We start from the raw sequence: 48,111 nt of genomic DNA on the forward strand, positions 1-48,111 counted from the left end.
TAGGCTCAAAGCTACTCTCAAAGAGTAAGAAGAAGGTAAATTAGAGCTGGATCACCCAGAAATCCACCTATCTGCAAAATTGCTCTGTGCTGCCAGCGTGAAACCCTCGTTGACCAGAGCTTCCTTAAGTCTACCAATATTATTTACATTTAACATTTTGACTGCCTAATACTCGACTTTTAATCCATATATTGTTTGGCCTACCCCCCCCTTTTTTTATTATGCCTCGGCAAATCAAGGACGACGTAGAAAGATTAAGCCGCGGTAAATCGACTCAATCAAAAATAGGAAGCCGTCGAGTTCCTCACAGGTTAACGCAAAAGGAACGCATCCTTTTTGAAGCGGCAAAGCGTCAAGGCTTCTTGAAAGTCCCTGTAGCCGGTATTCGCCCAAACGTTCTTAATATTTATAGGTTGTGGTGCGATGCCGAGGTTAGAGATTGCATCATTATGGATAGCACTAAATCACAGAAGGCTTGCCAGCGCGGATAGCCTCAGCTCACAGCTTCCCAATGCAAAACGCTCCGTGCAGAACTGGCAGCTGTGGGCCGTAGCGGCCGCCCTCTCCGCAGCAGTAACCGCTCTATTGATCAAGGTGGGCGTTCAGGGAGTGGATGCGGGGATGGCCACCCTGTTCCGCACCCTGGCCGTAGCGATTGTGCTGGCTCTGGTGCTGCTGGTCAGCGGCCGACTCGATTGGCAGGAGCTGCGCCATCTGCCCGCTCTCAGCCTGGGCGCTCTCGCCCTCTCCGGTCTGGCGACAGGTGTCTCGTGGTTCTGCTACAGCCGAGCCCTGCAGCTGGGGCCCGTGGCTGGGGTGGCGGCACTCGACAAGCTCAGTGTTGTGTTGATTGCCCTGCTGGCTCTGCTGCTGCTTGGTGAGCAGCTCGACCTCAAGGCCTGGTTCGGGGTGGTGCTGATGGCTATCGGCGCTGCTTTGATTGCCTGGGTCTAGCGGCTCAGGCAGGGCGGATCGCGCTGGAAAAGGAAGCCCGCAAGCGCTGCCTGCAGCAGGCGGTACTGGTCCCTGTTGGGATGGCTGCTGATGAATTCCCGCATCGCCTGGTACAGGTCCTCCGGGAACTCATTGACGACGCTCACGTGGACCGCGGCGGCGTCAAAGCAGCAAAACCAGTCCGACAAGGCCGTGTCTTGCCGTGAGAAGCGAGACCTGAGCTGCCTTCCTGGCGGCTTGCTGTTCCTCTTGGGCTGGCCAAAACTCCCCACTGCCGCCGGTCAAGAGGAGAGGGCTTTTCCACAGCGGGGGCTGCACTGCTGGCGCCAGCAGCGAGGTCTGGGGCGTTAAGCCTGTGGAAAAGCCGCCGGTTATGGCGGGATACCGCTGAATTCGGTGGAAAACCCCATAGCTCAGCAGCCCTGATCGATCCGCCCACGCCCCTGCAGCAATACCAATCGGGTTTTGCGAAACAACAGCTCCTGCCTGAACCCAAACGCACAACCGCCCAGGGCAACACAGTGGCCGCCAAAGTGCTTGGTACGACTCAAAAATCTATTTGAGAGTTTGTGGCATAAAAGGCTTGGGGAGTCCCGGCTGTAGCAAGCCAAGCTTCAGTCATACCAACGGTTTCACTCTCTCAGCGCCTCAAACCCAGTGACGGCGAGTGACAGGAAGGAGCGTTCACAATGGGCAAGCTCCCCAACCTGGGCTTTTCTCATGGCTGATCACGACGGACGAAAACTCAGCGTTCGGGAAATGATCAATGCTCACCTGTTCCCGCTTCTGGCCTTAGTCGCCACAGCGAGCTCAGTCTCGATTGCCCTATCGCTTGGCCCCATTGCTGGCCAGTCCTCCCGCTGGAACCAGTGCTTCGATGCTGGGTTGGCGTGGCTGGAGCGCACAAGTCCCCGCGTCAAAGGTGGCGACCGCACGGCCATTGCGGCCAACTTCTGCAATGGCGGCCTGCCCAACAAGCCTGCGCGCTAGAGACACAGACGGTGCCAGTACATCAGATCTAGCGCCTTGTTGGATGGGCAGGCAGGCTTGGATCCCAAGAGTTGTAGCGGATACCTGATGTACTTCGTCGATTCAGTTGGGGCTCTGGCGTAGATGTCTAAACACGACTTTTAGCAGATGCCATGAGTAGCTACCTGATACGACGCGGCCTATGCGGTGGTTGAGCGTTACTACGCCGATATCTGCTGCTCAGACGATCGCGAGTACTACCGGATCGAGGTCTTAGGCGAGGAACTCCCTGGCTCCCCACCGCTCGCCCCCAATGGTCAAGCCATTCCGTGACCGCCTGGAGTGTCAAGTGCCGGATTCACCTTCCTTGAGGACGACAGTGAACCGATGGCCTTGAATGAAACAACCCCCCACCTGAGCAGCCTTCATGAAAAACACTTTCCTGGCCGCCGTCTTTGGAGGTGCCCTCACCCTTGCGGCGGTGCCCTCCTCAGCCAGTGAGTTGTGCGGGATCGGCTTCATCAGGGGCCCCTTGGGGAACTGTGTCGCGCGGGGTGTGGTTGCTGCACCCGTAGTTGCACCCGTTGTTGTTGCCCCAGTTGTCGCCCCTCGTGCGGTAGTGGCCCCTGGTGCTGCTGCCGTGCGCGGCCCTAATGGTGGCGCTGCCGTCCGTGGCCCTGAGGGTGCGGCCGCTGTGCGTGGCCCTAATGGCGGGGCAGCCGTTCGCGGACCCGAAGGCCGCACCTACGTTCGCCGCTGAACGAGTTGGCTACAGACCAACTGCGGCCCGGTGAACCTGGTGATCCAGCCGGGCTATCGCTTCGCGGTGGCGTACGGGTTGGGTTCAGCTCTGCAGCTGGATGTTCGGAGTGACTACCTGATAACCCCAGCCCCCGGCCTGGTTGTTGAAGGTCTGGTTGGTGAATAGGTCGGAGTAGATCGCACTCCAGTTGGAGATCCCGCCATCTCCCAGGCCCACGCTGATCACCTTGACGTTGTCTGGACTGCCGCTTGCCGCTGCGGTGCGATCGAGGGCTGCATTGAGCTCCCGTTGGTTCTGGCCCCAGATGTCCACACCATTGGCCGTGGGCACCTTGATCGGCGTGCCATTGCTCAAATAGCGCAGGCCAGACGAGATGATTGGATCACCGCCCAGATCGGCATCGGTGGGCAGGGCCACATTGACGCCGCTCCAGCCTTGGCCGAATTCGGGCCGGTTGTCCCACCAGGGGCGCCGCTCCGGACGCCCGTCGGTGAATAGACCCACGTACGTGAGGGTGTCGGTGGCCACCGAGGTGAGTTCGTCGTTCAGTAAGTCCTTGAGCCCCGTTAGCGCCCCCAGCATTTCCGTGCCGCTGTACCGGTTGCCGGGAGTGCCCGGGGCTGTGTAGGCGTCAAGGTTGCCGGGTGCAGGCAGGCCTCGCGCGATCCAATCGCCGCTGGTGCTGTTGCCGTATTGCTTGTCGGGTGTGGTCGTTGCCAGAACATCGCTGGCCAGAGTGACACCCTCGGCTGTGCTGCTGCTGTTGATCACCGTTTTGGTGTGGGTGACCAGGTAGCTGAAGTCGATCGTGTGAATGGTGACTGTCTGGGCTGTCTTGTTGTCGAATGGATTGTCAATCAGCTCCCAGCTGAGGATTTCGGTCGCCAGGCTCTGGCCGGGGGTGAGTTGGACATCGCCATTGAAGCCGATTTGATCACCCTTCTTGAAGATGTAGCCAGCGTTGTTGAAGACAGGCTTGAGTCCGTAATAAAAGGCCAGCCGGTTCTGCGCCTCCAGACGGGTGACGCCTGTGGGGTCGAGCCCCTGCATGGAGGTGGAGTTGTCGAGAAGCAGAAACAGGTTGACGGGCCTCGCTTCGGTGACGGGAATTGGCGGCTCCGGTCCCACCGATGGGCTGTCGTAGTTGATGTACACCGTGGCTGGGTTGCTGGTGGCTCCCTGTTCGTCCTGGACGGTGTATTTGATCGGGGTTGGGCTTGCGGTTACACCTGTCTCGGGTGTGAAGGTGATGTCGCCATTGCCAGGATCCACGCTCCAGGTGCCCTGGCCGGGAACCACAAGCGGTTCGCCAGGATTCGCCGTTCCTTCAATCTTGATCGTGCTCGGCACCAGCCTGGAATCGATGTCGGTGTCGTTGGCGATCACGCGAATGGTGCCGCTCTGGCCGGAGGTAAACCGGCCGATGTAGTCATCACTGGTATTGGGGCTGTCGTTGGTTCCCTCAACCGTGACGGCGAGCACGGCAATGTCAGTGAGTCCACCGCTGTGATCCAGCACGGTGTAGTTGAAGAATTCGGTGAGCTGCTCACCCACGTTCAGTCGTTCCACCGTTAGGTCGCTGTTGTTCACCACGTAGGTGAAACTGCCGTTGGCATTGATCAGCAGGCTGCCGTACTGCCCCTGAATGGCACTGCCAACGCTGCCGGCCGTGCCCGCACCTTCCACGGCACCGGTGCGGATGGCGGTGACCGTTCCCTTGCTGGGTAGCGGTGTGTCGTTGCTGTCCACATCGGTGTCGTTGGCCAGCACGTTGCCGCTGGCGTTGGCGCCGCCACTGCTGTTATTGATCCCACCGGCCTCCTTAGCAATGCCGCTGTCGTCGCTGGCCACGGGGGCGTCGTTGCTGCCCCGGATCGTGATCGTCAGCACGGCGGTGTCGGTGAGGCCGCCGCCATCGCTCACGGTGTAATTGAACGACTCGCTGAGCAGGTCGCCCGGGTTTAGGGCCTCCACCGTGGGATTGGCGTTATCGATCAAGTAGCGGTAGTTGCCGTTGTTGTCGATCGTGAGGGAGCCGTAAAGCCCTTGAAGGGGGCTGCCAACTACCCCGGCGGTGCCAAGGCCTTCCGCGTCGCCCAGCCGGATGGCAGTAACCGCTCCATTCAATGAAGGGGTGTCAGAGCGATCCACATCGGTGTCATTGGTAAGCACATTGCCGATGGCATCGGCGCCGGGTGTGCCGTTGAGAGTGCCCCCAGCCTCGATAGCGCTACTGGTGTCGTTTCCGGCGACAGGGGCATCATTGGCCCCCTTGATGGTGATCGTCAGCAGGGCGATGTCGCTGAGCCCGCCGGTGTCGAGCACGGTGTAATTGAAAGTTTCGGTGAATTGATCTCCCGCGTCCATCCCGTCCACCGCCGGGTTGCCGTTGTCGACGGTGTAGGTGTAGCTGCCGTTGGCGTTGATCCGGAGGGTGCCGTAGGTGCCAACCAGCACGAAGCCGCCGCTGCCATCGGGCACGCCAGCTACACCGGTGCCCTCCTTGATTCCCGTGCGGATGCCGGAGACGCTGCCCTTGGTCGGCAAGGGCGTGTCGTTGCGATCGACGTCGCTGTCGTTGGTGAGCACATTGCCGCTGGAGTTGGTGCCCGGCGTGCCGTTGTTGGTGCCGCCAGCTTCAAGGGCTGTGCCGGTGTCGTTGCGTGCGATCGGGGCATCATTCGCCCCATCGATGGTGATGCGCAGCACGCCGATGTCGGTGAGGCCGCCAAGGTCTCGGACCGTGTAGTTGAACTCTTCCTGCAGGCTGTCGCCGGGGCTGAGGGCGTCGACGAGTGGATTGCTGTTGTCAACGACGTAGGTGTAGGTGCCGTTGGCGTTGATGGTGAGGGTGCCGTAGGCCCCACGGACCACAAAAGCGCCAGCGCCATCTGGCGTCCCCGCCGTGCCGGCTCCTTCGCTGGCACCGGTTCGGATAGCTGTGACGACTCCATTTAGGGCAGGGGTGTCGTCGCGATCGACATCAGTGTCGTTGTTGAGCACGTTGCCGGTGGCATTGCTGCCGGCGGTGCCATTAGCAACACCGCCCGCTTCCAGGGCGCTGCTGCTGTCGTTACTGGCAACGGGGGCATCGTTGACACCGTTGATGCGGATGTTGAGAACAGCGGTGTCAGTCAGGCCGCTGGGGTGATCGAGAACCGTGTAGTTGAACGATTCGATGATGAAGTCGCCGGCATCCAACGCTTCGACGAAGCGGTTGCTGTTATTCACCACATAGGTGTAGCTGCCATCGGCCGCGATGGTGAGGGTTCCATAGAAGCCAACAAGCTCAAAGGCACCTCCGGCGATCGCCGCACCGTCGAGACCGACGCCCTCCTTGGCGCCTCTGCGGATGGCCGTGATCGTGGCCAGAGGTGGTGCCACGCTGTTGCCGCCATCGTTATTGTCGACATCGCGATCGTTGCTAATCACGTTGCCACTGGCATTGGTGCCGGCCGTGCCGTTCAAGGTGCCTCCTGCCTCCACGGCCGAGCCGGTGTCGTTTGCTGCGATCGGGGCATCATTGGCCCCGTCGATCCTGATCGTCAGCCGTGCGATGTCGGTGAGGCCACCGCGGTCACGCACCGTGTAGTTGAACTCATCGCTGAGGGTCTGGCCCGGGCTGAGAGCATCAACGGTTGGATTGCTGTTGTTGACCACATACGTGTAGCTGCCGTTGGCAGCGATGGTGAGGATTCCATAGCTGCCTGTCAGCACGAATCCACCGAATCCATCCGCAGTCCCGGCCGTGCCGGAACCCTCCGTTGCACCGATGCGGATCGCCGAAACCGCTCCGTTGAGCGTAGGAGTGTCGTCGCGATCGACATCGGTGTCGTTGCTGAGCACGTTGCCGGTGGCATTGCTCCCGGCGGTGCCATTGGCCACGCCGCCCGCTTCTAGGGCAGCACCGCTGTCGTCGCTGGCGACAGGGGCATCATTGACACCGTTGATGCGGATGTTGAGAACAGCGGTGTCAGTCAGGCCGCTTGGGTGATCGAGAACGGTGTAATTGAACGACTCGATGATGAAGTCGCCGGCATCCAGTTCATCGACGATTGGGTTGCTGTTATTCAGCACATAGCTGTAGCTGCCTTTGGCCGCGATGGTGAGAGTGCCGTAGAAGCCGACAAGCTGGAACAGGTCTCCGGCGATTGCCGTACCCGTGAGCCCCTCACCTTCCTTGGCACCCCGGCGGATGGCCGTGATCGTGGCCAGCGGGGGTGCCGCGCTGTTAGCACCGTCGTTGTTGTCGACATCGCGATCGTTACTGATCACATTGCCGCCGGCATCGCTGCCGGCCGTACCGTTCTGCGTGCCCCCTGCCTCAACGGCTGTACCGCTGTCGTTGTTGGCAACAGGGGTATCGTTGCTGCCACCGATGTTCACCGTAAGCACGGCTGTGCTCGTTCCCACCCCGTCGCTGAAGTCGTAGTTAAAGAACTCGCTCAGCGTGTCGCCCGGATCGAGCGCATCAACAACAGGATTGCTGTTGTTGATCCTGTAGATGGAGTCGCCATTGGGATTGACGGTCAGCGTGCCGTATATGCCCGTGAGCACCAAGTTTCCGGCTGCATCGACACTCCCTGCCGTGCCTGAGCCAGGGGTGTCGCCCGTACGGATGGCGATCACGCTGGTCCCGGCCGGGAGGCTGGGGTCGAGCAGATCACCGCGGCCGGCGAACCCGCCGGAGCTGTTGTTCACGCCGCCGGCTTCGCCGGCGATGAGGGTATTGGCGGTGGCATTGCCATCCTGAGCGCCTTCAATCGTGATCGTCAGGATGGCGATGTCCGTGAGGCCACCTGGATGATCGAGAACCGAGTAGTTGAATGACTCCGTTAGTACATCGCCGGGGTTGAGCGCATCAACGCTGGGGTTGGCGTTGTCTACCACATAGGTGTAGATGCCGTTGGCGGCGATCGTGAGGGTTCCGAAGCTACCCACCAGCACGAAACCACCACTGCCATCCGGGGTTCCGGCCGTGCCTGAACCATCTGTTGTTGCACCACGGCGGATGCCGACGATCGTGCCATTGATGGCCGGGGTGTCATTCGAGTCGACGTCGGTGTCGTTGAGCAGCACATTGCCGGTGCCATCGGCTCCGCCCAAACTGTTGCTGATGCCGCCAGCCTCGATGGCGGTGCCGGCATCATCACTGGCCACCGGGGCATCATTGACCCCGTTGATGTTGATGGTCAGAACGGCGATGTCGGTGAGGCCGCCTGGATGGTCCTGAAGCGTGTAGTTGAACGTCTCCGTCAGAACATCGCCGGGGTTTAGCGCGTCGACCGTGGAGTTGGCATTGTCCACCTCGTAGGTGTAGATGCCGTTGGCGTTGAGGGTCAGGCTTCCGTAGGCGCCGGCCAACGCTGCTCCCAGGCTGCCGGCATTGCCAAGCCCTTCCTTGTCGCCGCTGCGGATCGATAGCACCGAGGCCAGAGGCGGGGCGACAAAATTCGCCCCATCTGCTGTATCCACATCGCGATCGTTGCTGATCACATTGCCGGTGGCATTGCTGCCGTCGGTGTTGGAGGTGCCGCCTGCTTCGACGGCTATGCCGGTGTCGTTGTTTGCAATCGGGGCGTCGTTAACACCAGTGATGGTGATGGTGAGCACCCCGATGTCGCTTAGCCCACCGGGACGATCACGCACGGTGTAGTTGAAGCTCTCGATCAGAGTGGCGCCGGGATCGAGTGCATCAACAGCTGGATTGCTGTTGTCAACCACGTAGATGTAGCTGCCGTTGGCATTAATCGTGAGCGTGCCATAAAGGCCTGCCAGGCCCGTTCCCACCGTCCCGGCTGTGCCGGAGCCCTCGCCGGCGCCGGTGCGTATGGCGCTCACGGATCCATTCAGGGCCGGCGTGTCACCGGCGTCGACGTCGGTGTCGTTCAGCAGCACATTGCCGGTGGCGTTTGAGCCAGCCGTGCCGTTGAAGGTGCCGCCGGCCTCCAGGGCCGTGCCCGTGTCGTTGATCGCCACGGGGGCATCGTTGGCGCCGGTGATGATGATGGTCAGCACCGCTGTATCGATCAGACCACCGGGATGGTCGAGCAGGCTGTAGTTGAACAAGTCGCGCAGTGTGGATCCGGCGTCGAGCGAATCCACATCGAGGAGGCTGTTGTCAACTACATACACATAGGAACCGTCGGCCTTGAGCGTCAGTGCGCCATAGAGACCCTGCAGTGCTGTCCCCACCACACCGCTGGTACCGCTGTCTTCCTTGTCGCCGGTCCGTACAGCCGTGATCCTGCCCTGCGGCGGGCCTGTGAGATTGTTGCCGTCGGCCGTATCAACATCACGGTCGTTGATGATCACATTGCCGACGGCATTGCTGCCTGGGGTGCCATTTCGGGCGCCACCAGCTTCGATGGCATTGCCGAAGTCATCAGCGGCCACGGGCGCATCGTTGGCCCCGGTGATCGTGATCGTCAGGATGCCGATATCCGTGAGCGCACCATCGGAGACGGTGTAGTTGAAGGACTCACTCAGGAAGGCGCCCGGATCGAGGGGGTCGACCGCTGGATTGGTGTTGTTGACCACATAGATATAGGTGCCGTTGGCCTGGAAGGTGATCGATCCATACAGGCCCTGCAAGGGCGCACCGATGGTGCCGGCTGTGCCTGATCCCTCGGTCGCTCCGGTGCGGAAGGATTCGACGAAGCCGTTGAGCGCGGGCGTGTCGTTGGAGTCGACGTCGGTGTCGTTGGTGAGAACATTGCCGATGGCATTGGCCCCAGGCGTGCCGTTGGAGGTGCCGCCGGCTTCCAGGGCGGAACCAGCGTCGTTAAGGGCTACCGGAGCGTCGTTCCTTCCCTGAATCGTGATCGTCAGGACGGCGATGTCGTTGAGTCCGTCCCGATGGTCGAGCAGGGTGTAATTGAACGACTCGCTGAGGGTGTCGCCTGGGTTCAAGGCATCCACCATGGGGTTGGTGTTGTCGACGACGTAGGTGTACGTGCCGTTGGCACTCAGGGTGAGCGAGCCGTAGATCCCCTTCAGGGCCGCTCCCACGGTGCCGGCGGTGCCCGCCCCCTCCTTGGCACCGGTGCGCACGGCCACCACCGTGCCCTCAGGCGGTGCCACCAGGTTGTTGCCGTCCCGGTTGTCGATGTCGCGATCGTTGCTGATCACGTTGCCGGTGGCGGTGGCGCCAGGGGTGCCGCCGGCCTTCACAACCGTGCCCGTGTCGTTGGCAGCAACGGGAGCATCGTTGGCGCCCTGGATCGTGATCGAGATCACCCCGATGTCGCTCAGGGCCCCATCGGAAACGGTGTAGTTGAAGGATTCACTAAGGCTGGCGCCTGGATCCAGGGCATCCACAAGCGCGTTGCGGTTGTCCACCACATAGGTGTAGGTGCCGTCGGCGTTGACGGTCAGCTGGCCATAGGTGCCAAGGAGTGGAGCACCGAGGCTGCCGGCCGTGCCTGACCCCTCGGTGCTTCCGGTGCGGAAGGAGGTCACCTTCCCCTTGGAGGTGAGGGGGTTGTCGGCGGGGTCTGGATCGTTGTCGTTGGTCAGCAGGCTGCCGGTGGCATTGCTGCCGGGGGTGGTGTTGGAGGTGCCGCCGGCTTCGACGGCGTTGCCCGTGTCATTCACCGCCACGGGAGGGCGGTTGGCCACCAGAATCAGGGTCTTGCTGCTGAGGTAGTCGTTGACGCCGCCATCACCATTGCGTTCTCCATTGGCGGCGCCTGAGCCGCCGGGGGTGCTGCTGCCGGTGCTGTTGCCGCCACTGCCAGTGGGCGTCCCAGTGCCCGGCAGGCTGGTGTAGGTGACCTGGGCGGTGTTGGTGAGGGCAGTGCCCGGTGGCAGGCCGGCGGAAAGCACACCTAGGTAGGTCAGGGTGACGCTCTGGTTGATGTCCAGTTCAGGGATCAGAACTGAGATCCGATCGGCCAGTCCATTGCTGCCACTGAAGATCGAGTTATCGGTGGGCGCCGGAGCACCCGTCTGGCTTTGAACGATCGTTGGAGAACCGCTGAGGTCGAAGTTGAGCCCCAGGGCATCGAGGTTGTCGTCGATGAAGAGGTTGAACGCCTTGACCGTGCCCGTGTTGCGGACAACGACGGTGTAGACGAGGGTGTCGCCGGGGGTGGCGTTGGCGTTTCCGGCAACGCCGGTTTTCTCGATGGCAACCGTTTTATCGGTCTCCAGCTTGGGCTCCAGCACCGACAGCGGTGGGGCACTGGAGGTGACTTGACTGGTGATTCCCGAGAGGCTGGATTTGGCGATGAAGCTGTTGGTGAGGGTGACGCCGGCCTGATTGCTGGCCACATTGGCCACGATGGCGTTGAACTCGACAATCACCGACTCGATCTGTGCGTCGACGGCGTTGAGGTTGACTATTTGCCCCAGGGACCAGGTGAGTGCCTGTCCTGTCACCGTCGGTGCAAAGCGAGCGGTGGGGATCACCGTGTTGTTGTTGCCAGCGCTGGGGAGGTAGTAGGGGGTGATCGGCCCCAGACTCCAGGTCAGGTCTGCTGGATTAGTACTGACGAAGGCCAGGCTGGCGGTGTTGTCGTTGAGAAAGGTGAGACCCGTGGGCAGGTTGTCGACAAAGGACGTGTTGCCGATCGTGCCCTGGGGAATGCTTGTCTGCAGCCGGAAGCGCACAATTTCACCGATCGCTACCCCGTTGCCACTGGTGTGGGCCTCGGAGGTGAGCCGGGTGCTCTTGATGGGACCCAGGTCCTGACTCACCACTGACTGGCTGGCGTTCTTGCTGTAGGTATTGACGCCGCCGCTGCCGTTCCGCTCACCGTTCTCAGCACCGGATCCCCCAGGGATGCTGCTGCCGGTGGTGTTGCCGCCGGTCCCATTGGGGGTGCCTGTGCCCGGCAAACCCGTGTAGGTGATGTTGGCGGTGTTGGTAAGGGTGGTTCCGGGTTGAATTCCGGTCAGCAGCACGCCCTTGTAGGTGAAGCTGAAGCTCTGGCCGCCGCTCAGCCGGTCGATCTTGAGCTGGATCCGATCACCGTCCGCAGCACTGGTGCCATTGGTGACGGAGTTGTCGACGATTGAGCTGGTGCCGGACGGCAAGGTGCCGGGCAGGGTGACGCTCTGCAGGTCAAAGTTGCTGCCCAGGTTGCCTAGGGCATCGTTGAGCACCAGATCGAAGGCATCGGCACGGCCCGCCGCGTTCTTCACCGTGACCGTGTAGATGAGGGTGTCGCCCGCCTGGACGTTGCTGGTGGGGCTGACGGCCTTGGTGATCGTGATGTTGGGCTCCGTGATCGTCACCGCCGTGGAGCCGCTGGCGGAGCCGCCCGCGTAGCTCACCGTGGCGGTGTTAGTGCGGGTGGTGCCGTTGCTGTTGCCGCTGATGTTGGTGACTAGGGCGTTGAACTCAATCGCAATCGAGTCGTCGACAGCGTTGTTGCGATCGCTGTTGGTGAGGGTGCCGAAATCCCAGGTGAGGGTGGAACCGTTGATCGTTGGGGTAGCGGGCCTCAGGGAGCCACTCACCCCGGAGGAGAAGATCGGGGTGGAGGCACTGCCGTCGCCCAGGAACGAGACTCCCGTAGGCAGGCTGTCCACCAGCTTGAAGTTGGCCAGGTTCCCCTCGGGAACCGTCACCTGCAGCCGGTAACGAACGATCTCACCGATGGCGACGTTGCTGCCGCTGGTGGATGCCTCTGAGGTGGAGACGACCGACTTGCTGACCGTGGCGTTGCGCAGCGTGATCGTGGCGTTATCGATCAGCTTTGTGGAGCCGGGTAGATAGCCCGTGCCTCCGGCGGAAACGTTGGTGTAGTCCTCCAGCACGCCCACGTTCGTGAGTTTGCTGCCCACCAGCTGGGAGTAGGCATCCTGATTGATGCTGGTGTCGAAGGTCACCACGGCGATGTTGCGGCCGCTGCTGGAGTTGTAGCCGTCGATGGCGCCGCCGCCGGCGCCTGTGAGCGGGTCGGCGGCGGTTGGGCCGGGGTCGCTCAGCCGGACGCCGGTGGCGGAGAAGATGTCCGCCTGGCTGGCGGCCGTGCCGTCGGGCTTGGTGTAGCCCATCAGGGCACCGCTGCCGTCGACGATGCGCAGACTGCCGGGGGTGAAGGTGAGGCCAGCGGGTAGTTCATCGCGCAACTGCACGTTGAAGGCGCCGCGGTAGCTGGTGCCGATGTTCTCGATCACCATCACGAAGCGGACGGTGTCGCCCGCATCTAGCCCCGTGACGTTGGAATCAAGGGCATTGCTCTTAACGGCACCGGTGGAGCCGTTGCCGCCCGCCACGCTGATGCCGCTGCTGCTCACCGCGCCGCTGAAGGGCACGCTGCCGATCGAGGCAGGGAAGGTGGCGCCACCCGTATTGAGGGTGGGGCTGTAGGTGACCCCTTGGGCTCCGCTGAGGCTGTCGCGGCTGGTGACGACGATGCCTTTGCGGATCTTGAGGTTGGGGGCCAGCACCTCACCGGTGACCGCCGCGATCTGGGGCGGACGGGAGGTGCCGTTGGAGTCGACCGTGGTGGCGGTAGCAATGTTGGTGATCGGAAGCCGGTCGTCGATCGCCGCACCGGTCACGGTGACGGTGTAATAAAGGTCGACGGTGACGGGAGTGTGAGTGGGGTCGCTGGTGTTGGCGATCGTCGCAACCAGATCATTGACCGCCGGCCCGGATTTGAGCAGGTTGTCCACCAACGGCGGAGCGGTGTGGAGGCTGCCGTAGCTGAACCGTCCCGTCGGGGGCAGGCTGCCAGGGCTGCTGGCGGTGGCGCCTGAACCGAACAATTCGAAGCCGGTGGGACTGGCACCCCCACTCGCTTCGCCATCCACGTTGTAAACCGGCGTGGGCAGGAAATCGCTGAGGTTGAACCCGTGGATGTCGCCGATGGGGAAGGTCACCTTGATGCGATAGGTGACCGTGTCGCCGGGGGTGAGCACCAGGGGAGCGGAGCCCAGGGCCTGGCCGTTGCGCGCCACCACCGTCTTGGCATTGCCGATGTCGGCCACGCTCATGGCAACACCGCTGGTGTCGCTGACCTGGCGGTTGGTGTCCAGGAACAGGCCTAATGGCAGCTGTTTCTGGATGTCACCCTGCAGGGTGACATTGTTGGCCAGCTGGTCGCCCGGCTTGATGTTCTGGCCGGCGGCCTTGGGGGCGACGTAGAGGTCGTCGACGCTGGCTGTGAAGGTGATCGAGCCCCTCGTAGCTCCTGCGGTGGTGCTGAAGACCCGCCCACCCTGGAGGATGCCATCGTTGCCAATCGACTTCAGCCAGCCGCTGAGGTTGAAGCTGAGGCTGTCCTTGCCATCAACCCCAGGTCCTGCGACATCCGGCAGGTAGGTGATGTAGGCAGGATCGAAAGCCGCCGACCCATTGCCGGTGAGGGAGACGCCCTGTTCCTGGAGGTTGATCCTGGCGCTGCCGGGGGTATAGGTGAGTCCGTCGCCGAGCAGATCCTTGACGATCAGATCGCCGAAGGCGAAGTAATCGGAGATCTGGAAATTGAGGGTGAACGTGAGGTCGCCACCCGGGAGCACCGAGCCGGAGCTGGCGGATTTCTGAATCGCCAGGGCCTTGGCGATGATCTCATTGTTGGCGGGCGTGTTGAGCTTGACGCTGCCGTCGGGAGAGTTGCCCCAGGTGGCGGAGACGGAGGCGTTGTTGGCGTAGGTGATCGCCCCGCCCGTGGTGGGGTCGAGGGTGTCGGGAACGAAGAACCTGATCTGGGCGGCCGCCTCCTCCGTGCTCGTGGTGCCCGTGGTGGGGCCGCCGTAATCGATGACGACCTGGTTGTTGCTCGGGGCCGTGGGGTTGCCCACCGGCTGCTGGGTGAGCTTGCCGTTCAGCTTCAAGCTGGGGTTGATCTCCAGCAGGTTGAGATCGTTGGGCAGGGTGTCGCTGACCACCAGCTTGTTGAGCTGGGCCCCATCGGCAATGTCGGCCGACAGCCGCCAGGCGCCAATGAAGTTGGGGCCGGTGGCCGTTTCCGACTCCGCAAGGTTGTTGCTCTTGCTGAAGGTGAGGGGTGAAGGCACAACCTGCCCCGTCACGTTCGGGGCGCTGATCGGTGGATCCGTCAGCGGGTTGTTGAGGGGATCAGTGCCGAGGGCGTAGCCGCCGCCGGCCCGCAGCGGCACGGGCCCAAGCGTGGGGCTGGTGGCCTTCACCGACACCGGCACGCTCACCACCAATGCGGGAGCGGAGGCCACATAGCTGCCCACGGGCAGCTGCCAAATCAGCAGCGTGTCGGGGGTGGCACTGGTGAGGGTGGCCCCGGTGAGGGGGTGGACGAGGGTGTACGGACCGCTGGTCCCGCTGCGGGTGAAGGTATAGGTTTTGGTGGCGATGGGAAGCAATGCCCAGCTGGCGGCACCGAAGCTGAGGTGGTTGCTGGGGGCTGCGACCTGGAGCTCCAGCCAGGGTTGGAAGCCGGTGCCGCTGGACTCATCAAAGGTGAGCTGCAGGTTGCCGCTGTTCCCATAGAGCAGGTCCAGCGATGAGGGACCTAGAGCTACAGTGGGTGAAGGGGCCACGAGAGATTGCGCTACGCCAGATAGGCATCAACCTACCAAGTGTTGCCCACCCCGCGGCGCAATTTGGACAGCGATTCGGTTGGTTGGATCTCTGTTTTTTCTTCTTGTTGCCCAGTCCTGGTTCTCCTTTGGCGTTGACTCGCTGACCTGCTCCTCATGGAGCTGGTCATGATCTACTTTGCGTTTGCAATTCCGGCATCGGCAGATGTCGTTGAGAGCACCAGGCCGGCTGCGCAAGATCCGGCGGAAGCACTCAACCCAACTCAACCCACCCTCTTACAGGCATGGCGACTTCATTCCGTAACACCATCTTGCTGGGGTTCGCCGCCGCTCCGCTGCTGGCCCTCTCCCTGCCGCTTGCACCGGCCAGGGCCGCGATCTGCCCGGATGGCACCGAGGCGGAGTTCTGCTTTCCGCCGCCGGCTCCCGCGGCACCGCCGCTCTCGGTCAACGTCTATCGCCCCGACGCCCGCCTGCAGCCCCTGGGACTCGGCCGCAGCTGGCAAGTGTTCGGTCGGGATCTGCTGGAGATCCTTCCCCAGAAGGTGCCCTTCGATCCGAATGTGGATCATGGGATCGATGTAAACCAATACACGGTGGCGGGCCCGGAAACCACATCCGATCCCGCCTTCCGCTTCAGTAGCGAACCAGGTGCTTACTACGCAGAGCGCACCGGCTGGCGGCTGCGGGTGTTCGGGGATGGCTTCGGCGGTCCCGTGGTCCGCTCGGGCGGATCGGTGGGCACCTCCTCCTTCGATGGGGCCCAGCTGGGCCTCCGACTCGATTACGCCTTCAGCCGTGATCTCGTTGCCGGCGTCTTCGGACGCTTTGGTCAAGGCTCGGCCGATGGCGGCTCCCTGTTCAGCAACGGCACCAGCTTCAGCGGCCAATCCTCCGATCTCACCTGGGGCGGCGGCGGTCTGTTTGCCCAGTGGTCCCGTCGGGACTGGTTCATCAGTGGTGCGATCGGTGGCGATGGGTTGAGCAGCCAACAACCCTTTGCCATCAGCAGCAGTAATGCCGCCGGGGTCCGCACCAGCTCCCCTTCCGTCAGTGGCAGTGCTTTCAACACGGCACTGAATTTTGGTGGACGCATCCGTCTGTCCGACACCCAGTTGCTCGAACCCAGCGCCCTACTCACTACCTCCAGCCTGTCCTTCGGCCAGGTGAGAATCACCGATAGCACCACCAACCAGAGCTTTTTGCTGCCCTCCAGCAGCAGCACCGTGGGCACCGCCGACATCGGTGTCACCTGGCGGGCGCCGATGCAGCAAGGCAAGAACCTGATCACACCGTCCTTGCGGGTGAGCTGGCTGGGCGCTGGCTTCCTAGGCGGAGAGCCCGCCACGGTGGTCAGCAGCGGCAGCGGCACCCAGGCCACCCAGGCCACCGGCTCCCTGGTGCAGAGCAGCGGCCTTGGCCTGCAGGGGCAACTGGCCTACACCCTCAGCGACAACACCACCTTCTATGTGCGGGGCGGCGCCGGGTTGTATTCCGGTGGCACCGCCTGGGACGTGGGTGGTGGCATCAAATTCCGATGGGGTGGCGCCAGCCGGGCCGTGGCGGCCGTTCCGGCCCCTGCCCCTCAGCCCGAGCCCGAGCCCGCCCCTGCTCCAGTGGTGGTGCCGGCCCCCGCTCCCCAGCCGATCCGAGGCCTGTGGTGAGGCAATCTCTCACCAGTCCTTCAACTTCACATGAAGGAAGCACGCTGGGCTGATATTCATCAGACAAGTCTATGTTGCAGGTATTGCTTAGCTGCCGTGCCCCAGAGCGAGCTACTGCTGTTTCTGGCCCATGTGGGGACTGATTCAGCCCCTACTACTGAGTGCGCTTTAGTCCGCAATCAGTACTTACAAAACAAAACCCCTGAGGAATACCTCAGGGGAGCTGGCGCCTAGGGCCATGCATTCCAGATGTGGGGCGGATGGTCCTCCTAAGGGCACCTGTGGCGGTGCGGCTGGAGTGTCGATCAGTCAGGCGCACGAGGTGAGCGGCATTGGGGAATGCGGCTTTCTTGCCCGACTGAACGACCCGCTCACGGATAGGTAAAGACTGTTGGAGCAGGGGCCTATCTCCCTTTCCTAGGGTCGATTGCTTTGCTGCCGAAAGCGAGAGGGGCGATGCCGGATCTAATCGTGATCGGCAGTGGCCTGGGGGGCCTTTGTGCCGCCGCCATCGCCTCGCGCCACGGGCTGGAGGTGCAGGTGCTGGAGGCCCACAGCCAGCCCGGCGGCGCCGCCCATGGTTTTCGACGGGGACCCTTCCACTTCGAGTCTGGTCCGTCGCTTTGGAGCGGGCTGGGCCGCTGGCCTAGTGCCAACCCCTTGGCCCAGGTGCTGCGGGCCGTGGGTGAGAGCGTGCCGGTGGCGCGCTACTCGGAGTGGGGACTGCTGTTACCCGAGGGCAATCTTCGGGTTGGCGTGGGCTTGGATCCATTTCTGGAGGTGCTCCGCAGCCTGCGGGGGCCAGCGGTTGCCGCTGAATGGCAGGACTTTCTGGTGACCATGGCCCCGTTGTGCCGCGCCGCCGGATCGCTGCCGCTGTTGGCCCTGCGCCCCGGCGCTGGCCTGCTCACCACTCTTGGCAGCCAGGGTTTGGGGCTGATCGGCCAGGCGGGCCAGCTGGCAGCGCTGGGCGGGGCTTTTGGGCCTATTGCCCGCCGCCATCTGCGCGATCCCTTTCTGCTCCATTGGGTGGAGATGCTGTGTTTTCTGATCTCCGGCCTGGAGCCCGATCAGACCAGTGCAGCCGCCATGGCCACCCTGTTTGGCGAGTGGTTTGAGCCCGATGCGGGGTTGGATTACCCGTTAGGTGGCAGCCCCGCCGTGGTGGACGCATTGGTGCGGGGGATCCGCCGCCATGGGGGCGAGCTGCGCACGGGCGCGTCGGTGGCTGAAATCCAACTGTCGGCGGGGCGGGCCACGGGGGTGCGCCTAGTCAGCGGCGAACGGCTGAACGCCCGCCACGGAGTTATTAGTAATGCCAGCCCATGGGATACGGCCGCCCTGCTGGGTAAGGGCAGTGCACCGGAGCGTTGGCGCCAGAAGCTTCTGGCTGCGCCGGCTTGTCCCAGTTTTCTGCACTGGCACCTGGCTTTCAAAGATGAAGGCCTGGCCGAGCTGCCCATCCACCATGTGTGGGTGGGAGATTGGCAGCGGGGCATCAGGGCTGAGCGCAACATGGTGGTGCTGTCGATGCCGTCGCGGCTGGATCCCTCCCTGGCACCGCCGGGCCACCAGGTGCTGCACGGCTACACGCCAGCCAACGAACCCTGGGAGCTCTGGAAGGATCTGGAGCGGGGCACCCCCGCCTATGAGGAGCTGCGCCGCGAGCGTTGCGGTGTGTTCCATGGCGTTTTCGATCAACTGGTGCCCGATTGGCGCGAGCGGGTGGTGCTCGAGCTGCAGGGAACCCCCCTCAGCCATCGCGACTTCCTGCGGGTGCACCAGGGCAGCTATGGCCCCGCCTGGCCCGCCAACCGTGGAGCCTTCCCCGGCGGCGGCACCCCGATCAAAGGCTTGGCGCTCTGCGGTGCGGGTGTATTCCCCGGAATTGGCGTACCGCCCGTAGCCGTGAGCGGCGCCATGGCGGCCCACCGCTTTGTGCCCGCTGCGGCCCAACGGCGATTGCTGGAGGAGTTGGAGCTGGTGAGCTGAATATTTACTGCTTACTGCTTAGTTCTGGTCAATTAATTTGTTTTGGCTATGGGGATGGGGCGGGGGCTGTGGTGGGCACTTTTTACCTCAAGCCCGACTCCCTGCGCCTCGGCGCCCATGTGGCCTATGCCGGCTATGTGGATGCCTTGGTGATGTTCCAGGGGCTTGTGGAGGGGCCAACCCCATGAAGGTGGTGCCGCTGCGGCTTGCGCCGGGAGACGACCTCCGGCAGACGCTGGAAACCTGGATGGGCGAGCAGCAGGAGCAGGCGGGCTGCGTGATTAGCGCCGTGGGCAGCCTCTCGGTCGCCCAGCTGCGCTTTGCGGGGGCTGCTGAGGACACGACCATCCACGGTGAGCTGGAGATACTCAGCCTGGCCGGCACCCTTTCGCCCGATGGCGCCCATCTGCACATTGCTGTGGCCGACAGCAGGGGCGCCGTGATCGGCGGCCACCTCTGCACCGGCTCCCTGGTGCGCACCACCGCCGAGTTGGTGGTTGGCCTGCTGCCGGAGTGGCATTTCTGGCGGGAGCTAGATCCTGCCACCGGCTATGCCGAGCTGCGGATAAGTCCTAGGGCTGCGGGCTAAGGGGCAGCCGTAGCTCCATTAGCAGAAACACCAGCCAGGCAACGCCAGAGCTGATACTGCCTGTCCAGTCGTTAAGCAGCAGTTCGACAATCGATACGGTGCTGGCGCCCCTCATTGCCCAGGATTTCGCCAGCTTCTTCAGCACCGGCCACGCTGGCTATACCAATTACTCCACCCTGGAGCCCCAGCCATGAGTACCTCAACCTCCACAGATGTGCTGGTGATCGCCGCTAGCAACGGCCATAACCTGCAGCTGGCTGAGCGCTTCGCAGCGGCCGCACGCCAGCAGGGCCAAAGCGCTGCCGTGCTCGATCTCACCACCATCAACCTGCCACTGTTCACCCCTCGAGCGCAGGCCGTAGGCACACCGCCAGGGTTGGCAGCGTTGGAGGCCCAGCTGGCTGCCGCTCCGCGTTGGGTGATCTGTTCGCCGGAATACAACGGCTCGATCCCGCCGGTGCTAACCAGCGCCATCGCCTGGCTGTCGGTGCGGGGCAGCGACTTCCGGGCCCTATTCAACTGCCGCCCAGTGGTGATCGCCACCCACTCCGGCGGCGGCGGCTATGGCGTGCTCACTGCTATGAGGCTGCAGCTGGACCATCTCGGTGCCCATGTGGTGGGCCGCCAGCTGTCCAGCAACAGCGACAATCCGGCCAAGGACGACTCCATCGCTGAGCTGATCACGCGCCTGCACCAAATCCATATTTCCCAACCATGACCACCTCTTCAGGCCTGGTATTTCGCCCGGCATCCGAGCGTTTCCACAGCCAGCTCGACTGGCTCGACAGCTGGCACAGCTTTTCCTTTTCCAGTCATTACGACCCAGCCTGGATGGGCTATGGCCCCTTGCGGGTGATCAACGACGACACGATCGCTGCCGGCAGAGGCTTCGGCATGCACCCCCACCGCGACATGGAGATCGTGACCGTGATGGTGGAGGGCCAGCTCAACCATTGCGACTCGATGGGCCACGCCGAGGTGCTGCGCGCCGGCGAGGTGCAGCGCATGAGCGCAGGCACCGGTGTGATGCACAGCGAGATCAACCAGGGCGATAAGCCATGCCGGCTGCTGCAGATCTGGATCGTGCCCAGTGGCACCGGCATCGCCCCGGCCTACGAGCAGAAACCCTTCGCCATCGGTCCCGGCTGGGCTCCCCTGCTGGATCCCGAGCAGGCCGATGGCGCCATGGCGATCCACCGGCCGGTGCGCCTCTGGCGGGCTCAGCCCGGTGCAGGCGAGACGCTCAGCCTGGCCCTTGGCACAGGCCGCCAGGGCTGGATCCAGCTGATTGATGGGGCCGGGGAGGCCAATGGCCATCCCCTGCAGCAGGGTGATGGTCTGGGCTACGACGCCGGCAAGCTGGAGGCCTTCACTGCAGGGTCAGGTGGAGCAGACCTGCTGCTCTTTGAATTGTGTTGAACGTCATCTGGGGAGCTTCATGAGGGCTGGGCGCCGGAGGTGGCCTTCCTTATTGCCTTGGCCTATTAGCGCTCGAGTAGGCCAAAGGCTGATCCAATCGGAAACCGCCTTCCGTCGCCGCCACAACAAGCAGTCTGGTCCGCCATCACCAACACTGGCTTAGCTGAGAGAGCACTTCCCGCGCCCATGGTCTTCGCCTCGCCTCGCGCCTACATGCTGCTGTCGACGGCAGCAGCGGTCGCGACGATCGTGCTGAAAACGCTGGCCTGGCGCCTGACCGGGTCGGTGGGCCTGCTCTCCGATGCCATGGAGTCGGGCGTGAACCTGGTCGCAGCCCTTGGCGCGATCTGGGCGCTCACCCTCGCGGCCAAACCTGCCGATCGCAGCCACCCCTACGGCCACTTCAAGGCCGAATACTTCTCCAGCGGCCTGGAAAGTGTGCTGATCGTGGTGGCAGCCCTCGCCATCATGCATACCGCCATTGGCCGCCTGCAGCAACCCCAACCGCTGGAGCAGCTGGGCATCGGCCTGGTCATTTCCCTGCTGGCAACCGCGCTGAATGGTCTGGTGGCCTGGGTGCTGCTGAAAGCCTCGCGGCGCTTTGATTCGATCACCCTGCGAGCCGATGCCCACCATCTGCTCACCGACGTCTGGACCTCCCTCGGTGTGGTTCTGGGCATCGGCCTGGTGAAGCTCACCGGCCTGACGATTCTCGACCCCCTGATTGCGATCGCCGTGGCGCTGAACATCGTCGTCACTGGCTGGAAGCTGTTTCACGAAACCGCCTCCGGCCTCCTGGATCGCTCCCTGTCCGATCCCGAGCAACAGGTTCTCGAAGATCTGCTGGCCAGCTGTGCAACAGACGATATCCAATTCCATGCGCTGCGCACCCGCGTGGCTGGTTCCCGTCGCTTCGTGTCGTTCCACGTGCTCGTGCCTGGTCACTGGAGCGTGCAGGCAGGCCACGACCTCTGCGATCAGTTGGAGCACAAGGTGGCGGCCACCTTGACCCGCACGCATGTGTTCACTCACCTCGAGCCGATCGAGGATCCGAAAGCCTGGGAAGATCAAGGCTTCCGCTGGGAGCAGGGCTAAGGCACTGCAAGCAATGCTCTGAAGAACCAACCCTCTCTTTTGGGCCTGCTGAATTGCTTTAGGGCTTTGCTTGTGCCGCTGGCCTGGTGAGCTGAGACTGGAAGTTCAGAAGCAGAAGAACAGACCGCTGAGAGCGATCAGGAAGCAGGGCATGGCCTCGATTCCAGCCGGGGGCTGCAGGCCCGCGAAGCGGTAGTTGAAGCGCAGCGGGCCCAGGCGTGGAGAACAACGAAAGCGGAAACCCATGGCTCAGCGGCTCTTGGCGCAGCGGCCATGCATAGGCCCCATGGAAATGCTGCCCGTGCAAACTCCAGCGATGGCAAGCAAGGTTTTGCTGGTTGTGGCGGCGTTGACGGCTCTTGCCTGGCCGGCTGGTGTTGCTGGTCAGGGCGTTACGGCCATGGTGCTCTCCTTTGGCGATGGCGACACCATCCGCGTCCGCCAGGCCGGCAAAGCCCTGACAGTGAGGCTGGCCTGCATTGACGCACCGGAAACGGCACAAGGCACGTATGGCCAGCAGGCCCGCAGCTACCTGCAGCAGCGGCTTCCTGTCGGCCGGGAGATCAGGCTCGAGGTCAAAACCACCGATCACTATGGCCGCTCGGTGGCGGAGGTGATCTCAGAGATCAACATCAACCTGGCGATGGTGGAAGACGGCCAAGCCTTCGCCTACCGCCAGTACCTCAGTGGGTGTAATGCCCAGGAGTATCTGGACGCCGAATACCGTGCCAGCCGGCGCCGATATGGGGTCTGGCAGGTGGAGGGCGGCATCACCCGGCCCTGGGACTTCCGCCGCGGACGCCGCTAGCGCTGCAGCGAGATCAGCTCCTATGCCAAAGCCCAGGAGCGGCGGCGCCAGGGGCACAGCTATCTCGATGGCAATGGCGATGGAGAAGCCTGCGAATCCCTGCGCTGACAATCACCTTTTGCAATACCGCGAAGCTGCGCTATAGGTTGCCAGTGAAACCAGTAGAAGCAAAGGCTTGGCTGTTGATTTAGTGAATTGACACAGCATGTGGGTTTGTTATGTTCTGGGTACCACGCAAGTACCAAATGATTACCGGTTCAGAACTGCTCGCCAAGGTCAAGGAGCTGGGCGATGTCTCCAAGTCAGATCTCGTGCGTGAGTGCGGCTATGTGAGCACCAAGAAAGACGGCGGCGAGCGCCTCAACTTCACCGCCTTCTATGAGGCCCTACTCAGCGCTAAGGGGGTAAACCTTGGTGCCGATACCGCCGGCCGTGGCAAGGGTGGCCGCAGCCTCAGCTTCGTGACCAAGATCCAGTTCAACGGCAATCTCATGGTGGGCAAGGCCTACACCGCCCTGCTCGACCTCAAGCCAGGCGATGAATTCGAGATCAAGCTGGGTCGTAAGCAGATCAAGCTCATCCCCTTGGGCAGCACAGAAGAGGAGTGAGCAGCGCCTCCTCTGCCTCGATGCGGATGGCGCTGCCGCGGGCCAGCTCACCTCACCAGGAGTAGAACAGCTGTACTGCTGCTGAGGTCTTGATGCTGGCCGACCTGCCCATTGGCGAGCCTGTGCCCTTCTGCCTGGGTTCTTTGGGTGAGGGCTTAGATCTCCAGGCCGCCCTTATTCCCAACCCGGTCTGCACCTTCTACATGCGGGTCAGCGGGAATGGCATGCGCCAGCACGGAATCAAGGACGGCGACCTGATGGTGATCGACCGCAGTGTGGAACCCTGCTCCGGCCATGTCGTTGTCGTTGCCCACCAGGGCAGCTTCCTGCTGCGGCCGCTGCTGCGCCAGGGGGAGCAGTGGTTGCTTGAGCCGGTGCGGCCAGGAGAGGCAGCAATTCCTTTGGACCTGGAGGTCTTTGATCGCTCAGGGCTATTTGGCGTGGTGGTGCATGCGGTGCATCACCTGGAGTGAACAGCCTATGCAGAAGGGGAAATCACCCTGCCGGTATCCCGGTTGATGGGCGAGACCAGCAGCTTGTCGACCCGCTTGCCATCCATATCCACCACCTCGAAGCGGTAGCCCTGCCACTCGAAATGGTCGGCTTCGCGGGGGATGCGCTCGAGCACATGCATCACAAACCCGGCCAGGGTGTGATAACGGCCCTTCTGATCAATGCGGAATATGTCCTGGTCGATCAGCTCAGCAAAAGCGTCGAGATCCAGGCCGCCGTCGACAAGCAACGATCCGTCTTCGCGGGTCACCACCATGGGTCCGTCTTTATCTTCAACCGAGGGCAGGTCGCCAACGATGCCCTCCATTAGGTCATTGAGAGTGACAAGACCCTCGATCCCGCCGAACTCATCGGTGACCAGGGCGATGTGAATACCAGTGCGCTTGAATTGCTCGAGGACCGATAGAGCCCGGGTGCTTTCGGCCATGAACAGTGGCGGCTGCATCAGTTCTTCGAGGTTGATCGACTGGCCGGTGATCTTTGCTGACAACAGGTTGCGGACCCGCACCACCCCCAAGCATTCATCGAGGGTGCCCCTGGCCACCGGGAAACGGGAATGGGTGCTCTCGAGGATTTCCTGCAGGCTCGTTTCCAGCGACTCCTCGACATTCAGCCAGCAGATGTCAGTGCGAGGGGTCATCAACGTCTTGATGGTGCGATCACCAAGGCGCAGCACGCGCTGAACCATGTCGTGCTCGACCTCTTCGAACACGCCCGAATCAGCACCCTGACGAATTATCGCCTTGATCTCGTCCTCGGTGATGTCAGGTTCGCTGGTGATGGAAACCCCCAGCAGCTTCATCAAAGCTTCGGTCGAATTGCTGAGCAGATGAACAACCGGACCGCTAACCCGCGACAGCCAGCGCATGCTGGGTGCCACGGCGCAGGCCAGACGCTCGGGACTGGCCAGAGCCAGGCGCTTGGGCACCAGCTCCCCGATTACGACCGATAGGTAGGTGATCACGGCCACCACCAGAGCAAAGCTCAGCCCTTCGCTGTAAGGCGCCAGCACAGGCAGGCGTTCCAGCAGGGAATCGAGCTGGCGAGTAACGGTGGCACCACCGACCGCACCGGTGAGGATACCGATCAGGGTGATGCCGATCTGAACCGTGGACAGGAACTGATTCGGCGACTCGGCCAGTCTCAGCGCCACCCGGGCTGAGCGGTCTCCCTTCTCGGAGAGTTGTTCCAGCCGATAACGACGTGCCGAAATGATTGCGATTTCAGCGCCGGAGAACAGACCGTTGGCCACGATCAACAGCAGGATGATCAGGATGTCCTGCGCCAAGAAGGGGATCGGTCCGGAAGGTTCCCCAAATTAAGACCGTTTCCAGCTTGGATGCCAGCGATGCAACACCACCGCAAGCCAGGCCTTGAGGCCCAGCGGCTGTGGCCCTGCCGGGGGCAGCGTGGAGCCGATACAAATTCCCCTCCGGCCCAGCCACAATCGGTTCGAGCTGCGCGCGACGATCATGCAGATCAGGCCGTTGAGCTAAGGCCGAGGGGGGTGCCGGGCGGGTTTGATTCCACCCACAACCTTTTGCTGGGGTTACTGGGCGGTGCAGCGCTGACGCAGCTGGATAAATGAGAGAAGTGAAACTCTCATGCCGAGGGGGGTGCATCACGGCGCCGGCTGAAAAGGATTGAGCAGCCGCACCCCGCAGCCAGCAAAGTCATCGACGTTGCGCGTCACCACGGTTAGGTCGTGCAGCAGGGCGATGGCAGCGATCTGTTTGTCGATGGAGTTGTGAGGATTGGGCACCCGCAGTCGCCCCCAGATCTGGGCCGCATCGCCATCAAGGTCCAGCACCCGATCGCCGTAGGGCTGCAACACCTCAGCTAGCCACTGCTCCAGCAGTTGAGCTTGCGGTTGATCCCCCCGGTGGCGAATGAACTCCACTCCGCGGCGCAGCTCACCGATCGTGATGGCGGCTAGAAACAGCGGGGTGTTGTCTCGGGCAGCAGTTGCCCAGAAGTCCCGCACACCCTCATCAGCGCGGAGGCCCTTGCGGGCTTCGCTAATCACGTTGGTGTCAATCAAAAACATCAGCAGCAGCCGCCTGATCGTCCTGGCGCTGGAAATCGGCGTCCACCCCAACATCCGGCATGGCAGCCAGTAATTCCGCCAAGTTGCGACGCGGTGGGCTCAGCAGAGCAGCTGCAAGGATCGCCCGCAGTTCCGCTTCCTGGCTGCGGCCATGGGCCCCGGCCCGCTTCTTGAGCGCCTGGACCAGGTCGTCATCGACGCCGCGCACCAATAGATCAGGCATGGCTCCATCACAGCGTTGATAGCAATGCTATCGCAATTGTCGCCTTTGGTCGGGATAGCCAGCAGGCGATGGAGCAACGCATCAGGGATTACCCGCCTGGCTATAAATCCACCACAGCAGAGACAGGAAACGCACAAGCCGAGTGGAGCCAGGAAATGAGGACACAACTCTCCAGCAGGTCACGGTCAAGGGAGTGTTGAGACATAATCGACGCATCTTGCTGATTTTGGGCTTTCTGGCGGCGGCATCTTGGTTTTAAATCAACGCCGTTGTTTGTGTTGGCTCAATCCTCAATCTCCCAATTTCTACTATTAAATGTCTTCACTTCGTTTCGCTTGCTCGCCATTGCTACTGGCCGCTACGCCCTTGCTGCCCTTTGCTGCCCTTGCACCCGCATCGGCCAATGAGCTGGCCTCTCTGAATAGTCGTGAGTCCATCAACGACTACATGGAGCAGCAAGAAATCGACGAGCTCAAGGCCTGGCGCTCTCGCAATCAGGTCACCAGTGTCAACCAGTTCTCCGACGTAAGGCCTACCGACTGGGCCTACCAGGCACTTAGCAACTTAGTGGAGAAATACGGATGTGTGGCGGGCTACCCCAACGGCACCTACAAGGGCGGGCAGGCGATGACCCGCTATGAAGCGGCTGCTCTACTGAATGCCTGCCTCGATCGCGTCACCGAGGTGACCGACGAGCTGCAACGGCTGATGGACGAGTTTAAAAAGGAACTCGCCGTGCTCAAGGGCCGCGTCGATGGCCTCGAGGCCAAGGTGGGCACATTGGAAGCCCAGCAGTTCTCCACTACCACCAAGCTTTCGGGGCTTGCGACGTTTGTCGTAGGGGGAGTGGGATACGACGGTAGTGCATACAATTCGGCGGCAAATTCGGTGAACCGACGTGGCAGACCCCCGGTCGAGGATGTCTACGAAAATGTCACGTTTAACTACGATCTTCAGCTGACTTTAGATACAAGCTTCACCGGAAAAGACTTACTTCGTACTAATCTTCGTGCTGGCAATTTTGGCAGAAGTGCCTTTGGTGGAGAGCCCCACGGCCTTGGCAATTCCGCCGAATTAGAGGTTGCCTTTGAAGAGGATGCTGGCCCAAATATTGTCGCCATCGACAAGCTGTTTTACCAATTCCCCATTGGCAAACAATTCACAGCCACGGTGGGGGCCCGTGTGGGGCAGGAAGACATGCTGGCACTTTGGCCCAGCGTCTACCCTGCTGACACCATTTTAAACCTCTTTACCGTTAATGGTGCTCCAGCTGCCTATAGCAAGAATCTTGGCGCCGGAGCTGGCCTGTGGTGGCAAAACAATGGCTTGAGCGTAAGTGCAAACTATGTTTCAGCCCTTGGCTCGGATTCAACAAATGGGCTCTTCACGTCTGAGTCTGGTGGCACCGCTAGTGTGCAAGTCGGTTATCAACAAGAGCAATGGGGACTGGCTGCGATATGGTCCTATGTGCAACCACTCACCCAGTTTGTACCAGGCACCACTCCAACTGTTCATAGCTCCATCGACCACGGGGAAGCAGTTGGTGCTGAAACCAATGCCTTCGGCTTAAGTGCCTTTTGGCAGCCACTCGAAAGTGGCTGGATACCTTCCGTGAGTCTGGGCTGGGGGATCAACACCACAAACTATGGAGTACAAACAACTGGTAGGCCCAGCGTCAGCCAATCCTGGATGGTGGGATTGCAGTGGTCTGATGTGTTCGCCAAAGGCAATGACTTTGGCTTTGCAGTCGGACAGGCTGTTTTTGCCACATCACTGACTGGCGGTGTAAACCCAGAAGATGGTAATTATGCCTTGGAAGGTTGGTATAAGTTCCAAGTCACTGATAAGATCAGCATTACACCTGCCCTATTTTATCTTAGCCGGCCGATGGGACAAAGAACGCCAGTTGGGCAAGGCTTCAGCTCACTTGGGGCTCTGGTCAAGACGACATTTAAATTCTAGTTTTAAAATTAAAAGCCCCGGCAGTTACCTGCCGGGGCCCTTGCTCTATTGCTGAATTCAGGTTTGGCTTGAATCCATATTTGTTTGGACTGGCTTAGTGTCGGTGCTGGTTGACTGGGTCCCCCTCTGATGTGCCGAATCCCCAGGTTTCGCATGGCCGGGCTTCGGGGGTTTGCGATAGGAGCCTGAACCTCCGCCGCCGCAGGCTAGCAACTCAGAAGTAGGGGCATTTAAGCCAATTAATCCATAGGAGTTGTCTATTGATGCTTTGGGCGCCAGGGGTGAAATTGATAGGGCAGCGAGTGAGCTGGTGCCGATAAGAATGAGCCTAAGAATCGGGGGCATGGAGTTTCGTTGATGAGATTTGTGGTGGATAAGAAGAGGGACTTCAACAAGCTGATTCATCAGTGTTTTGGATGCGAATGTTCGGCGCATGGCATCCATTGTGATCCCATGGCATGAACCCCTTTGCAACCAAGCTCCTGGGCTTTTTCTAGAGCCAGCACCTTGCTGGGGTAGGCCAACAAGTTCTCTTGGACTGGTCGACTGCTGTGGTGTTGATGGCTGTTGCTTGGGCTGAATGTCCAAATGCCCATGGCATTCATGCCTGCCACCAGCACTCCCATGCCAACAACGCATGCATTAAGCACACCCATGCCCACAATGCCGATGCTGATGACCCCCATGGGCACCACACCAATGCTCACTACCCCCATCGGCACGATTCCGATCGAAACGATGCCCAAGGGAGCTACGCCTATGGCGAGCAGTTTCGGTTTGTCGCCGCATTGGGACATATCAATTAGATGGCGAGCAGTGAATTAGTTCACTTATAGAATTCAGTGCTGGGATCCACTGGGCTTGGAAGGCTGGGACTCACCATGTTTGGCGCACGGCATCCACTGGGTACCCATGCTGTGTGCTCCGGTGCAATTGAAATGCAGTTTGGCGGCGGTTTCAGCTTCCGCCTTGGTTGGGTAAAGAGCCGGTACGCCCTTTTGACTTGCGTTGCACGCTCCAGCCAGCAGGAATTGAGCCGCAATGGCTCCGATCCCCATCGCGGCAATCTTCAGGGAACGCATTGTCACAGGATTCAACAGGCGGGGGCAGACTTACTCACCACCAACCTAACACTAATCTCCACTAAGTGCTGGTTGATGGAGAGATGAGCGCTTTTTCTCCGGGCCCTGGGTAGAGTTGTATCTATCCACTGAATGGAGGGTTGACCAATGGATCCCCTGCCCCTTGCCGCAGCTCAAGACGCTCCTGGTCTTCGGATTGGCGAGATGGCCAAGATCTCCGGCTTTTCGGTGAAAACGATTCGCTTTTATTGCGATCAGGGCTTGCTGCATACGGCCCGATCTGAGGGTGGATATCGTATATTCAGCCCCGAGAGTCTTGCGGAATTGGAAATCATTCGGGCTTTGCGGTCTATGGACGTGCCGATCGGCGAGTTGGCCCGCATACTTGAAGTGCGCCGCGCAGGTGTATGCAATTGTTCGGTGCTAAAGGATAGTATCGCAAGTAAATTGCTCTCAATCGATTCGCGCATTCAAGAGCTGCAAATGATGAAATCTGAGCTGGCTCGCCTGCTCTCCAGCTGGCAAGACTGCGGAGGCGCCAAATCCGAGGATGCTGCTAAGAAGTGATCCGCTATCTCCATTTCCTCCCGGCCATCAGAAGCGCCGTAGTAATCCCAATCAGATGCCAACATGCCTTCCTGCGGGGAGTGGCTCTTGATCCATAGAGTTTCTAACTTACAATCGAACACCGAATCCCTTGTGCGTTTAGGTCGGCCATCAGTCCAGCACTCGTTTGGAGTTGAACCACGGCAATTTCAGACCAAGGGCTTCGATTGGATCCATCAAGAGCTTGTTGAGAGCACGGCCTAGAACGACTTGTGGCTCGTCTGCCCGAATAGGGAGAACGGGATGGAAGTGATCAGCTCCGTTGACAATCTTGCGTCTGATCAAGGAGTTCCCTGCCTCCAGCCCGCACACATAGGCTCGTTCCTGACACAGACCCTTGGCTCCATGTTCTTTGTCGCCCATCCGCACCCAGTCGCCAGCGCAGACGATCGACTGCACTGAGGTTTCCAAAGGTGGCCGTTTTCTGAAACTGCCCGGAGAAAAGAGCGACACCGAGCCTGGATAGCGCCGCACCTCGGAATCAACCACCCTGGCATTGGTGAATTCTGGATGCGCGATGGGAAGCAGATCACGCGTAAGCAGGTCGATGATCTCTTGATCACTCATCGCTGCTACAGCCGATGCGTTGTAAAAGTCGCTGGCGACCACCGAGCCTTGGGGCTGCCCATCACCCCAGAGAGCCTGTTGCGCATCCTTATGCAACTGATCCAGCATGAAAAAAGTGCCCCCTGAGCCCTTCAGTGATTCGAAGCGGGAAAACACGTTGGCTGGGTAAGCGATTGGAACATAACGATCCAGCCATAGACGTGCTGAAACGACATCGATGGAGCCAAGCGAAGCAGCGCTAACAAGCTCTGGTGCTGCCTTGCTGAGTTCTGGGGATTGAGCCATCAGAGACTTGAGCCCTTTTGCACCAACCGCCAAGACCACAGCATCCACTTCGTCAATCACCTGAACTGTTTTTGTTGCCACGTTCTGAATCTCAACCGAGCTGACGCGCTGCGAGTCAGACGACACATTCACCCGTCTCACCAACGTTCCACCAAGGACCTGCAGATGATGGCGGGAGATCAGCCTTCTACTCAGAGGTGCAAACAAATGTTCGGCGATGCTTTTCGACTTGATCCAACAGACATCAAATGAGTCTTGGTGGGCCAGGGCGTAGTAGTAAAGGAGCTCCATGGTGACCGCGGCCGAAAGCTCTTCGGGCGGCTTGAACAAGCCAACCAGCAAGGTGGGGCGCAAGAACTCATTGATGAGCCGATCGCTGATGCCAAGCTTGACAAAGAGTGATTGCGCATCGAGATCGTCGTACTGCTGGAATATCTTATCGCTGCGATAAAGGTCCAGCATCGCATAAAGAAGCCCTGCGATACTGAGCCTGTCTTGAATAGGTAGTCGCGTGAAGTTAGTTATTGTTGCCGCCATCTGGCCAAGCGGACTTGGCCATTGGGGTGTCTCTCCAAAGACAGGCGCTGTTGCTTCCAACCCATCTGGCGACCAGAAGGCACTGGTTGTGAAGTCAGTGAAGATATCGCCAGCGCCGAGTTCATCTGTGAGTGCATTGATATTGGGATAGTCTTTCCAAAAACCTCTGGTGCCTGCCTCGAAAGGTTTGCCGCTTTTGGTTGTGATTGGTGAACTGCCTGTTGGATCGGACATCCCATCAACCAAGGTGACACGAATACCCGCTTCACAGAGTGCCTTGGCTGCGCCCCAACCAGCCCATCCGGCGCCGATGACGACTACATGGGTTGGTCTTCCGTCAGGCATGGCTGCTACGAACGTCGGCTCAGCTTTTGCAAGTTACTCAAACAGTGATGGAGAGGCACAACGGATGTCTTACTGCTGCTGCAGGGGGCTGGGAAGCAGGGGTTGAAAAGAAGAAGGAGGACATCACCCATCACGGTTGTGGTGTTGCGGGCGACCCATCCGGGCTGCGCTCGCAACTCCCTTTTGCCAGGCTGGGAGCACCGTGGAAGATCTGATGCTGCGCTTTCTGCTCAACGTTCTCTGGTTCGTGCTCGGCGGGGTGGTGATGGGCCTGGGCTGGTGGCTGGCCGGTCTTGTGGCGGCGATCACGATCGTCGGCCTTCCCTGGGCCCGGGCCTGCTTTGTGATCGGCAACTACTCCTTCTGGCCGTTTGGAAATGAGGCCGTGAGCAGGCGTGAGCTCACCGGACGGATGGATTTCGGCACCGGACCGCTGGGGCTCATCGGCAACGTGCTCTGGTTTCTGGTGGCGGGCTGGTGGCTGGCGATCGGCCACCTCACCTCTGCAGTGGCCTGCTTCGTGACGATCATCGGCATTCCCTTCGGGATCCAGCACATCAAGCTGGCGCTGATCGCACTGGCCCCGGTCGGCATGCAGGTGGTGCCGGTGCGCCGCTAGATGCCACCCCAGCACCTGCCCGGGGGCAGAGTGGAGCCGATGCAAATTCCTTTCCGGCCCAGCCCCCGCGAGACCACAGAAGCGATGGTGCGCAACATCGCTCGCGAGCTGGCCGAAATCGAGCAGGCCATCAGCCATTGCAGGGGCGATCGGGTAGCCGAACCCCGATTGACGGGCACCTGGCTGGCCCACCTGCTGATCAGCAGCAAAGAGCTACTCCAGAACCTACTGATCGAGTCGGCTCGCAGGCCGCCCTCCGGAACCTAGACGCTGCCCAGCACCCGAGTTACGGAAAGCCAATCGCGTACAAGCCGAGCAGGGGCTCAGAAGCAGAAGGGCAGGAACTGGGTGCGGCAGGCGGCGTAGCCATCCACAAGGGCGCCGAGGCCGATTTGGTGGGCGATGCCAAAGCCGGTGAGGCCTTCCACCACGATGCCGATCACGATGCCGAGCATGGCGGCGCGGCCGTTAAACAGTTCAGCTCGCTTGAGCTGCGCCACCAGGGTCAGCTGTTCGGCGCTGGTATCGAGCAGCTTGTCGTTGGCGGGAGTGTTGGTCATGGGGATCTCCTGGGTGGTGTGAAACGAAACGGAAGCGCTGGCGTCAGTCGGCGATATTTGGCTGCAGCACAAGGGGACTGATCAACCGAGCCCGATCTGGGAAAGGATGCCCTGGCCGGTGAGTAGCTCGGTGCCTAGGCCGATCACGAAGCCGAGCATGGCCAGACGGCCGTTCCAGGTTTCAGCGAAGGCGACAAAGCCAAAGCGGGGAGTGGGCTCAGTCATGCGTGTTTCAGTTTGTTACGGCAATTGTAACAGCATGTGAAGGGGTTGGGGCGGCGCCGTGCAGCCTTACTTCTGATCAAGCTGAGCGAATCGCCGTTCACTAATGATCTTCGCCAATTCCAGGAAATAGCCGGCGGTGCACCACTTGCCATGGTTGCGGTCGCGATTGACCACATCAGTCCTGAGCTCGGCAGCCTCTGCCATTACTAGATCTAGCTCACCTTGAGGCAACTCATAAAGCTCTTGAAGCTCAACCGAGCGATCAAGCAAGTGACTCTTAAACCACTTTGGATTAAGTTCTTGAGGAGGGATATCCATATGAAATTGATTATGATTTAGAATTCACATTCTACAGCATTATCCTCTTCTTGCCATTCGTCCATAAAGTCCTCGAAGCTTGAATGGAAACCAGGGTTGTTTAGATAAATGTCCACAAGATCATCCAAGGCAACGAATTCAGGGATAAACGCACCAGGCTTTTGCTTGTAGTCATGCAAGATTTCTTCTTTATTCACTTTGCAAAAATCCCAATTACCCAGCATAGGCTCAACTGGTAGAGCTGAGGCTGCCTCTGCCAGGAAAGTTGACGCCTCTCTGTTTCGACCACCAAGCTGTACTCAATTCGGTGCTGGTCCAGTATTCGATTTCGGCTGACAGTGAGAGGCGGTTGGATTCTGGGCTTAAGTCGACTGGTTATTGACGAAATCGCGGTTCAGCAGATCGCAGACCTCAAAGATCTGCTCGGCACGGTCTGTGGTGAAGTGCAGTTGCTGCGCCAGGGCCGCCAGGAACTCTTGCTCCTGAGGAGCCACGATCCGATCGCAGTGGATCAGCTGGCAGGCCAGGGCGAAGGCCATCTCCTGCTGCTCCGGACTGAGCAGCGGGGCCGCGCTGGCGATCAGCCCCTGCCACGACTCCTCCCGGAAGCGCTTGAGCAGACCCGAGATCAACAGCCCGAAGGCGTAGGGCTCCATCTCCTGGTAGGCCGTACGTCCCAGCAGCTGCTCCCGGATCACGCGGGCTTCGTCCTTGCCGAAGGTCTGGTCGCAGCACACCGCCGCCAGGGGGATGGCGGCAAAGGCTTCAAGCGTGGTCATCGGGAGGGTCATGGCGGGCGGCAGTGAACGCACCTCTCCAGCATGCCGGCAGGCTGCAAGGGACTCGTTAAGGCTTGTTCAAGCGCAGGCCACGCGAACGCTCCCGTTTAGCCAGCGGGCCCGTCGTAGTCTTCGCACCATCGGATTCTCAACTCGGATTCTCATCTGCTGGTCAGGCCCAAGCCACCGTCTTGAATCAGGGTGCATTCCACACCCTGCCGCCGGAGATCTTCCACCAGCAGATCACAGATTTCCCGATCCACCGGAGGAGTGAGATGCTTCTCTCCATCAAGGAGATGGAGCACCTCCCCTGGGAGGCAACCGATCCAGCGAGCCAAGCTTTGCTGCACCTGAAAGCGACGCTCTGGCGAGAGCGCCCCCTGAAATTGGATCTGCAGGCGATAGCGGGGGGGCACTGGACGATCCAATTCGATGCTACGCAGGCTGGCCGCCGTCGCCAGCACCACCAACTGGTCTCCGGCGGCCAGCACCAGGTCTGGCGGCGGCAAAAGAATGGGCTCGCGATAGCGGGACCGGCGCAGAGAAACGCCTGTCACGCCATAGCCATTCTCCAGCCTGGAGATATTAAGACCGCAAAGATTGTTCTGCTCCTGAAGGCGGTAGCGCACGATCAGTAGGTGGGTGCCCTGCAGTTGCAAGACTCCCTCCACCCTCTCCCCAAAGGCGGCCGCCACCACCGCATCGGCGACGAGGTCGACGGTGGAAATCACCGCCAGCCCTCCCAGCAGGTCCCCCAGGGGTTCGGCGGCCCCAAAGTCATGGGCCAGCACCGCGACACCAGCCTCGGGCCAGCGTTTTTGCAGCGCCATGGCGGCTTCAAGATTGGCTAGCAGATCGGTGGAGAGCAGGCCAACGGCGGCAACAGGACGACCCTCAAGCGCCTGGAGCGCCTCCTCTAGTTGTCCGAATTGAACGATTCCCTTGTCCTGGGAGCCATCGCTACCCCCCGGCTCGACCCTCACCACCAGCTGCTGGTGACGCCGCAGACGCTGGGCGATGCGCTGGGCCAGCGCCGATCCCTCCACTAACAGCACCGGCGCCGGGCCCCGCCGGGGCAGCCGGATCCGTTCCACACCCAGGCGCTCCCGCAGCAAACGTTCCAGGATCACGGCCACCAAGGCCGAGATCAGCAGCGTGCCAACCAGGGAATAGAGGAGGGTGCCAACGATCAGCCAACCGCTGACCTCCTCTATTCCGGTGATGTCGGAGAGGAGGAGGTTCACCGGGTCGACGTACTCCCCTTTGAGCAAGCCGAGGGTGACAAACACCCCCTGCTTCCATCCCCCCACTTGTGAGAAGGTCTGCACGCCGACCAACACCAATAGCATCAGCAGAGCGAAGCCCCACCGCTGGAGCCGTGTCCGCGCCCGCAGCCAGACGCGCAGCTTTTGAATTTTGCTCCGCAGCCAGGCCTGGACCCGATGGCGGCGGTTTTGGCCAGGGGCCAGCGGGCCCTGGTTGATGAGCGGTGAACGGGCTGTTAACCATACCGGCGGGGATCCGGAGGATGACCCGGGAAGCCGGACCTGCTTCTGTTGGCGAAGGACCTCACCAGGACCCTCCACTACCTGAATGATCTGGCCATCCACCTCCACTCTCGCCCGCATCGATGCAGGTCTTAGGGCGGTGCTGATCGCATCAGCACAGAGAAGGATGGGATCGACCACCGCTACCCCGGGCAGGCGCTGCTCCAGCAGGGCGCCGAGATCGGCGCGACGGTTGGTGGAGCGCACCACGATTTCTGCGGTGGGATTAAGGAGCCGTACCTGGAGGGCAGCCTCAAAGTTGATCGTGCTGTCGGAACTCAGAAGCAGAACGGCACTGGCTCGCTCGGCACCGGCTTGGCGCAACACGTGGGCCAGGCGCATGTCTCCACGGGTGAGCGTTGCCGCCAGACGGGACTCCAGCTCGGGATCTCTCCAGCTGGGCTGCCGTAGATCGACGCCGTGGAGGGGCAGATCAAAGGCCAGGAGGCGCTGAAGACAGGCCTGCCCCAAGGAGCCAAGACCACAGACCAGGACGGGGGGAGAGCTAAGGGGGGGATCGGCGGGATGGGCACTCAACGTCCGGGGCCACCAGCTTCAGAGATCATCCTCCACACCGGTGGTGATGGTGCAGTCGCTCGTGGGGTAGCTCACGCAAAGCAGGGCAAAACCCGAGGCGATTTGATCATCGTCGAGGAAGCTTTGATCAGATTGGTCGACACCGCCGCTCACAATCTTGCCTGCACAGGTGCTACAAGCACCAGCCCTACAGGAGTAAGGGAGATCAATGCCCTGCTCCTCAGCAGCATCGAGGATGTAGGTGTCAGAAGCACAGGTAAAAGACTTGCCGTCTTCAGTTGTGATGGTGTAAGTGTCAGCCATGGGTCCGATGGTTGATTGACTAAACCAATCCAAGGCGAAACCCCAAAAAGGTTCTGTAAGGCAGGACACATGGACTCTGGATCAGAGCGAAACGGCTTCTTTTGCGGCACTCCGCCGGCAGGCCCTGGCGATCACTTTTCTTAGGACCACCGGGGACCGTTAGTTGTGTTTTCTCACCAGGTCATTCAGCTATCAGCCGCCGCTGGTGGTATTGCTGAAGCGGAACTGGCTGCCCCAAGAGCAACCGGACATTCCTGGCACCCGACGCCAAGCCCACCTTCTCCATGACTTCCCCAACCCAGGAGCTAGACGCACCGGCCTTGCGACGCCTGGCTCCCTACCTGGTGGGATCCACCCGGCGTGGGGTGGTTGGGGGGAGTCGCTACGCCGTCAAGCTCCGGGCCGCTTTGGCCAAGGCGGCTCAAGATCCTGCGCGGCGGCCTGTGCTGATCAGTGGCGAGCCTGGGCTGGAGAAGGACAACCTGGCTGCGCTTGTTCATTTCGGCTCGGGCGACCGGCGCCATGTATTGATTCGCGTTGACACCAGCCTGCTGCGCGTCGATGGCGGCGACTTGTTTCACGGATCCCCAAGCCAAGGGCCGCCGTTGCTGGAGTGCCTCGGTCAGGGGTGCGTGCTGCTGGATCGCTTCGATGCCGCCCCTCCCGAGCTGCGAGCCCTACTGATCGAGCTGGCGCGAACGGCCCAATGGCCTGGCTGCAGCGAACCATTTAAAGGCCGGTTGCTATTCACCGCCGAATCCAGTGTGCCGGAACTGGAAGGTCTCTGCGACCAAATCCGGGTGCCTCCCCTACGGGTGCGCCGCCAAGACTTGGGCGATTGGATCCGTTACTCCCTGCGGCGCCGTGCCCGCCAATTGGGCTGGCCCAAGCCACCCCAGGTGCCCGCCAACGTGGTGAAGCGTCTCCAAAGCCACGACTTCCCCAACAACCTGCGGGAACTGGATGTGGTGATCAACCGGGCACTGCTTCAGGCCAAGGCGTCAGCCGTTCATGGTGAGCTGCCCGACCTCTTGCCGGAAGATGTGTTTTGGCTACTAAGCCGGCCCACCAGCCTGCGCTTCGACATCTGGCGCTGGAAGCCTCGGCTGAGGGAGTGGATGAGAGCCCCTTTGCTCTGGAATGGCCTGTTGTTTGGCTTGGTGAGCTGGCTGTTTGTGCTGGTGAATGGGGCCCTGTGGCTTGGCCCCCAGGATCGGGCCCACAACGGTGCCTTGAATCTGTTTTGGGCCTGGTGGTGGCCTGTGATTCTTGTCACCTTCCCGCTGGTGGGGCGGCTGTGGTGCTCCTTTTGCCCGTTCATGGTGTGGGGCGAAATCAGCCAGAAGTTCGCCCGTTTGCTGGGCTGGCAGCCGCGCCGTTGGCCCCGGGGCGACACCAACCGCTGGGCCGCACCGGTGTTGGCCGCTGGCTTTGGCGCCATCTTGCTGTGGGAGGAGCTGGCCAATCTTGAAGACACGGCCTGGTTGAGCAGCTGTCTGCTGCTCGTGATTACGGGCGGGGCGGTGGTGGGCTCGCTGTTGTTTGAGAAGCGCTTCTGGTGTCGCTATTTGTGCCCAGTGGGGGGCATGAATGGCCTGATGGCAAAGTTATCGGTGCTGGAGCTGCGGGCCGAGGCGGGCACCTGCAGCGGCAGTTGCAGCAGTTATGCCTGCTTCAAAGGCGGACCAGCGGAAGGTGAAGGCCTGGCCACGGGAGGCTGCCCCCTGGGGACCCATCCAGCCCACCTGGAAGACAATCGCAATTGCGTGCTTTGCCTCACCTGCGTTCAAGCCTGTCCGCACCGGTCTGTGAAATTGCGCCTGCGCCCGCCCGCGGCCGACCTGCAAAAGGGCATGGCTGTGCCCTTTGGCGAACGGCTCTTGCTCTTGGTGCTGCTGGGCGGTGTGACTTTGCATCACTGGCAGGGCTGGCTGGCTTGGTTGCCATGGGCCCCTGAATCCCTACAAGCAGGTCCCCTGCTGCCCAGGTTTGGGGTGGGTTTGATTGCGCTGCTGCTGCCTGTTTTGGTGGCCGGCTGGTGGCCGAAACCCTTGCTCTATGGGCTCTTGCCGCTGGTGTGGGCCTTGTTGTTGTCTCGCTATTTGCCCTTGGGAATGGTCGAGGCCGGCCAGCTGCTGCCGGTGAGTGCCTTCCCCTGGCAAGGAGCCGCGGCTGCCCTCTGGCCAAGCTGGAGTGCCGATCAGCATGTGGTGGCCTTCTGCCAGAGCGCGGTAATTGCGGTGGGTCTGATTTGGAGTTTGGTGATCCTGCGGCGGCTGCTGCTCACAAGTCCCCGCTTGCTGGGGCTGGGATCAACCCTTGCCATCGCCCTTGCCCTGGGGGGACGTTGGCTCACGGGCATGGCCTAACGCAACTCCTCCCCTTGGGAGAAAGCACTCCCGTTGAAATGCCGCAAATGAAGCCACCGCTGCCGGATCAGTCCGCCAGCATGGGTACACCCGAGATCAACATGTGTTTTTGAATCCCTTTTTGCCATTCACTACGGCCAAGGTTCTGGCCCTTAAGGCCACTGTGCTGCTGCTGCTCACCCTGCTGATCAAGGCGAGGGTGCAGATCGTGACCGGGTCGGCCATTGGAATCTTCCTTTTGCTGCTGCAGACCTTGGTTTTCCTCGCCATCAGCGGTGGCTTGGTGCTGGCAGCCGGCGGGGCCGCGCTCGTCGCCAAGCAGCAGCGCCGGTCGGCCGCTGCCTGAGGCCGATCCATGGCCGTTGAAGTCGCCCTGGCGATGCTGCATCGGAATGGTCGCTGGCTGATGCAGCTGCGCGACGAGATCCCCGACATCGTTGCGCCCGGCTGCTGGGGGCTCTTTGGCGGACACCTCGACCCCGGCGAAACGCCAGAGCAGGCCCTGCGGCGGGAGCTGCTGGAGGAGATCAGCTGGCAGCCCCCGGCGGTGGAGCTGGTGATGGTGCATCACATCCACCGCCGAACGGCCCATGTGTTTCAGGCCGAGCTATCGGTGCCGCTGGAGCAGCTGCAGCTTCTGGAGGGCCAGGACTTGGGTTTGATAAGCCCAGAGGAACTGCTGTCGGGATCGATCTGGAGCGCCAAGCTCAGCAGCCATCGCCCCCTCGCCGATGGACTATTGGAGGTGATGCAGCACGTGCTCACCAAGCTGGTCTGAACACGACAAAGCCCGGAGCGATGAAGGTCGGGGCACGAATCAGTCCTCGGTCTCCGGGCTGAGGGGCGGCAGCCGCCGCTCCACCTGCAGAAACACCAGCCAGGCGACGCCAGCACTGATGCCAGCATTCCAGTCGCTACGCAGCAACTCCACGATCGACACGGTGCTGGCGCCGATGCGCAGGCCCCGCAACAGAAAGCGGCCTAGCTTTTCAAGACGAGGGGCTTGGCTCATTGTTATCACCGGCTCTTGACGCAGTAACAGCTGGATAAATACCACCCGAGCCGATCACTGGCTTACCACATCGGCACCAGCGCGCATGCCCTCAAGCGGAAGGCAAGGCCCCTCCTCAACGATCCAGCTCTGCTGAAGCAGGATGATGGTTGAATTTTCCGCAGCCAATGAGTGTTGGTCTACAGGGACTGCTGACAATCGTTGCCATTGTTGCTGTATCTCCCTTCGTAGCTCGACTGTTTGGAGGCCGCCTTCCAACAGTCGCGCTATTGATGTTGGGGGGGATTGCTGTAGGGCCTTCTGGCCTGGCCTTGGTGCAACAGGATCCAGCGATTGATCTTTTCGCGAAGATAGGTCTTGGTTTGATCTTCGCCTTAATAGGACTGAATATTGATCAGAAAACCCTTGGCGGCACCCCAGGCCGGCTGGGGGCCTTGGGATGGTTTGCCACCCTCATTGTGGGGGTTCTTCTGGTCTCGGTGCTGCCCCTCGGCGGTGGGTTACGTCCGGTTGCATTGGTCGTGGCACTCAGTTCGACCGCCCTATCGACATTGCTGGTGATCCTGCGGGAGTCGGGAGAGTGGGATTCACCGCTGGGGCGGTTGTTGCTTAGTGCAGGCACTTGGGGACAACTGGGCCCGGTGTTGGCCGTGGCTCTGTTGCTGGGATCAACCAATCCCATCACAACTGTGCTCAGTGTTGCTCTGGTGGTGGTGGTGGCGTGGTTGCTGGCATTGGTGCCGGCGCGGATGGGGCAGTCAAGATTTTGGTATTGGTTCGAGTCCGTAGCGGGCTCAGCATCCGCCACCCCAATCCAGCTGCTGTATCTGCTCGTGGTCGGACTAATTGCCTTGTCGGAGGCGTTGGGAGTTGCCACCCTGATGGGAACACTGCTGGCAGGCTTGGTGATGAGGCGGTTTATCGCCGAACCCGACATCTCCCCTGCGATTAAGCAACTGGAGGCGTCGGCCTACGGTTTATTCGTACCGCTGTTCTTCGTCGTTGCCGGTGCTCGGCTGGACCTCGCCTCTGTAGCAGCCCATCCCTGGGGACCAGTGATCTGCTTAGCAGGGATTCTCTTGATACGTGGTCTGCCCCAGTGGCTGCTTTATCGCCAGGCGCTGCCTGATCTGATCGAACGACTGCGCTTTTCGCTGCTGGTGTCACAGTCACTCAATTTGCCGATTGTTGTCGCCTATCTCGAGGTACAGGCTGGGCTGATGTCGCCGCAAGTGGGAGCAGCTCTGGTGGGCGGTAGCCTGCTGTCAGTCTTACTGCTGCCGGCATTGGCTATGGCGGTGAAGCGGTGATCCTGTTTAACCCAGATGAGTGTGTGCTGATCTCTTAGGGCTTTTCTTCTGGCCAAGCTTGAGGGCCATTGTTTCTAATCTGACTAACTACTTTGATCTAACTAATTACTTTAAACGCCTTCCTGTCACTCGCCGTCACTCACTTTGAGGTGCTGAGCTCAGGCACTGCAATCAGGGCAACCTTTCAGGGCCAGCAACAACCAAACCCCACTCCAGCAGTGAGGCGGTCACCAGCGCAATCGCGCCGATGGACCAGGCCGAGCAAATCAGTCTCTGTAGCAGTAGGGCACGGAAAGGAATCATCATTCATCCAAGTCGACTTTTTGAGGGCTGGGCTTGCTAATGCCATTGATTGCTTCATTCTCACTGCAACGGAGATGACAAAGGTGTGACTAGCCCTACCTGTTGAGGTGACGATTGCCGCCTCCCAGTCCTAGGCCTTGCTGCAGAGCCAGGCGATACAAAAGGCCTTTGCTCAGCCAAGGGGAATCCGGCAGAAGGGTTTCTTGCGGAAACGCCTGTAGACATCAAAGTCGCTGTCAAGCGTGAGGATCTCAGCGATATCAAGCCGCTCAGAGAGGGACACCAAGGTGAGATCAGCGAAATCACCTGGCAGGTCTGCGTAGCGCCCGTTGAGCTCGGCGACACGGGCATAGTCATCTGGAAGCAGGTTGATGGCCTCAATGCCACCTCGACTCACAGCGCTAAGCAGGTGGTTTTGAGCCGCCAGCACACGGGGGTCGCCTGGACTACCAAGCAGCCAGAGCACCTCAGCGATACAGATAGGTGAGGTGACCAGCTGAGCCGTGTTCTGGTCAAAGAAGGCGATAACCGCTTGATGGAGCGGTTCCTGCTGCTGGTAGTAGCTCAGCAGGATGCCGGAATCGATCAAGATCCGCTGCATCAGCTCCGCTCGGTTCGGCGCTTTTGTAGGTGCTGGCCAAGAAGCCGGCGCCGTTGCTGCCGCTCCGCGCTGCCGGCTGGCAGGGTGTCGAGGAAGGCCTCGGGATGGCCGCCCAGTTGCTGGGTAATGGAGGGGCGTGGCTGCCCCTGCTGCCAGCGCTCACGGATTAGCTGGCGGATCAGAGAGCTTTTGTCTTGGCCGGTTTCGTCCAGCAGGTCATTGAGAAAGTGCTCGGTGTCGGAATCGAGCCTGACGGTGAGCGGCATGGCCCGCAGGGCTAACCCAGTACGACGAATGGACTAACTGTAATACAGGTTTTTGCATGGTCGGCAATGGCCCTCGATGCTGCGTAGTTGGCCCGTTGCTGAATTCAGGCTCCGCGGTGAGCTGGCAACCGCAGGATCAAGAAGCCATCCGCCAGGCGCTAGCCCTTCCAGCGACCGTGCCCTGCTTGATGCGGTGGCACTTATCGATCAGCAACTGCTGGCGCCCAGCCCTGAGCAGGAGCAGGCAATCGAGAAGCAGTTCTCCTCCGGGCCGATCGCTGGTTCGGTTGCCGCCGGCGGCGATGCTCCGCTGCCGACGTGATCGCTTACGAGACCGCCCTGCTTAACCAGCGGCGCCGCTACGGCGACCAGCTGACCCTGTTGATGACGCCGGGATGGTTGGCAGCGCGGCCCTGCTGAGGGGTTGAGCACATGCAGCGACTTCGCACCACCTCCGAAGTCCCCTGGTTGGTCTCTCAACCTGATTTGGCCTTAAAGGCTCCTAACCAGGCGCGAAAGTCTGCCTGTTCCTCATGTGGTCATCCTGTAAGGCAGAACTTGGCGTCACAAGTCAGCAGAGCTGACTGCACGGCCGAACTAGCCGATACTGGCTGGATGCAACTGGTTCAATGACCAGCTCGATCGCTCAACCAGCACTCGACCTTCAAGAGCTCCTTTCGCTTCTGCGCGGGCGCCAGAGCGAGTGGCGGCAGCTGTATCAGCTGCAACGCATCGGCCTGTTTGGCTCCACGGTTCGCAACCAAGCCACCGCTAACAGTGATGTGGATGTCTGGGTGGAACTTGACCCGCTCACACCCTTCGCGACGGTGCACCTCAAAGAAGAGCTGGAGCAGCTGCTGCAGCGCCCTATTGACCTGGTGCGCTTGCGAGAGCGCATGAACCCGGCGCTACGAGCGGCGATCCTCAAAGAGGGCATCAGCGCGTGAGTGGTGATCTGCTCTTACTGCTGACGCCACTGCGACAGGCCCTAGAGCGGATCGAGCGCAAGGCAAAGCCCCTACTGAATGATCCAGATCTGCTGGAGCAGGAGGAAGGCCAGGACCTACTCGATGTGATCTGCATGCAGTTCTTGGCAGTCGGGGAAGCTCTAAAGCGATTAGAGAAACTCCGCCCAGGCCTTCTGGCGGCCAGCTTCCCTGAGATCGATTGGAAGGGCGCCATGGGATTCCGCGATGTCATTGCCCACCAGTACTTCGATTTGGATGCTGAGCAGGTGCTGCTGATCTGCCAGGAAGCCTTGCCCGGTGTTTTGGACGCCATTCGCTCCTTGGAGGCACGTAGTCGGCAACCCTCTTGAGCCAACGACCTATTGGCCTACGCAACAGGGAGCGTCAGCCCTTCTTGAGGAGCTGGTCGTACTGAGCGTGCGTGCCAATCCATACCCAAAGCAGCTCATCTTCTGTTGCTTGCACTGCCAAGGTGCGACGCCTCAGCCCCACCCGCACAGACCAGAACCGGCCGGTGCGTTTGAGGTGCAGCGACGGGTGGCGGGGGTCGGTTTTGAGTTGCTCGTAGGCCCGGTCCACGAGCAATTGAACAGCGAAGGGGAGGGCTTCACCGATCGCTGCAGCGCCCGGCAGCCAGATTGCCATGGGCTTCCTCAGCCAGCCAGTCCAGCTGACCAGTTCCTAGGTCCTGCTCGATTTGCAGATCCCATTCACGGGCATCAAAGGCTTCGAACCAGGCGCGGAACTGGGCCCGTTGCTCGGGAGCTAGCTGCTCGACGGCAGCTTCTATGTCTTGAACGCTGCCCATGTCCTGAGGCTAAGGCGGTTTGCCCGAAACAGGCCCCCCTCGGCAAGAGGGAGTGGCAGCGCCGCGATGGGCTGCCGATTCCACTGACAGCCGAGACGGGTCATGGCCACCAGCACCAACACCGATCAGGCCGCACCGAGAGGTGCGCTGAGCACGACCGACCAGCTTGAGCCGAACTCATACGCCGACGACCCCAACGACGGGGTTGAGGCCGATGCACGGACCGGCAGCAGCGATACCTACTCGCTAGATGCAAGCGATCCTGCGCCCAGTGGCCATGACCCTGCTTCTCAAGGGAAGGACGGCCTCAGCGAAGCCCTTAAGGCTGAACGGCGTCGCAGCAACAACCTTGAAAAAGATCTGCGGGGTCTACGGCAGCAGCTGACCCGCTTCTCTGAGATCAACCCGGAGGAATACTCCCGCCTGCAGGAGGCAGAACGGCAGAAGCAACTGCTGGAGCAGCAGGTGGAGCTGCGCGAACGGCAGATGGAAGAAGCCTCCGCCAAAAAGGTGGCAACCGTGGCTGCTGAACGCGATGGCGCCCAAGCCCTTGTGCTGGCCTTGCGCAAGGAACGGCTGCTGGAGCGCGCTTTCTCAGAAGCCGAGGGCCGCACCGGCGGCGACGGGCGCGGCACCTTCTTTGATGTCTTTAAGGGGCAGCTGGGGGAGAGCTTTCGCCTAAGCGCCGGCAAGGACGGGAGTGATGTGCTCGAACCTCTGGACAGCCAGGGCCAGCCGTTGCTGGGTGATGACGGGCGGCCACTGAGCACCGCTGACTTCCTCGATCAGCCCTGGTATCCACCCCGTCTACGGCTTCCTGTTTCAAAAGCGCGGTGCCATGGGGACAGGTGCCATTGGCGCCGGTGGACTGGGCAACGCAACAGGGGTGGGAGCAGGTGCAAGCTCTGGCGGTGGCTTCGGCGAGGTGCTCAACCCCCAGGCAATGAGTGCCAGTGAGCTCTACCGCGCTGGCTTTGTCACCAACGGCCGCAGCCCACGTCGCTGAGCACAGCCGTTCAGCAAATGGCCAGCCGCTACTACCTGGTGTTCTGGAGCCGCCGCTCGACAGCCACCGTGGTGCCGGCTGCCACAGCTGCTCAGGCCCGCACTAGAGCCCATGCCCGACATAAGGCGGGTTACGGCACCCTGCTCTCAGCCCGCCAGGCCAATGCCGCAGACAGTCGACTGATCCGCAAAGGGGTCTGGGTGCGTCGCCGCAAGGACGGCAGCAGCCCCCAGTTCGGCACTGCTGCTGCACGAACAGGGGCCAGACGCCAGCGCAGCCGTTACCGCAGCTGGCTCTAAGCGGTCCTATCGGTGCGAGGCAGTGATGGAGCCCAGAAAGCTCGAGCAGGCGCGAGTGGGTGGAGGGGAGTCGTTAGCAGGAGATCAAAAGCTGCCTGCTGTTATGGCTAGGTAGATCACCATTGGAGCTGCGACTTGTGTTTTTCGCAAAGACCGCGGCATCCTTAGGGTCTAGGTATTGCCATGACCACAGCTCCAGCCGCCACGATCAGCGAAACCCAGCTGCAGCAGATGGCGGCTGAAATCCGGGATGAGATTCCTGGCGCTGAAGTGCGGTTGTTTGGCTCCCATGCCCGGGGCGATGCGCGCGCGGATTCCGACATCGACCTGCTGATCACCGCCAGCGACAGCTGGTTGCTGCAGAACAACCGCTTTGACACCCTCGGCAAGCTCTGGCGCCGGCTCGCGCACCACCGAATCCCCATTGACCTCCTGCTCTATTCCCAGAGCCAGGTGGCAGAACGGCGGCATTGGCTCAGCCACGTGATCGCGAGGGCCTACCGAGAAGGACGGCTGCTGTATGGCCAACCCTGAGGCCCAGGCCCTGCTGCGGATCGCTCGCCGCGATCTCAAGGCAGCAGAGGTTCTGCAGATCCCGTCCATCGATGAATCCAGCTGGGGCTTTCAGATTCAGCAGGCCGTGGAAAAAGCCCTGAAGGCCTGGTTGTTCAGCCTTGGCGAGGAGCCACCGCTGATCCATAACCTCACGGCCTTGCTGGAACGGGTCGCGGATGCGGGCGGGGATGTCGAGCCCTTTCTGGCTTTAGAAGCGTTCACCGTCTTTGCCGTCCAGTTCCGTTACGACGCTGAGCCAGAGCCGATGGAGCTGGACCGCAGCGACTGGCAACAGCGGGCTGTGGAGCTGGTCGATCACGTCGAGCTGATCGTCCGCAGAGGCTGCTGATCCACCAGCTGGGCGCTGCCAGTGAGTGATGAAAGGGGCCGAGAGACCCCAAAGGGGGCCACAGATAGCTCGCGGTCGATGTTGCGCACCATCGCCTCGGTGGTCTCGCGTGCTGACTGGGGACGGCGGTTTTGCATTCCTCCGCCCTGCTCCCGATCAATACCTCTGCCAATCTGGCGCAATGCCCTGGACGCCCTACGCCGACTGGATCTTTACGGCGGTGAGCACCGGCAGCATCCTGCTGATTGTTTGGCTGGTGCTGCGGCCCAGGCCGTGAAACCAGAAGACCGCTCGCGTTCAAGGTGGCGGCCCCACCCTTGCAATGGCCGCTCCCCCAAACAGCAGGCCAATGCTGCCGATAGCCGCCTGATTCGCCAGGGCAGCTGGGTAAGACGCCGCCGTAATGGAGCGAGCCCCCAGTTCGGCTCTGCTCGCTCTAAGGCCAGTGCCCGCAGGCAGCGCAGCGCTTATCGGGGCTGGCTGTAACGACAGATCAAAGTGTTCTGCTAGATACAGCCAAGTGGTTTGCTGGCTCGCCATGGTGATGAGCTGGGTCGGACCGTTAGGTGCGGCCGGCAGAACTGAAAGAGAACGGATGCAGATTTCAACTAGCCAAGGAGCAGAGCGTTGCTACCGCCTGATTGATGGTGGCTGCGAGCCGCACCGTGAGCTCGACGCGCAATACAGCAGCCTTGATGACGCGATCGCTGATGCCATTGCCTGGGTTGAACCGATCACTGAAAGCAACCACCCCGCTGCACTGATCGGTGTGGAGGTGTCCACTACCAAGGGGGGCTGGCGTACCTGTCGTATGCCAGGGCCCTTGCTGTGCCCGTTGCCGCGCTGATGCAGCGGGCAGGCCAAGAGGCTGCGCAGAGTTGCTCAAAAATCCAGCAACAGAAAACCCCCGGGGTGAGCGGGGGATTCTCTGGAGCGGCCGGGCAAGGGAGTGCAGGCGCTCATGCCGGCACCTAACTCTCTGGCGCCTGCTTTCACTGTGCAAGAAATCACAGCTGGCGGCTGCATGCGCGCAACAAATGCTCACTAGCAGCCACAGCTCCGCTGTGGCAAGTTCACAGCAGCCGCCGGCGACCGCAGCACTGCTGTGATCTCTTGCGCTAGCTCCTTTCATTTTGAGCGCTGCTGGGCTAGTCCCCTAACGCCACTGCCTTGCCTCCTCTTTGCGGCGCACTGCAACGCAACCCTCTGGGTGCCAGTGCTTGATCTGGCGCACCTTGGTGTGCGTGGATGGACATTCTTGGGTAGCCGCACCGCAAGGTGGGGCCAGCAAAGCCGATGACGCCTGACCTCGCTAATTGCGTACTTGAGGGACTACTGCTGCTCCATGAGGAGCTGTCGCAGGACCCTGAGTCGCCTTGGTACGTAGGCACACCAGATCAGACCCAGGTGCTGCATGACGAGCTCTGGATATTGGCTGGACAGCTCTACCCCCGCTCCAGCGCTGCTTTGGTAGATGCCTGGTACCGGGCTGGCCGCTCTGCGTTATTGCCGGTGAACTGCACCGGAGAGCTGTTCAGCAGCCGGCACCTCCAGCTGGTGGTCTGAGTAGGTCTGCTGCTGTGGCTGATGCAGCAACTAAAAGCTGAGGCTTTGCGCCGTTAGGAGAAGGGGCAAGGGGCGGCGGATAGGGCAGCTCCCTCTGTGACGATTCTTGTTCGTAATCCACGATCAACGGAAATTCCTCCTATTAATTCCCCCGTCTTGCGGCGCTTGGTGTGTCTTGACCCCAAAACGTCGCACCCATCCCATCCGAATACTGATCGCCGATGACGAGGCGAATATCCGGCGCATATTGGAAACGCGGCTGCGTTTAGCTGGCTTTGAGGTGGCAGCGGCAGTCAATGGCATGCAGGCTCT

Annotated in this window: 52 protein-coding genes; 32 read left to right on the forward strand and 20 right to left on the reverse strand. The window is 61.1% G+C overall.

Annotation, left to right across the window (positions count from 1 at the left end):
• Window positions 1–525 precede the first annotated feature (525 nt).
• Window positions 526–954, forward strand: coding sequence for an EamA family transporter (locus KBZ22_RS12675; RefSeq protein WP_255022236.1), 429 nt, complete (start codon window positions 526–528; stop codon window positions 952–954).
• Here KBZ22_RS12675 and KBZ22_RS12680 read toward each other — a convergent pair.
• A complete protein-coding gene (locus KBZ22_RS12680) occupies window positions 951–1,142 on the reverse strand; it encodes a DUF2811 domain-containing protein (protein WP_396112101.1) in 192 nt (63 codons plus the stop codon). The genes KBZ22_RS12675 and KBZ22_RS12680 overlap by 4 nt on opposite strands.
• Window positions 1,143–1,713: 571 nt before the next feature.
• Here KBZ22_RS12680 and KBZ22_RS12685 point away from each other — a divergent pair.
• The 3 genes from KBZ22_RS12685 (at window position 1,714) to KBZ22_RS12695 (ending at window position 2,683) form a co-directional block, all read left to right on the forward strand.
• Window positions 1,714–1,944 (forward strand): hypothetical protein, encoded by a 231-nt coding sequence (locus KBZ22_RS12685; RefSeq protein ID WP_255022237.1) that lies wholly within the window; start codon window positions 1,714–1,716, stop codon window positions 1,942–1,944.
• Window positions 1,945–2,130: 186 nt separating this feature from the next.
• On the forward strand, window positions 2,131–2,256 hold the full coding sequence (locus tag KBZ22_RS12690) for a hypothetical protein (RefSeq protein WP_255022238.1): 126 nt from the start codon (window positions 2,131–2,133) through the stop codon (window positions 2,254–2,256).
• 94 nt (window positions 2,257–2,350) lie between these two features.
• The gene (locus tag KBZ22_RS12695; RefSeq protein WP_255022239.1) at window positions 2,351–2,683 is read left to right on the forward strand and encodes a hypothetical protein; all 333 of its coding nucleotides are present in this window, start codon (window positions 2,351–2,353) and stop codon (window positions 2,681–2,683) included.
• An 84-nt stretch (window positions 2,684–2,767) separates the two neighbouring features.
• Here KBZ22_RS12695 and KBZ22_RS12700 read toward each other — a convergent pair whose 3' ends face one another.
• The gene (locus tag KBZ22_RS12700; protein WP_315858618.1) at window positions 2,768–15,157 is read right to left on the reverse strand and encodes a VCBS domain-containing protein; all 12,390 of its coding nucleotides are present in this window, start codon (window positions 15,155–15,157) and stop codon (window positions 2,768–2,770) included.
• Between the two features lie 284 nt (window positions 15,158–15,441).
• On the opposite strand from KBZ22_RS12700, the gene KBZ22_RS12710 reads away from it, so the two are divergent.
• From KBZ22_RS12710 to KBZ22_RS12735, 6 genes are all read left to right on the forward strand, one after another.
• Window positions 15,442–16,821 (forward strand): autotransporter outer membrane beta-barrel domain-containing protein, encoded by a 1,380-nt coding sequence (locus KBZ22_RS12710; RefSeq protein WP_255022240.1) that lies wholly within the window; start codon window positions 15,442–15,444, stop codon window positions 16,819–16,821.
• 456 nt (window positions 16,822–17,277) lie between these two features.
• Window positions 17,278–18,813: an NAD(P)/FAD-dependent oxidoreductase gene (locus KBZ22_RS12715; protein ID WP_255022241.1), complete on the forward strand. Its 1,536-nt coding sequence runs from the start codon at window positions 17,278–17,280 to the stop codon at window positions 18,811–18,813.
• A 184-nt stretch (window positions 18,814–18,997) separates the two neighbouring features.
• Complete coding sequence (locus KBZ22_RS12720; protein ID WP_255022242.1) at window positions 18,998–19,402, forward strand: PPC domain-containing DNA-binding protein; 405 nt, start codon at window positions 18,998–19,000, stop codon at window positions 19,400–19,402.
• Window positions 19,403–19,592: 190 nt separating this feature from the next.
• Window positions 19,593–20,120 carry an NADPH-dependent FMN reductase gene (locus tag KBZ22_RS12725; RefSeq protein WP_255022243.1) on the forward strand — a complete coding sequence of 176 codons (528 nt, stop codon included), beginning with the start codon at window positions 19,593–19,595 and terminating at the stop codon, window positions 20,118–20,120.
• The gene (locus KBZ22_RS12730) at window positions 20,117–20,821 is read left to right on the forward strand and encodes a pirin family protein (RefSeq protein ID WP_255022244.1); all 705 of its coding nucleotides are present in this window, start codon (window positions 20,117–20,119) and stop codon (window positions 20,819–20,821) included. The genes KBZ22_RS12725 and KBZ22_RS12730 overlap by 4 nt, the downstream gene beginning before the upstream one ends.
• Before the next feature lie 186 nt (window positions 20,822–21,007).
• A complete protein-coding gene (locus KBZ22_RS12735) occupies window positions 21,008–21,916 on the forward strand; it encodes a cation diffusion facilitator family transporter (protein ID WP_255022245.1) in 909 nt (302 codons plus the stop codon).
• 105 nt (window positions 21,917–22,021) lie between these two features.
• Here KBZ22_RS12735 and KBZ22_RS12740 read toward each other — a convergent pair whose 3' ends face one another.
• Window positions 22,022–22,162, reverse strand: a complete 141-nt coding sequence (locus KBZ22_RS12740) for a hypothetical protein (RefSeq protein WP_254942867.1) — start codon at window positions 22,160–22,162, stop codon at window positions 22,022–22,024.
• A 40-nt stretch (window positions 22,163–22,202) separates the two neighbouring features.
• Between KBZ22_RS12740 and KBZ22_RS12745 the strand changes: the two genes are divergently transcribed.
• From KBZ22_RS12745 to KBZ22_RS12760, 4 genes are all read left to right on the forward strand, one after another.
• The gene (locus KBZ22_RS12745) at window positions 22,203–22,724 is read left to right on the forward strand and encodes a thermonuclease family protein (protein WP_255022246.1); all 522 of its coding nucleotides are present in this window, start codon (window positions 22,203–22,205) and stop codon (window positions 22,722–22,724) included.
• A 12-nt stretch (window positions 22,725–22,736) separates the two neighbouring features.
• A complete protein-coding gene (locus KBZ22_RS12750) occupies window positions 22,737–22,832 on the forward strand; it encodes an excalibur calcium-binding domain-containing protein (RefSeq protein ID WP_255022271.1) in 96 nt (31 codons plus the stop codon).
• Window positions 22,833–22,969: 137 nt separating this feature from the next.
• The gene (locus tag KBZ22_RS12755; RefSeq protein WP_106502579.1) at window positions 22,970–23,332 is read left to right on the forward strand and encodes an AbrB family transcriptional regulator; all 363 of its coding nucleotides are present in this window, start codon (window positions 22,970–22,972) and stop codon (window positions 23,330–23,332) included.
• A gap of 92 nt (window positions 23,333–23,424) precedes the next feature.
• Window positions 23,425–23,805, forward strand: a complete 381-nt coding sequence (locus tag KBZ22_RS12760; protein WP_255022247.1) for a LexA family transcriptional regulator — start codon at window positions 23,425–23,427, stop codon at window positions 23,803–23,805.
• Window positions 23,806–23,810: 5 nt separating this feature from the next.
• Here the strand turns inward: KBZ22_RS12760 and KBZ22_RS12765 are convergent, their stop codons facing one another.
• The 3 genes from KBZ22_RS12765 to KBZ22_RS12775 all read right to left on the reverse strand — a co-directional run bounded on the left by KBZ22_RS12765 (window position 23,811) and on the right by KBZ22_RS12775 (window position 26,115).
• Window positions 23,811–25,133: a hemolysin family protein gene (locus KBZ22_RS12765; protein ID WP_255022248.1), complete on the reverse strand. Its 1,323-nt coding sequence runs from the start codon at window positions 25,131–25,133 to the stop codon at window positions 23,811–23,813.
• 333 nt (window positions 25,134–25,466) lie between these two features.
• Window positions 25,467–25,892 (reverse strand): type II toxin-antitoxin system VapC family toxin, encoded by a 426-nt coding sequence (locus KBZ22_RS12770; protein WP_255022249.1) that lies wholly within the window; start codon window positions 25,890–25,892, stop codon window positions 25,467–25,469.
• A complete protein-coding gene (locus KBZ22_RS12775) occupies window positions 25,879–26,115 on the reverse strand; it encodes a FitA-like ribbon-helix-helix domain-containing protein (protein WP_254961191.1) in 237 nt (78 codons plus the stop codon). The genes KBZ22_RS12770 and KBZ22_RS12775 overlap by 14 nt, the downstream gene beginning before the upstream one ends.
• 315 nt (window positions 26,116–26,430) lie before the next feature.
• Here KBZ22_RS12775 and KBZ22_RS12780 point away from each other — a divergent pair, with 315 nt between their 5' ends.
• Window positions 26,431–28,077, forward strand: a complete 1,647-nt coding sequence (locus tag KBZ22_RS12780) for an iron uptake porin (RefSeq protein ID WP_396112107.1) — start codon at window positions 26,431–26,433, stop codon at window positions 28,075–28,077.
• A 404-nt stretch (window positions 28,078–28,481) separates the two neighbouring features.
• On the opposite strand, the gene KBZ22_RS12785 is transcribed toward KBZ22_RS12780, so the two are convergent.
• Window positions 28,482–28,874, reverse strand: coding sequence for a hypothetical protein (locus KBZ22_RS12785; RefSeq protein ID WP_254997556.1), 393 nt, complete (start codon window positions 28,872–28,874; stop codon window positions 28,482–28,484).
• Window positions 28,875–28,916: 42 nt separating this feature from the next.
• Window positions 28,917–29,159 (reverse strand): DUF3721 domain-containing protein, encoded by a 243-nt coding sequence (locus KBZ22_RS12790; protein ID WP_315858619.1) that lies wholly within the window; start codon window positions 29,157–29,159, stop codon window positions 28,917–28,919.
• Between the two features lie 204 nt (window positions 29,160–29,363).
• Between KBZ22_RS12790 and KBZ22_RS12795 the strand changes: the two genes are divergently transcribed.
• Window positions 29,364–29,726, forward strand: coding sequence for a MerR family transcriptional regulator (locus tag KBZ22_RS12795; RefSeq protein ID WP_255022250.1), 363 nt, complete (start codon window positions 29,364–29,366; stop codon window positions 29,724–29,726).
• Window positions 29,727–29,876: 150 nt separating this feature from the next.
• Here the strand turns inward: KBZ22_RS12795 and KBZ22_RS12800 are convergent, their stop codons facing one another.
• Window positions 29,877–31,499, reverse strand: a complete 1,623-nt coding sequence (locus KBZ22_RS12800) for an FAD-dependent oxidoreductase (RefSeq protein WP_255022251.1) — start codon at window positions 31,497–31,499, stop codon at window positions 29,877–29,879.
• 214 nt (window positions 31,500–31,713) lie between these two features.
• Between KBZ22_RS12800 and KBZ22_RS12805 the strand changes: the two genes are divergently transcribed.
• Both KBZ22_RS12805 and KBZ22_RS12810 read left to right on the forward strand, forming a co-directional pair.
• The gene (locus KBZ22_RS12805; RefSeq protein ID WP_255022273.1) at window positions 31,714–32,118 is read left to right on the forward strand and encodes a YccF domain-containing protein; all 405 of its coding nucleotides are present in this window, start codon (window positions 31,714–31,716) and stop codon (window positions 32,116–32,118) included.
• A gap of 39 nt (window positions 32,119–32,157) precedes the next feature.
• Window positions 32,158–32,385: a hypothetical protein gene (locus KBZ22_RS12810; protein ID WP_254961186.1), complete on the forward strand. Its 228-nt coding sequence runs from the start codon at window positions 32,158–32,160 to the stop codon at window positions 32,383–32,385.
• Window positions 32,386–32,441: 56 nt separating this feature from the next.
• Here the strand turns inward: KBZ22_RS12810 and KBZ22_RS12815 are convergent, their stop codons facing one another.
• The 6 genes from KBZ22_RS12815 to KBZ22_RS12840 all read right to left on the reverse strand — a co-directional run bounded on the left by KBZ22_RS12815 (window position 32,442) and on the right by KBZ22_RS12840 (window position 36,387).
• Window positions 32,442–32,678 carry a chlorophyll a/b-binding protein gene (locus tag KBZ22_RS12815; protein WP_254961185.1) on the reverse strand — a complete coding sequence of 79 codons (237 nt, stop codon included), beginning with the start codon at window positions 32,676–32,678 and terminating at the stop codon, window positions 32,442–32,444.
• A gap of 81 nt (window positions 32,679–32,759) precedes the next feature.
• On the reverse strand, window positions 32,760–32,903 hold the full coding sequence (locus KBZ22_RS12820; protein ID WP_106502518.1) for a chlorophyll a/b-binding protein: 144 nt from the start codon (window positions 32,901–32,903) through the stop codon (window positions 32,760–32,762).
• Between the two features lie 66 nt (window positions 32,904–32,969).
• On the reverse strand, window positions 32,970–33,221 hold the full coding sequence (locus tag KBZ22_RS12825; protein ID WP_254942714.1) for a hypothetical protein: 252 nt from the start codon (window positions 33,219–33,221) through the stop codon (window positions 32,970–32,972).
• 362 nt (window positions 33,222–33,583) lie between these two features.
• A complete protein-coding gene (locus KBZ22_RS12830) occupies window positions 33,584–34,012 on the reverse strand; it encodes a tellurite resistance TerB family protein (protein ID WP_255022252.1) in 429 nt (142 codons plus the stop codon).
• Between the two features lie 149 nt (window positions 34,013–34,161).
• Window positions 34,162–36,084: an NAD-binding protein gene (locus KBZ22_RS12835; RefSeq protein ID WP_255022253.1), complete on the reverse strand. Its 1,923-nt coding sequence runs from the start codon at window positions 36,082–36,084 to the stop codon at window positions 34,162–34,164.
• A gap of 18 nt (window positions 36,085–36,102) precedes the next feature.
• Window positions 36,103–36,387, reverse strand: coding sequence for a 2Fe-2S iron-sulfur cluster-binding protein (locus tag KBZ22_RS12840; protein WP_254942710.1), 285 nt, complete (start codon window positions 36,385–36,387; stop codon window positions 36,103–36,105).
• A 284-nt stretch (window positions 36,388–36,671) separates the two neighbouring features.
• Here KBZ22_RS12840 and KBZ22_RS12845 point away from each other — a divergent pair, with 284 nt between their 5' ends.
• From KBZ22_RS12845 to KBZ22_RS12855, 3 genes are all read left to right on the forward strand, one after another.
• Entirely contained in the window at window positions 36,672–38,756 is a 2,085-nt protein-coding gene (locus KBZ22_RS12845; RefSeq protein ID WP_255022254.1) for a 4Fe-4S binding protein, read from the forward strand.
• A gap of 121 nt (window positions 38,757–38,877) precedes the next feature.
• Window positions 38,878–39,102 carry a hypothetical protein gene (locus KBZ22_RS12850; RefSeq protein ID WP_255022255.1) on the forward strand — a complete coding sequence of 75 codons (225 nt, stop codon included), beginning with the start codon at window positions 38,878–38,880 and terminating at the stop codon, window positions 39,100–39,102.
• Between the two features lie 9 nt (window positions 39,103–39,111).
• Window positions 39,112–39,534 (forward strand): NUDIX hydrolase, encoded by a 423-nt coding sequence (locus tag KBZ22_RS12855; protein WP_255022256.1) that lies wholly within the window; start codon window positions 39,112–39,114, stop codon window positions 39,532–39,534.
• Window positions 39,535–39,573: 39 nt separating this feature from the next.
• On the opposite strand, the gene KBZ22_RS12860 is transcribed toward KBZ22_RS12855, so the two are convergent.
• Window positions 39,574–39,768: a hypothetical protein gene (locus tag KBZ22_RS12860; RefSeq protein ID WP_254961174.1), complete on the reverse strand. Its 195-nt coding sequence runs from the start codon at window positions 39,766–39,768 to the stop codon at window positions 39,574–39,576.
• Between the two features lie 167 nt (window positions 39,769–39,935).
• On the opposite strand from KBZ22_RS12860, the gene KBZ22_RS12865 reads away from it, so the two are divergent.
• Window positions 39,936–41,078, forward strand: coding sequence for a cation:proton antiporter (locus KBZ22_RS12865; RefSeq protein ID WP_255022257.1), 1,143 nt, complete (start codon window positions 39,936–39,938; stop codon window positions 41,076–41,078).
• Window positions 41,079–41,553: 475 nt separating this feature from the next.
• Here KBZ22_RS12865 and KBZ22_RS12870 read toward each other — a convergent pair whose 3' ends face one another.
• The gene (locus KBZ22_RS12870; RefSeq protein ID WP_255022258.1) at window positions 41,554–41,982 is read right to left on the reverse strand and encodes a type II toxin-antitoxin system VapC family toxin; all 429 of its coding nucleotides are present in this window, start codon (window positions 41,980–41,982) and stop codon (window positions 41,554–41,556) included.
• The gene (locus KBZ22_RS12875; RefSeq protein WP_254997540.1) at window positions 41,982–42,248 is read right to left on the reverse strand and encodes a hypothetical protein; all 267 of its coding nucleotides are present in this window, start codon (window positions 42,246–42,248) and stop codon (window positions 41,982–41,984) included. Before KBZ22_RS12875 ends, KBZ22_RS12870 begins: the two co-directional genes overlap by 1 nt.
• A 76-nt stretch (window positions 42,249–42,324) precedes the next feature.
• On the opposite strand from KBZ22_RS12875, the gene KBZ22_RS12880 reads away from it, so the two are divergent.
• From KBZ22_RS12880 to KBZ22_RS12890, 3 genes are all read left to right on the forward strand, one after another.
• Window positions 42,325–42,570: a hypothetical protein gene (locus KBZ22_RS12880; protein WP_255022259.1), complete on the forward strand. Its 246-nt coding sequence runs from the start codon at window positions 42,325–42,327 to the stop codon at window positions 42,568–42,570.
• A 307-nt stretch (window positions 42,571–42,877) separates the two neighbouring features.
• On the forward strand, window positions 42,878–43,195 hold the full coding sequence (locus tag KBZ22_RS12885) for a nucleotidyltransferase family protein (protein ID WP_255022260.1): 318 nt from the start codon (window positions 42,878–42,880) through the stop codon (window positions 43,193–43,195).
• On the forward strand, window positions 43,192–43,566 hold the full coding sequence (locus KBZ22_RS12890) for a HepT-like ribonuclease domain-containing protein (protein WP_255022261.1): 375 nt from the start codon (window positions 43,192–43,194) through the stop codon (window positions 43,564–43,566). Before KBZ22_RS12885 ends, KBZ22_RS12890 begins: the two co-directional genes overlap by 4 nt.
• Before the next feature lie 34 nt (window positions 43,567–43,600).
• Here KBZ22_RS12890 and KBZ22_RS12895 read toward each other — a convergent pair whose 3' ends face one another.
• Together KBZ22_RS12895 and KBZ22_RS12900 are read right to left on the reverse strand one after the other, a co-directional pair.
• Window positions 43,601–43,861 (reverse strand): hypothetical protein, encoded by a 261-nt coding sequence (locus KBZ22_RS12895; protein ID WP_255022262.1) that lies wholly within the window; start codon window positions 43,859–43,861, stop codon window positions 43,601–43,603.
• Entirely contained in the window at window positions 43,824–44,024 is a 201-nt protein-coding gene (locus KBZ22_RS12900) for a hypothetical protein (RefSeq protein ID WP_255022263.1), read from the reverse strand. Before KBZ22_RS12900 ends, KBZ22_RS12895 begins: the two co-directional genes overlap by 38 nt.
• A gap of 102 nt (window positions 44,025–44,126) precedes the next feature.
• Between KBZ22_RS12900 and KBZ22_RS12905 the strand changes: the two genes are divergently transcribed.
• The 7 genes from KBZ22_RS12905 (at window position 44,127) to KBZ22_RS12935 (ending at window position 47,799) form a co-directional block, all read left to right on the forward strand.
• Window positions 44,127–44,981: a hypothetical protein gene (locus tag KBZ22_RS12905; protein ID WP_255022264.1), complete on the forward strand. Its 855-nt coding sequence runs from the start codon at window positions 44,127–44,129 to the stop codon at window positions 44,979–44,981.
• 66 nt (window positions 44,982–45,047) lie between these two features.
• Window positions 45,048–45,329, forward strand: a complete 282-nt coding sequence (locus KBZ22_RS12910) for a hypothetical protein (protein WP_255022265.1) — start codon at window positions 45,048–45,050, stop codon at window positions 45,327–45,329.
• A 183-nt stretch (window positions 45,330–45,512) separates the two neighbouring features.
• Entirely contained in the window at window positions 45,513–45,863 is a 351-nt protein-coding gene (locus tag KBZ22_RS12915) for a nucleotidyltransferase domain-containing protein (protein ID WP_255022266.1), read from the forward strand.
• A complete protein-coding gene (locus KBZ22_RS12920) occupies window positions 45,850–46,233 on the forward strand; it encodes a HEPN domain-containing protein (protein ID WP_254929315.1) in 384 nt (127 codons plus the stop codon). The genes KBZ22_RS12915 and KBZ22_RS12920 overlap by 14 nt, the downstream gene beginning before the upstream one ends.
• Before the next feature lie 273 nt (window positions 46,234–46,506).
• Window positions 46,507–46,719 carry a hypothetical protein gene (locus tag KBZ22_RS12925; protein WP_255022267.1) on the forward strand — a complete coding sequence of 71 codons (213 nt, stop codon included), beginning with the start codon at window positions 46,507–46,509 and terminating at the stop codon, window positions 46,717–46,719.
• Window positions 46,720–46,828: 109 nt separating this feature from the next.
• Window positions 46,829–47,080: a hypothetical protein gene (locus tag KBZ22_RS12930; RefSeq protein WP_255022268.1), complete on the forward strand. Its 252-nt coding sequence runs from the start codon at window positions 46,829–46,831 to the stop codon at window positions 47,078–47,080.
• Window positions 47,081–47,529: 449 nt separating this feature from the next.
• A complete protein-coding gene (locus KBZ22_RS12935; protein ID WP_255022269.1) occupies window positions 47,530–47,799 on the forward strand; it encodes a hypothetical protein in 270 nt (89 codons plus the stop codon).
• Window positions 47,800–48,111 lie beyond the last annotated feature (312 nt).

The organism is Cyanobium sp. L1E-Cus (genome assembly GCF_024345755.1).
Classification (GTDB): Bacteria; Cyanobacteriota; Cyanobacteriia; order PCC-6307; family Cyanobiaceae; genus Cyanobium_A; species Cyanobium_A usitatum.

Bases quoted from the DNA above. Each gene is read 5' to 3' on its own strand.
- KBZ22_RS12685 (WP_255022237.1), top strand. From the start codon at position 1,714: ATGATCAATGCTCACCTGTTCCCGCTTCTGGCCTTAGTCGCCACAGCG.
- KBZ22_RS12695 (WP_255022239.1), top strand. From the start codon at position 2,351: ATGAAAAACACTTTCCTGGCCGCCGTCTTTGGAGGTGCCCTCACCCTT.
- KBZ22_RS12710 (WP_255022240.1), top strand. From the start codon at position 15,442: ATGGCGACTTCATTCCGTAACACCATCTTGCTGGGGTTCGCCGCCGCT.
- KBZ22_RS12715 (WP_255022241.1), top strand. From the start codon at position 17,278: ATGCCGGATCTAATCGTGATCGGCAGTGGCCTGGGGGGCCTTTGTGCC.
- KBZ22_RS12720 (WP_255022242.1), top strand. From the start codon at position 18,998: ATGAAGGTGGTGCCGCTGCGGCTTGCGCCGGGAGACGACCTCCGGCAG.
- KBZ22_RS12725 (WP_255022243.1), top strand. From the start codon at position 19,593: ATGAGTACCTCAACCTCCACAGATGTGCTGGTGATCGCCGCTAGCAAC.
- KBZ22_RS12730 (WP_255022244.1), top strand. From the start codon at position 20,117: ATGACCACCTCTTCAGGCCTGGTATTTCGCCCGGCATCCGAGCGTTTC.
- KBZ22_RS12735 (WP_255022245.1), top strand. From the start codon at position 21,008: ATGGTCTTCGCCTCGCCTCGCGCCTACATGCTGCTGTCGACGGCAGCA.
- KBZ22_RS12740 (WP_254942867.1), bottom strand. From the start codon at position 22,162: ATGGGTTTCCGCTTTCGTTGTTCTCCACGCCTGGGCCCGCTGCGCTTC.
- KBZ22_RS12745 (WP_255022246.1), top strand. From the start codon at position 22,203: ATGGAAATGCTGCCCGTGCAAACTCCAGCGATGGCAAGCAAGGTTTTG.
- KBZ22_RS12755 (WP_106502579.1), top strand. From the start codon at position 22,970: ATGATTACCGGTTCAGAACTGCTCGCCAAGGTCAAGGAGCTGGGCGAT.
- KBZ22_RS12760 (WP_255022247.1), top strand. From the start codon at position 23,425: ATGCTGGCCGACCTGCCCATTGGCGAGCCTGTGCCCTTCTGCCTGGGT.
- KBZ22_RS12770 (WP_255022249.1), bottom strand. From the start codon at position 25,892: ATGTTTTTGATTGACACCAACGTGATTAGCGAAGCCCGCAAGGGCCTC.
- KBZ22_RS12775 (WP_254961191.1), bottom strand. From the start codon at position 26,115: ATGCCTGATCTATTGGTGCGCGGCGTCGATGACGACCTGGTCCAGGCG.
- KBZ22_RS12780 (WP_396112107.1), top strand. From the start codon at position 26,431: ATGTCTTCACTTCGTTTCGCTTGCTCGCCATTGCTACTGGCCGCTACG.
- KBZ22_RS12785 (WP_254997556.1), bottom strand. From the start codon at position 28,874: ATGTCCCAATGCGGCGACAAACCGAAACTGCTCGCCATAGGCGTAGCT.
- KBZ22_RS12790 (WP_315858619.1), bottom strand. From the start codon at position 29,159: ATGCGTTCCCTGAAGATTGCCGCGATGGGGATCGGAGCCATTGCGGCT.
- KBZ22_RS12795 (WP_255022250.1), top strand. From the start codon at position 29,364: ATGGCCAAGATCTCCGGCTTTTCGGTGAAAACGATTCGCTTTTATTGC.
- KBZ22_RS12800 (WP_255022251.1), bottom strand. From the start codon at position 31,499: ATGCCTGACGGAAGACCAACCCATGTAGTCGTCATCGGCGCCGGATGG.
- KBZ22_RS12805 (WP_255022273.1), top strand. From the start codon at position 31,714: ATGCTGCGCTTTCTGCTCAACGTTCTCTGGTTCGTGCTCGGCGGGGTG.
- KBZ22_RS12810 (WP_254961186.1), top strand. From the start codon at position 32,158: ATGCAAATTCCTTTCCGGCCCAGCCCCCGCGAGACCACAGAAGCGATG.
- KBZ22_RS12815 (WP_254961185.1), bottom strand. From the start codon at position 32,678: ATGACCAACACTCCCGCCAACGACAAGCTGCTCGATACCAGCGCCGAA.
- KBZ22_RS12820 (WP_106502518.1), bottom strand. From the start codon at position 32,903: ATGACTGAGCCCACTCCCCGCTTTGGCTTTGTCGCCTTCGCTGAAACC.
- KBZ22_RS12825 (WP_254942714.1), bottom strand. From the start codon at position 33,221: ATGGATATCCCTCCTCAAGAACTTAATCCAAAGTGGTTTAAGAGTCAC.
- KBZ22_RS12830 (WP_255022252.1), bottom strand. From the start codon at position 34,012: ATGACCCTCCCGATGACCACGCTTGAAGCCTTTGCCGCCATCCCCCTG.
- KBZ22_RS12840 (WP_254942710.1), bottom strand. From the start codon at position 36,387: ATGGCTGACACTTACACCATCACAACTGAAGACGGCAAGTCTTTTACC.
- KBZ22_RS12845 (WP_255022254.1), top strand. From the start codon at position 36,672: ATGACTTCCCCAACCCAGGAGCTAGACGCACCGGCCTTGCGACGCCTG.
- KBZ22_RS12855 (WP_255022256.1), top strand. From the start codon at position 39,112: ATGGCCGTTGAAGTCGCCCTGGCGATGCTGCATCGGAATGGTCGCTGG.
- KBZ22_RS12860 (WP_254961174.1), bottom strand. From the start codon at position 39,768: ATGAGCCAAGCCCCTCGTCTTGAAAAGCTAGGCCGCTTTCTGTTGCGG.
- KBZ22_RS12865 (WP_255022257.1), top strand. From the start codon at position 39,936: ATGAGTGTTGGTCTACAGGGACTGCTGACAATCGTTGCCATTGTTGCT.
- KBZ22_RS12870 (WP_255022258.1), bottom strand. From the start codon at position 41,982: ATGCAGCGGATCTTGATCGATTCCGGCATCCTGCTGAGCTACTACCAG.
- KBZ22_RS12875 (WP_254997540.1), bottom strand. From the start codon at position 42,248: ATGCCGCTCACCGTCAGGCTCGATTCCGACACCGAGCACTTTCTCAAT.
- KBZ22_RS12880 (WP_255022259.1), top strand. From the start codon at position 42,325: ATGCTGCGTAGTTGGCCCGTTGCTGAATTCAGGCTCCGCGGTGAGCTG.
- KBZ22_RS12885 (WP_255022260.1), top strand. From the start codon at position 42,878: ATGACCAGCTCGATCGCTCAACCAGCACTCGACCTTCAAGAGCTCCTT.
- KBZ22_RS12895 (WP_255022262.1), bottom strand. From the start codon at position 43,861: ATGGCAATCTGGCTGCCGGGCGCTGCAGCGATCGGTGAAGCCCTCCCC.
- KBZ22_RS12900 (WP_255022263.1), bottom strand. From the start codon at position 44,024: ATGGGCAGCGTTCAAGACATAGAAGCTGCCGTCGAGCAGCTAGCTCCC.
- KBZ22_RS12905 (WP_255022264.1), top strand. From the start codon at position 44,127: ATGGCCACCAGCACCAACACCGATCAGGCCGCACCGAGAGGTGCGCTG.
- KBZ22_RS12910 (WP_255022265.1), top strand. From the start codon at position 45,048: ATGGCCAGCCGCTACTACCTGGTGTTCTGGAGCCGCCGCTCGACAGCC.
- KBZ22_RS12915 (WP_255022266.1), top strand. From the start codon at position 45,513: ATGACCACAGCTCCAGCCGCCACGATCAGCGAAACCCAGCTGCAGCAG.
- KBZ22_RS12920 (WP_254929315.1), top strand. From the start codon at position 45,850: ATGGCCAACCCTGAGGCCCAGGCCCTGCTGCGGATCGCTCGCCGCGAT.
- KBZ22_RS12930 (WP_255022268.1), top strand. From the start codon at position 46,829: ATGCAGATTTCAACTAGCCAAGGAGCAGAGCGTTGCTACCGCCTGATT.
- KBZ22_RS12935 (WP_255022269.1), top strand. From the start codon at position 47,530: ATGACGCCTGACCTCGCTAATTGCGTACTTGAGGGACTACTGCTGCTC.